Origin of the sequence: Fischerella muscicola PCC 7414 (assembly GCF_000317205.1) — a bacterium.
GTDB lineage: Bacteria > Cyanobacteriota > Cyanobacteriia > Cyanobacteriales > Nostocaceae > Fischerella > Fischerella muscicola.
In genome coordinates, this window is the sequence record NZ_AJLK01000125.1 from 1 (window position 1) to 56815 (window position 56815).

Sequence of the window (56815 nt, forward strand, 5' to 3'; positions counted from 1 at the left end):
ACACATCTCCAGAAATTAATTATGCGTTACCCAAAATCCTTGTACCAGACGTGCCATGGCACGTCTGGTACACTATTTGTCGGAGAAGTCTAATGTACAGACGCCAGGAACATCGCGTCTGTACCCACTAACAAACAACCAGCAACTAACAACCAACACCTATTCCAACACAGGTGCTTTCCACCAATTGTCGTACTGTACCAGTGTATGAACTTGCCAATTAGGATCTGATTGGGGATAGTCTAGGCGATAGTGTCCCCCTCTGCTTTCTTTTCTAAAAGCAGCACTGGTGAGGATTAAATAAGCTACATCCAATAAATTGCGAGTTTCTGCCCATAGTCTTAATTGTTGTTCTACATCTGGCAATTGGAAACTAACGCTTTGTTTGGGGGGTAAACAAAGTAAAAATTGGCTTAGTTGTAAATCAGCAAAATCTTGCTGCCAAGATTTTACGGTGGCGATCGCTATTTCTAATCCTGACTGTTCTCGACAGATACCAGCGTGTTGCCAGACTAAACGGGGAATTTTTTGGCGTAAATCTTCTAGATATGTTTGTTGTTTATGCCAATTATCTACATCTGTAACAAATTCTCGCACTGTTGGGAGTGGTTCTTCACTCATCAATTCGTTCTTTAGTTCTAGATGGGCCATCTGGGCGCCAAAAACAATACATTCTAATAAAGAATTACTAGCCAGGCGATTAGCACCATGTACCCCCGTACTTGCAGTTTCCCCCACAGCGTATAAACCGGGAATATTGGTGCGATTCATCATATCTGTGAGAATACCACCCATCCAGTAATGGGCAGCAGGGGCAACGGGAATTGGTTGAGAAAAAACATCAATACCCCAGCGTTGACAAACATTAATGATGTTAGGGAAACGGTGACGAATTTTGTCAGCAGGGATAGGGCGCATATCTAACCACACGTGGGCGGTGGCGGGGTCAGCAGTAGTTTTTTGTAAATGACTAAAAATTGCCCGACTGACGATATCTCTGGGGGCGAGTTCACCAGCAGGATGATAATCAAAGGCAAAACGCCGCCCTTCATTATCTATTAAATGCGCCCCTTCACCGCGTACAGCTTCACTAATTAAAAAGCGTTCTGCCCCTGGTTTTGTCAAAGCGGTAGGGTGGAATTGGACAAATTCTAAATCTCTGAGAATTGCCCCAGCACGAGCTGCGATCGCGACTCCATCTCCGGTACTCACGGCGGGGTTGGTGGTTTGAGCAAATACCTGACCGCCACCACCTGTTGCTAGTACAACTGCACCAGCTTTTACCCAGGTGATTTCACCTTGATAAAACAAGCTAATTCCTTGACAGGTTTGCGTTTGAGGATCTATCCACAAACTCAATGCCAAAGCTTGCTGAATAACTTGAATATTTTTCCGTTTCAGTACTTGAGCAGTGAGAGTGGTGATGACTTCTCTACCTGTAGTATCAGCAGCGTGAAGAACCCTGTGTTTAGAGTGAGCTGCTTCTAAAGTTAGAGCTAAATGACTGCCGTGACGGTCAAAAGCAACACCAAGCTCTACCAGAGATTTAATACAGTTTGGGGCGTGTTCGGCGAGGAATTCGACTGCGGGGCGATCGCATAAACCCGCACCCGCTTTGATTGTATCGTCAATGTGCAACCGTGGTGAATCATCAGGAGCGATCGCAGCAGCAATACCACCCTGCGCCCAATCACTAGCAGACAAGGTTAAAGTTTCTTTCGTAATCAGACCAACTCGTAAGGACTGTGGTAAACAAAGCGCCGTATACAGTCCAGCTGCACCAGCGCCGACTACTAAAACATCAAATTGGTTAAAAATATCTATCTGCACCAAGGTAGGGGGAGTGGGGGAGTGGGGGAGTGCGGGGAGTGTGAGGAGTGTGGGGAGTGTGGGGAGTGTGGGAGAAATCTTTATCCGTGTCTTCCTTGTCCTCCTTGTCTTCCTTGTCTCCCTTGTCTCCCTTGTTCTCCCTTGTGTCTTCTATTTACCTATAAGCTTAACTAGCCCAATTCCGCTAAAATACAGCCCTAGTACGGCTCCCGCAAGGAGAGTTTGGGTAAGGGGATCTGTAGAAGGCGTAATAACGGCCCCTAGAACTACTGCACCTAAAATTACATAACGCCAGCCAGAAAGCATTTGTTTTGACGAGACAATTCCTAAACTACCGAGTAAAAGTTGGATAATCGGTACTTGGAATGCTAACCCCGTACTGAATAGTAACAACAGGACAAATTCAAAATATTTGTCAATTGACCATAGTTGTTCTACAACATCTGCACCGTAGCTAATAAAGAATTTTAAAGCAGCTGGAATCAGTAGGAAATAAGCAAATACTAAACCTACTGCAAACAGCACAGTTGAGCCTAAAACTATGGGAGCTAATAAGCGGCGTTCTCGGCGAGTTAAGCCTGGCAGCACAAACTGGACGATTTGGTACAGTATGAAGGGACTAGCAAGGAGCAAACCACTATAGCCTGCTACTTTCAGAGATACAAAAAAGTATTCTCCGGGTGCAAGCTGGAGAAATTTTACTCCTTGAGCTGGCACTTCCAACAACTGAACTATAGGCTTGACAGCAAAAAAGCAGCCAACCACACCTACTGCTACAGCAATCAGCGCATAAAAAATCCGCAGTCGTAACTCCTCTAGATGCTCAAAAAGGGTCATTTCGACCTCTCCTGGCAATTCATCTAAAGGATCGATTTCTTTTTGCTCGTTGGTTTCTAAATCAACATCGGGAGCAGTCGGAGCAGTTACAGTGTTTGCGTCTTGTGAAGGCGTCATGAGTCAGCTAGCGAGCATCATTTGTTAACTATTTTATCTGGGGTCGCAGCTACCCGGATCTCGGACTTCTCGTAGAAGTTGAGAATTTATATCATGCTCACTCATATACTTATGCTGTCGCGTAGGCTGGTAATTGGTAATGGGTAATGGGTAATGGGTAATTGGTAATGGGAAAATCTCTTCCCGAATGCCCGATGCCCAATACCCAATAACGAAGGATTACATCTAACTAAAAATTTCCACCTAATAGATATTCCAATTCTTTCTTTAACGCTTTAATATCTGCAACTCTTGCTACTAGTAAGTTATCTCTGCCAGCATCAATTAAACGTGCTTTCCAATAACGAATACTATCGGAATTCTGCATCCAAAAATTAATGACTGTACTTACAACTTCATCTTTATCCCAATTCCATTTTTGTGGTACTGGCTCCACAGATTCTAGCAGTGCATCTAATGTACATGTATGCGTTGCTATATATTCCACACCTTGATGTTGTGGTTTCTGCAAAGTTTCTTGTTGGTGATTAAAAAACTGTAAAACTTGAGATACTCCAACAATATCAAAAGTGTATTTCATTGCTGTTAACCCAATATGAAACTTTTTAAACTATGTATATCTACAAATTGGTTGAAAATGTATCTGAGAAAAGTGTTATTGCGCTCTATATCAGAGGTATTAAAATGCTCAATTAATTAGCACTTTCCTATTTTGAGTGCTAAAGCTTATCCATCAAAAAATTAGCAGTGAGGTGCATGGAGTGCTAAAGTTTATAAGAGTATTTTTCTTAAAATATGAAAAATTTCGAGTATTTGAAAAGGGGTAAATATTATTTTTAATAATTTTTTAAATTCGTCATTAAATATAGTTCTTCCCTTTCCCCTTTCCCCTTTCCCCTTCGCCCCTAATCCCCACTCCTTTGGGGGAATCAGGGACAAGGGGAGCCAGTGCGCCCTTGGAGGTTCCGGTTCCCGAGGACTGAAGCCGGAGGTTTCCTCCGGCTATGGAAGTCCGTTCCGTTGTAGCACCTGGCGTGGACAAGCCAGACAAGGGTGACAAGGGAGACACAGAGAAAAACTAATAACTAATGACCAATGCCCAATTCCCGATCTCTGATCCCCGATCCCTATTTTCAAGACAGGTGGACATAATTAAACGTAAAATGCTTTTGCCCTTCTGCCTCTTTGAAGCTTTGAGGTTCCCTCCGGACGCTGCTTTGTAGACGCTAACGCTATGCGCCTACAAACTTCTCTGTGCCATCTGCCTTCTGCGGGGCCCCCACAAATTCGCGATTCGGAGAGCGAATTTGTGGGGAACCCCTTCTGCCCTCAGATCAAACCAATAACATTCGCTAAAATCACTAAGACAACAGTTAACTATCGGATATATTTGGACTGTTGTTGAATAAGTTTGCTAGCTGAGGTAAAACAATATGAATCCTCAACCTGAAGAAGACTTGCAGCAACGTCTCCGCCGACTGGAGGCAGAAATTGATTCCTCTTCTGGGAAAAAAACTAAGTCACAGCAAATTGAGCAATCGTCTCAGTCTGGTTTTTCAAGTGCCAATTCGCAACTACAGCAATTGTCGAATTGGTTTAATACCCTATCTGGGACTGGAAAGGTAGTTGTTGTGAGTGTGGGTGTTTTATTAGGCTTTGCGGTGGTGCAAGCAGTGTTTAAATTTGTTGCTTCTGCAATTAGTTTGGCACTCTTGGCAGGACTAGTTTACTTTGGATACAAATTTATTGTGTCTAGTAGTTCGCGACGCAACCAATAGTATATTTTGACACGCCTGGAGTGGCATATATATAAAAGTTCAAGGGAAATATTGCAATGGCAACCCCAATTGTGAGGAGAAGTAATGATCAATCTAGTTCCAGTCAGTCTAATCAACCAGGAAAGCCCAAAGCACTGCCTCTAGCTACTAGGCGTGTAGCGGCTTGGGCGACGGAAATGACGCTACTAGTGATCAGTGGCTTAGTTCCTTTTAGCCTTGGTGCATATCTTAACACTAGAACTGATCTGAACCGAGAACCACTAAACCCTGTATTGATTGTAACAGAAAGAGAAATCGCTCGTCCCCTAGCTCTACCTGTAAGCTACGGCACTCGTAATGTAGCATGGCCAACAAATTTTTTGTGGACAGTAGCTATACTAGCGCCTCTGACACTTTCTGGTTGGCAATTGCTTTTACTAGCAAAAACAGGTAGCACCCTGCCAAAGCGCTGGTTTGGTGTTCGGGTTGTCAATTCTCAAGGCAAACCTCCTGGTTTGGGGGCTGTTTTGCTGCGAGAAGGTGCTGGGCGTTGGACATTGAGTTTGTCTGTAGCTTATATGCTCTGGCGTAACAGTCCAACTTTTCCTAACTTAGGTGTTTTCACTTTCCTGTCTGGTTTAATAATGCTCTTAGAAGCGAGGGGCTTACCATTACGACAAAGGCGCGCAATCCACGACATTATTGCAGGTACTTACACCATAGACGCGAATCAACCGTTTACACCTTCGCAGCTACAGGATAAAAAACAGACGCAGTGGACAGAAGCAGCAGACGAAGACGCAGCCATTGCCTCAGTTGTCATAACACCATCAGAAACCACTCAACCACCTGCTCATCCGTGGGAATGGTTGCGGCGTAATCCAAGTATCACCCTGCTAGCGATCGCACTGTTGAGTATGGCTGGTGTATTGACAACTCTAGTAGGTACTCAAGTATACATTCAAACTCAGCAGAATCGCCGAGTGTCAGAGCAGCGTAACAGCCAACAGTTCCTAGCTCTGGTCAAACAATTGAGTCCTAACTCTGGCGTCAGCAATGAAGAGCGCCGTAGTGCAATTCTGGCAATGGGTACTCTTAATGACCCACAAGCGACCAAATATCTTGTAGAACTGTTGGCTAAAGAAACTGACCCCAGTCAACTCGAAACAATACAGCAGGCTCTGACAAATATTGGTCTGTCGGCTATTCCTGATTTAAAACGCATGAATCAGTCCTTGGCTGAGGATTTGGAATCAACCAGCAACCCATCTCCAGAGCGGGAATTGCGACAGAAGCGGTTGCAGAGCAATCAGCAGGCAATCAATAAGATTATTGCGGTTAATAGCGCTAAAGTTAATGACCTCGACCTCAGCCGCACTCAATTATTCCAAAATGGTGCAGCAGATAGCCCTATATTTAACTTGGCACTAGATAAAGTTGATTTATCAGGAATCAATTTTAAAGGAGCGAATCTATCCTTTGCTAGTTTGAGGGGTAGTAGCTTCCGGGGAGTAGGTGAGGATGGACGCTGGGATACTTTCGATGATTCGATTGCAGATTTGAGCAACGCTCAATTCAAACAAGCTGATCTGCGCGATACAAATCTCAGTCGTGTCTTGATGGTGCGTACAGATTTCAGCCGCGCTAACCTTAGAAAAGCAAACTTAACCAACGCACGTCTAGTTAGTGCCAACTTAAGCAGCGCCCAGTTAATGGGAGCCGATGTACGTGGTGCTGTTTTAGAAAATGCTAGCCTCACCGGGGCAGATTTGAGCGAAGCTATTTTTAACGACGCTGATTTATATGCTGCTCGTTTGGGTCGCGTCATTGCGATCGGTACACAATTACCCTTCGCCAACTTAAGTAAAACCGACTGGCAAGCAGCAGATTTATCAGGAGCAAATTTACAGCGTGCGGATCTAAGCAATGCCAATCTCAGCGCAACTCGCTTGACAAATACTAATTTTCGCTCTGCTAACCTGACGGGTGTTAACTTCCGCAACGCTGATTTGAGTCTTGCAGATTTACGCGGCGCAAATCTCACAGAAGCTGATTTTCAAGGTGCTATTCTCTTCCCTGCTAAACAAGATCCAGCCGATCAATTTGTGCAAACTCCATCAACAGGTTCACAATCTGCTGTAGTCAAAGGAGTGGATTTTAGCCAAGCAAAAAATTTAGATACCAAGCAATTGGCTTACATTTGTACTCAAGGTGGTATTCATCCGCGTTGTCCGTAAGATGGGGAGTGTGGGAAGTGAGTGTGAGGGGTGTGAGGAGTGGAGGAAGAACCGCTAACTACTAATTTACAGACGCGATGTTCCTCGCGTTTCTACCCACTAACCACCAACAACCAACAAAATCAGTGTGAGGAGAGTCGGCAAATGAAGCGTCTTAAATATTTAATATCTGTGCTTTTGGCTAGTTCATTTTTGAGTTTGAGCCAATTTAGTCAACCTGCTCATGCTCAAGCAGCTTATGGTAGTTACGTTGGTGTTGGGCCTGCCATTGGTTTTGCAGATGGGGCTGAAATTGGTGGGGTTGTAGCCTTCCGTTACAAACTTTTGGAAACACCAGTTTCTTTTCGCGCTCAAGCTTTTTTGGCTAATAACATAGCGATTGTACCAACTGTTTCCTATGATTTTCCCCTTAACTGGCAAACTGATGCTTATATAGGAGCTGGGCTAATTTTTGCTGGTGGTGATACGCCTTCACCTGTTGGTAATAAAATTAGCTTTGCCTTGCAGCCGGGTATTGATTATGTTGTACCTAATAGTAATACTGTGCTTTTTGGTAATGCCATTATTGGTTTTGATGCTTTGCGTGATGGCGGTACAACTTTCTCTTTACAAGGTGGTGTGGGTTTGAGATTTTGATTTGCTTGGTGTCTTTGTGACTTGGTGGTGAATAAATGATTTTTGAACCACTAAGACACCAAGACACTAAGGTTTATTTGGCGATCGCAAAATCATTTCTAAAAGCGTCCCCTTTGTCAAAACTACAAAATTTTTGTCAAAATCGGGAAATAAGGACGTAGTTGATGGTTGGTTGTTGATTGTTGGTTGGCGGTTAGTAGTTAGTGGGTAGAGACGCGATGTTCCTCGCGTCTGTACATTAGTAGTTAGTGAATTCTTTAAACTACTTACTCCTCACACCCCTCAACTCCACACACTCCCCCCACCTCCCAACCTCCCCATCTCCCCACCTTTCTCTGTGTCTGTGAAATGATAGGATTGACAAAATTATGTTCAGAAATTTGGGATGGGTATCAAACGATAATTTTGCTCCCAATAATTCGCGATCGCCACAAAACAACCCAAAAACTGATGAACAACTTCTTGATGCTTATTCCCAGGCTGTCATCAATGTAGTGGAAAAAGTTAGTCCTACGGTTGTTAATATTGATGTGAAAAAATGGCTGACGGGACGTAGCCGCAATTATCAACCCTTCACACAAGAAGTACGTGGTAATGGTTCTGGATTTATCTTCACTCAGGATGGCTACATTCTCACTAACAGTCATGTCATACACGGTGCATCGAAAATCCAGGTGACACTGTCTGATGGTCGCAGTTACGATGCGGAAATTATTGGTGATGATCCTGATACAGATTTGGCTGTGATTAGAATTTATGCGCCAAATTTAGTAGCTGCACGTTTTGGTGATTCTCAAGCATTGAAAGTCGGCCAGTTGGCGATCGCGATCGGTCATCCCTACGGTTTCCAGACTACAGTTACAACTGGAGTGATTAGCGCACTAGGACGTTCTTTCCAATCCCGGTCTGGTAAGCTGATTGAAAATATTATCCAAACTGATGCTGCTTTAAACCCTGGTAATTCAGGCGGGCCATTAGTTACGTCCCACGCTGAAGTTATTGGTATAAATACTGCTATTGTGATGGCAGCACAAGGAATTTGTTTTGCCGTACCTATTAACACAGCCAAAATGGTCATCCCGACTTTAATGAGGTATGGTCAAGTACGGCGTGGTTACATTGGTATTGGTGGACAAAATGTGCAAATTTCTCGCCGGATCATGCTATTTAACGAATTAGCTGTGGATACTGGCATTTTCGTTATGCATGTTGAACCCAACAGTCCGGCTAAAAAAGCTGGTTTGCTGCAAGGGGATGTGATTGTTGGTTTTAATAATTCACCACTGCGTGGTATCGAAGACTTGCAGAAGTTTTTAACACCAGAACGTGTGGGAGTGCGATCGCAACTCACTGTTTTGCGTAACAATCGCAAGCTAGTAATAGATATCGTTCCAGAAGAATCAACGAGAGGCTAAGCAGCTAGTCAAAAGAGGACGCATGTAGCGTCCTCCAAACACTAGATAAGCCTACTGCTCAACTACCAACAAAGTCTTAAATTCCAGCCCCATCCAGAAACTCTTGAATAGCCTTATCTCTGAGATTACAAGACAGACCATCTTGTAATTTTTCACCCTCTTTGTTAACGGGCAATTGATTTACAAAAACCAGAGTTTTGGTGTCAGATTGATTTTGCTGTAGGCTTTGTATTTGTTGTTCTAACAATTCAATTCGGTCTACTAAAGCGCGAATTACTTCTGCTTCCGAGTCTGGTAAGTTATTGTGTTCCAATGGGGCGACTCGCACTCCAGAACGATAAATAATGCGACCGGGTATACCCACAACAGTGCAATTAGAAGGTACATCCCTCAAAACAACTGACCCAGCACCAATACGAACGTTGTTACCAATTTGGATATTACCTAATACTTTTGCACCTGCACCAACTACAACATTTTCACCCAAAGTCGGGTGGCGTTTACCGCTTTCTTTACCAGTACCACCCAAAGTGACGCCTTGATAAATCAGCGCATAATCTCCCACAATCGCTGTTTCGCCAATCACTACCCCCATGCCATGATCAATAAATACACTTTTACCAATCACAGCACCGGGGTGAATTTCGATTCCGGTTAAAAACCGAGCAAGATGGGAGATCAAGCGGGGGATAAAGGGAATACCAACATGATGCAGCCAATGAGCCAGCCGATGAAATAGCAAAGCTTGTAAACCAGGGTAGCAAAACAATACTTCCAACCAGTTACGGGCAGCTGGGTCACGTTCAAATATAATGCGAAAATCAGCAAGGAGTGTAGACAGCACGCTCAATGTACCCTCTGTTTTGCCAAACAAGCTACACTCTATCTTAATATTTGTTGGTTGTTGTTTGTTAGTGGTTGGTTGTTGGTTGTTGGTAGTTGGTTGTTGGTGGTTGGTTGCTGGTTGGTGGTTGTTGGTTGTTGGTTGTTGGTTGTTGGTTGTTGGTTGTTGGTTGTTGGTTGTTGGTGGTTGGTTGTTGGTTGTTGGTTGTTGGTTGTTAGTGGTTTTTTGTCATTTGTCATTTGTTACTATTTATTCTCCCCACACTCCTCACACTCCCAGACGCTTCAAACAGCGCGTCTCTACATTACTCCTCACACTCCCCACACTCCTCACACTCCCCACACTCCTCACACTCCCCACACTCCCCAATCCCTACTCCTCTACAGAAAGCGTATAGTTCTTTTTTACCTGAGAGTTAAAGGTTGCTACCCAAACTTTATAAGTTCCTGCTTTCCAGTCTTTGTCGTCGATACTGGCATCTTTACTGTTACCTGTATCATCACCACAGCGAATAGTGTTATTGTCTGGCCCTTGAATAAGTAGAGTGGTATCGTAGCCGCCACTGTTGACGATTATTTTCAGATGGGGAAAGTTTTTTTTCAAAATTAAGATGTGATCTGGAGTCGGGTCGGCAAAGCCAATACAGGCATTTTTGTGGCGATCGCGATTGCTAATTGCTGATAGAGAATAAGAACCACCAGTATAACCTGTTACTGTCCCTTGTGCTGATTCAAAGTTGGGTGATAAAGTAATTTTACCAAAATTAGAAGTATCTGCTGATACAAGTTTGGGAGTTAGAAATGTCAGTGTAGCTAAAATCCAACCCCCTGTTAAGAGAAGTCGGGGGCAACATTTATCCATAGAAGCCCTCCAACACAGAAATTATAGTTATATTGTATGCATAATGGTAACAACAATCACCTTGTAGTCATTTCGGTGCTGTGCCACATTGGAAGGTGACACAAGGGAAGGGAAGGGGGAAGGGGGACAAGGAGGACAAGGGGAAAAGCTAATGACTAATGACCAATGACCAATGACAATTGACAAATGACAATTGACTATTTACCTATTTGAAAGAACACGCCACTTTTGAATATTCCTGTGTCGCTACCGTAACTACTAATGGTGAGCGATCGCAAGTTCTCAAAGATGGGTTTTGCGAGTATTTCTGCTAGTTTGAGAATTGGGAATTGACTTTGTAATATTTCTCGGCTTTTTGCCCAATCTAGATACACGTAACCTTGGTTTGGTTGGGGAATGGCAGCAATACTATTTTTAAATTGGCGATCGCTAATTAAGGAATAGTTCTTAGTATTGAGAACTTCATTCATTGTTTCAAGGTTAGAAGCAAAAATTTCGTAATTTCCTTGGCTAATATGCACTCCGGAAACTTTCGCTTCTATTGTGTATTTTTCTCGCTGTTGAGGATCGGCTACTTTTGTGGCTTTTAATTGTGTCCAAGCTGAGATTTTTTGTTTGTCTATATCAAAAGTATTTACTGACAATCCCTTTGAGGATGCGATTTCATCTAAACGAGCAATTCCTGCTGGTGTGGTTTCAGTTTTTTCAACTACAAACACAAAATCGGGATTTGCTTGTCCTGGACGGGGTAATAATCCAATAGCGTATTCTCCCTGTACCCAGCTAAAAATATCTTCTTTTAAGTTGATGTCTGAATCTGCTTGCACATCTACCACAGGTTTGATTAAGCCAGAAACCACATCTTTTTCTGAACCGGATATGGCAACTTTGATTTGTTCCCAGACTTGAGTTAAATTGCTGTTCGGTAAACTACTTAAATTTTTGCCAGCGATGGCTAAACCTGCTGAGGTAGGAATATATTGTAATGCTCCTACAGGCTGAGATAATGGCTCTAGAGGTGGTGCTGTTTCGGCTTGTGCTAGTAAGCTAGTTTCTGCTAGTAATCCTTTGTTGGTTAGGACTACAGATACTATTTCGCTGTCATAAGTTGCTGGTTCTGGCAGTTTTAAACCTTGCCATTGGGCGATATTAGGAAGATTGAGAAACGCTACGGCTAAAGCACCTTTGGGTATTTGTTTGACAGCTTGCTGGTATTGGCTAGAGGTAGTTATATTGAGGTCAGGAGCCTGGACGTTATTAATTGCTTCTCTTAGTACTTTGGGATCGTTGGCAAACAGGACAAAATCATTACCAACAGCAGCACCAGCCAAAGAAGTTTGGATTTTGGATTTTGGATCTAGTTGTGGAGAGTCAAAAATCAACTTGATGCCTTCGTATTGTTCTGTAGTTAAGTTTGACCCAGCGATCGCTCGTTTGGAAAATAACAAATCCACAAATTCACGGCTTTTCTCGGGGTTTTTGGTTGCTAGTGCCATTAGATATCCCGGCTGCTGTCCGTTACTAGGATCGCGATCGATGTCTTGGGTTGTGACAGCTAAGGTAATTTCATTCTCCAGCCAAGGTTGAATGTCTTGTTTATAATCTATGCTAGTATTGGCTAATAAGCTGGTTTTAAGTTTGGATAGTTCTCCCTCACGTTCCAATGCTTGTAATTTATCGGGATTTACCAGGATTGATATCATCACTGGTGCTTGTTGAGATACAAAAATTGCCGCACCAGGCTGTTGTGTAGTTCCACTGATTCCCACAAGTGAATTTGCACCGGATAAGTTACTACAACCAGAGATAGTGATAAATAGCAGCATCATCAAAATAGCTGCTAGAGAACGAAAGAATAAGCCTTGTTTCATAAATTGCCTATTTTCAGGGACTTCCAGAAATTAAATTATTCCATTTAGAAAATGAAGATGATTGATAGACTCTTTCTCCCCCTGCTCCCCTGCTCCCCCTAGTGATGGGATATTTATTTACTTGGAAGTCCCTTAGAACGGGTTTCCTTTTTCTTTTCTTTGTCGTTGCAATGCTTCTTGGTACCACTCTAATTCATCCAAAAATTGACCGACTCTCTTCGTCAAAGCTGCTTCGCGTGAAGTCCCTGCTTCATCCAAAGATTCCCCAATTTTGGAGATGGCAAAAATGCTTGAAATAGTAGGCATTCCCATCTCTGACAGAAAAGCGCGTAACTGTATGGCTGCCCGCACTCCTCCAAAGCCACTAACTGAGTAGGAAACAATACCCGCCGGACGGAAAAAGTATTCTTCTAGATAGTGATCCATGAGATTGCTCAACCCTGGCTGAATGGAATGGTTATACTCTCCCGCAACAACTACAAAACCGTCTGCTGTTCGGATATACTCTGCCCATTCTTCCATCTTTGCTGGAGCCTGACCTTGCTCATACTCTTTATACATCCGGTCTAAGATGCTAAAGTCATACTCCTGAGCATCCACAAAAATCACCTCATGGTTTCTTTGCTGGAGCTGATTAATCATGAATCTGGCTGCTTTAATTCCCTGGCGATTGCTCCTGTAGGAACCATAAAATACTACTGTTTTAAAGCTCATGATGAGTGATTTTTAACAACTAAATAATTCCAAGTAGCCGCAAGTCGAATTTACCATATACTGGCTGTCAGATGTGTAGTACAAAAAGGCAGCAATTATGAAATTGATTTCTGTTTGCGTTGGACTGCCGCGTGAAGTGAGATGGAAAGAAAAGTTTGTGACAACTGGCATTTTTAAGCAGCCCGTGAATGGACGAGTGATGCTGCACTCACTCAATCTAGACGGAGATCGACAGGCAGATTTGACTGTTCACGGGGGTGTGGAGAAAGCTGTTTACGCTTATCCAATGGAGCATTACAGCTATTGGCGGCAGGAGTTACCAGATGAGGATTTGTCTTGGGGTGCATTTGGCGAAAACCTAACGACTGAGGGCTTGTCGGAAACGTTCGTGAATATCGGGGATCGCTTTCGTATTGGCACGGCTATTGTGATGGTGACGCAACCTCGGTTTCCCTGCTTCAAGCTCAATCTCAAGTTTGGACGCGATGATATAGTCAAACGATTTCTTAAGAGTCGGTTGAGTGGTATTTACTTTTCAGTAGTCCAAGAAGGTGAAATTGGTGTAGGGGATGACATTGAACTGGTAAGTCGGGATGAAAATAATGTCACAGTTGCCGATATTGTGAAAATTTATGTGCGTGAAGCCGATGACAATTTAGTACGCCGCGCTGTTCAGGTTCCAGCTTTGGCAGATGGTTTGCGAACTTACTTCCAACAGCAAATTAAACCAGAATATTAAGCTATTGGTTTGTCATCTTCTATCAGTGCGTTTAACTGGGCCAACAACTTCTCTACCTTCGCTTTTTTCTTTGGGTCATCCCACACTTGCGATTTCTTTAAGCGGCGAAAGGTTTCATCAGCTAGGTCTTTTATTGATGGAGTCTCTGCTGATTTAGGCTGCTGCTCAATTTCTTTAATCTTGCGCTTGATTTCGCTTAGTGAAAGATTGTAGGCGATCGCATCCTCCAAAAGTTGCTTTCTGGTATCCTCATCTTGAAGTCGGGCTAATGCTCGTGCTTTGGTATATGCGATTTGTCCAGAGCGGAGTGCTTCTAAAATATCGGTAGGCAGCTTTAATAGGGGGAGACGATTACTAACAAAGGACTCCCAGCCCATCAGCCCCAATTCCGTGAATATCGCCTTGATTGATTCAGCTTCTGGTTGACTAATAACGTTATTAGTCATGCGGGAAATGTCGTTAATCATCCGATAAAGCAAGGCTGTGACTTCATCTTGAGTGGATTCTAGCCGCAGTGCCACTAACTGTAAAATGCCTTCTGTTTCTTCTACTGGGTTGAGGTCTTCTCGTTGGAGATTTTCGACTAGGGCAGTGGTAATGGCTTCTGAGTCAGTTAATTCACGAATGGTGACAGGGACTTCTACTAATCCCACAGCTTGGGCTGCCCGATAGCGTCTTTCTCCGGCTACTAATTCATACTGCCCTGGTTGACCCTGTATCGGACGAATGAGCAGGTTTTCCAAAATGCCATGTGCTTTGACTGATTGGATCAAATGCTCCATTTTAAGCGGGTCAAAGTAGCGCCGTGGCTGCTGGGCGGGAAGAGTAATAGCAGATAATGCCACCGTTGCTGTTGGCTGCTGTGAGTTACTAGGTGGTTCGGAATCATCAAATACAAAGTCTTTGAGTTCTCGCCTTTTAGCGCTCATTTAGCACCTCCAAGGCTTCTGTAAACAGTGCCTCATAATCTGTGGCAGCTTCGGCGGCGGCTTTACCTGACATTTGAAACACCGTGCATCCTTGACCGGGAGCATCAGCAATGCACTGTTTTTGGTAAATAGCAGCTTTCATCAAATGAGTTCCCGTGGCACTGAGAGCAACTCTTGCTTCTCTCTCTAACACTGTGCCTTTGGTAGCTCGGCTTAAAAACAAAGCAGCTTTGGGATAACCAGAACGCAGTTCAGTGGCGTGTTTGATAAACCGTAAAATCTTATGACTACTATGTAAGTCTAACCCAGACGCTTGGCAGGGAACTAAGGCAAGGTCACAACGAGCCAATATTGCCTTAGTGGTTTCAGATAGGGAACCTGGCCCATCAATGACCAAGGTTGAATATTGGGTGGCTAATTCAGGAATTTTTTCAAACAAATCTTCTGGGTCTTGGATGACTTGATAAGCCAAATCTAAAGATTTAGTCCAGACGGAACTACTTTGTTGAGCATCGGCATCAACCATCAGTGTTTTTTGGCGTTGACTAAGCCAGTACGCCATGTGAACAGCAGCAGTTGATTTGCCTACGCCTCCTTTTTGATTGGTAAAGGCGACAATCATGATAATGAATGCTTTTTGTGCTTCTTTTTTATTGCCGCGAGGTCGCCAGCATGGCTATTATCCACCAATTGTCCCGCTTCGTACATTATTTATATGGTGAATAACATTTTTTCTTGTTTGCTTGTATAGTTTAAAACTAAATATTATTGAGTGTTTCATTTGCAGAGGGGGTACAAGCGCATACAGGGAAAGTATTTAGCACTTTTCCGAAATTGCCGGCACCGAAGTGGTAGTAATTATCAGAATGCTCAAGTATAAATAACTTCTATAAATAACAGGGGAATATAGCCCAACAATTGCCCGGTCATAATGACTGGGTTTTTTGGTGGGGTGATCGCACCTTCAAACGCAAAAAACCCCGGCGAAACTAACCGAGGTCAATGAAAGAAGTCCGAATGACAATGAGATATACCGTAACTGTTGTCTAAAAAATCTTAGCTAACCGCAAAAGCAACCAAGACTAGAGCGGTAACAAACATAGTTGCAATTGCACCTTGTATAACGTAGTTACGTTGTTCCCAAATTGCCGGGTATTCAGCGCAGTATACCTGGGGTTGAGTTGCATAGTTATTGAGAACGCCGTCTTCATTAATAGTGGTATACATAATGTTTTCCTGTATTTGTTACCTTATGTAAACTAATTTAACAATATTGTTACAAAAAGTCAACAGGACTTGACAAACAATAGTGGATGGTTGTAGTCAGAACTGCTTATCTTGGGAATTTTCTTAGAGGATAGTGATTGAGCGAAGTACTGGAGGCGATGAGCTACGCTCCACCGTAGGTGATCGCTTCTTTAGATAAAGATGAGACATTGCCAAAATTTAAGCTTTTTTTAGTAAAAAGCCCCCAAAATTTGACTGAAATAAGCACTATTGCTGACTGAGTATTAATCTGATACTTGTATCAATGATTGTTGTAAATCAATTAAAATTTCTCAAATCAAAAATTTTCGGCGGCGACTACCAAAAATTGCTAAGTCACTGAACTAACTACTTAAGATTTACAACGACGCAAACATAGCAGGCAAACAAAAAAGAGGAGATAAAGTATGTCCCAAATGCTAAATCGTCGTCGATTTCTTCAGGCATCGGCGGCGGCAGCGGCCAGCGTAGGTGTGTCTGCGCTCCGCACTTCTGCTGCTGGTGTTGACGAGTATGTTGAGGCGATAGTAATTGGTAGTGGTTTTGGCGGTGCAGTTGCATCATTGCGCCTTGGTCAAGCAGGAATCGCAACAATCGTACTGGAACGAGGACGAAGATGGCAAATTACTGATGCAGGCGATACCTTCTCTACAACAGATAACCCAGATGGTCGTGCTGCGTGGCTAAGTTCCACTACGGTTTTACCCCCACCAGTTCCAGAAATCCCCATTGATGTATTTACTGGCGTTCTTGATATTAAGAGAGGTAGTGGTATCAATGTATATCGAGGCGCGGGTGTTGGGGGTGGTTCGCTTGTTTACGGTGCTATCACTTATCAACCAACAGAAGAACTATTCTATAAAGTTTTTCCACGCACTATTAACTACACCAGACTGGATCGGATTTATTACCCACGGGTGCGTTCCATTCTCAAAGCATCTCCCATCCCAGACGATATTCTCCAAACTGAATACTACTTAGCAAGCCGCATCCTGATGGAGCAAGCTCGTAAGGCTGGTTTAAATACACGCAAGATTGACGCAGCCATTGATTGGGGTATTGTTCGTCAAGAAATTGCGGGTAAAAAGGTTGCTTCCATTATTAATGGTCAAGTGTACTACGGTACAAATAGTGGTGCTAAAAACAGCTTAGATCGCAACTATCTAAGTATGGCAGAGGCGACTGGGAACGTGGAAATTCGGCCTCTACATATAGTTACTACGATTGGGGAAGCAGATCGTGGGCGTTATCGAGTTGTTTGCAATCAAATCAACGAGCAAGGAGTTGTACTTGTCCAAAAATCCTTTGTTTGTCGCTATCTATTTTTGGCGGCAGGTTCGATTGGCACTACGGAACTATTGCTGCGTGCTAAAACCAATCGTACTTTGCGCCGACTAAATAATCAGTTAGGGAAGTTTTGGGGAACGAATTCCGATTCAAGCACTGCAATGATTAATGCTGGCCAGACGAATCCCACACCGGGGAATCCAGGTGTAATCGCAGTCGAGCATCTCGACAACCCTATTGCCCCAGTAATACTTGAAGCATTTACCGGACTTCCTTTTGTACCACAAGGTATTCTTCCTGTGCTTGGTCAGGGAATTTCTCAGCCAGAGGGCAATCTTACCTACAATAGCGCTACTCAGTTAGCGGATTTGTTCTGGCCTAACAACTCTGCCGATAGTCAAAGAAATACTCAGGCTCTCCTGTCTACTCTCCAACGGCTCAACCAAGCTAATGGTACAAGTCTCGCTGCACCGCCTGACTACAGTTTTACAGCACATCCCCTTGGTGGTGCAACAATTGGGAAAGTATGCGACACTCATGGGCAGGTTTTTGGTTATCCTAATTTGTTTGTTGTTGATGGTTCGCTTATTCCCGGTTCAACAGCCTGCTCTAATCCCTCGCTGACTATTGCAGCTTTAGCAGAACGGAGTATGGATCACTTTCTCAACCGAATTCCTAGACGTAGAAAAATGTAACCTGGCGATCGCAAAAATTATATAAATTAATAAGGCGATGCCTTGTTTAAGACATCGCTAACGCAGCCACAGTGACCGGATCACTTTTCCTCTAAGAAAAATCGTTAGTTAAAAGCCTAAGCGATGCCTACGGCAGCCTAAGCACCTACACAAGGAGAATCCACCAGGGAGGTACTGCCCCTCCTGTATCTGTGTTATCAGCACAGCGCCTCACTTTTCGGCTTCTGGTGGAAGGCGGAAGATGGAAGAATCGAACTCCTGGGTGTTACCCCACCCCGGTTTTCAAGACCGGTTGCCGACCATTTAGCGGCATCTTCCATGTAAGGGGTATCTGAGGAGGCTTGAACTCCCTAATGACTGGTTCCACAAACCAGCGCCGCGACCACTTTGGCTTCAGACACCATCAGTGGAATCAAGGGGATTTGAACCCCTAACCTCCTGCTTGCAAGGCAGGCGCTCTAGCCAACTGAGCTATGACCCCATATTTGGTGGATACTGATCGGAATTGAACCGATATCGTTCTAACAGCCAGTTAGATGCTTTACCAATTAAGCTACAGACCCATAGGCGGGAGTGGTAGGACTCGAACCTACAACTTTCGAGGTAGAAGCTCAACTACAGGACTACGCAAGCGAGTGATGGGACTCGTTCGCGGAGCGTTCTCGAAGAGTACCCATGCGCTGAGACTGGCAGACTCAGATGCTAGCCATTACATCACACCCGCATTTAAGAACGTTAAGGGTTCAGAGCGATCAACGAGATTTGTAGCTTGCTTCCCGTAGGGTACTCGTGTCTCCTGGTTGGAAGCCAAGGGTGTTTACCACTACACCATGATCGCGTTTTTAAAGCTGGTAACAGGAATTGAACCTGCAACCTACTGATTACAAGTCAGTTGCTCTGCCATGTTGAGCTACACCAGCATTTGGTAGCGGAGCCGGGATTTGAACCCGGTACGTGAAGGCTTATGAGACCCCAGAGCGCACCATAGCTCCATCTGCGCGAGTACCCCTGACAGGAATCGAACCTGCAACAAACCCGGTTTAAGCGGGCTACGTCTGCCAATTGCGTCACAGGGGCAAGGTGGGCTGTGTAGGGATTGAACCTACGCACTTCTGCTTAAGAGGCAGCTGCTCTGCCAACTGAGCTAACAGCCCAAAGTGGGTCGCCAGAGACTCGAACTCTGATCACTCCGCTTAAAAGGCGGGAACTCTAGCCATTGAGCTAACGACCCAAGTTGGTACTCCCGACAGGATTTGAAAGAGTAACAATTCCGTCTCTCAAAGGGAAGCGTTTACCAATTTCGCCACGGGAGTATCAGTACCCTTGGTGGGAGTTGAACCCACAAAATCTGGTTTCTAAGACCAGCACGTTTGCCAGTTTCGTCACAAGGGCAAATGGTCGGAGTGGCAGGATTTGAACCTGCAACCTTCAGCTCCCAAAGCTGCCGCGCTACCAAGTTGCGCCACACCCCGTTGGTACTCCCGATGGGATTTGAACCCATACACAGACTGTTTTTGAGACAGCCGCCTCTTCCAGTTGGGCTACAGGAGTATAAGCTGGGAAGGAAGGAATCGAACCCTCAAACTTCGCATTCAAAGTGCGACGGCTTTGCCTGTTTGCCTACTTCCCATTAAAATTTGGCTGTCGAGGTTGGAGTCGAACCAACATCTCGGTGATTCAGAGACGAGCGCGACTTTCCAATCGTCCATCCTGCAATAAATGGCTGCCCCAGTAGGACTCGAACCTACAACCCCCGCGTTAACAGCGCGTAGCTCTGCCAATTGAGCTATGAGGCAATGTGCCAGTCCCCCAGGTCGGAATCGAACCGACGACCTCTGATTTTTCAGACCAGCGCTCTCTACCAAAACTGAGCTACCAGGGGATAAGGCGGAGAGAGAGGGAGTTGAACCCACGATGATTGATTTTGCAGATCAACGCCTTCCCACTTGGCTACTCGGACATTGTTGGAAGCCTTGACGGGAGTTGCACCCGCTTCTCCTTGACTGAGAATCAAAGCGACTTATCTGCTCGTCCACAAGGCTACACGGGGATGACGAGACTTGAACTCGCGGCTTCCTGTTCGACAGACAGGCACTCTTAACCAACTGAGTTACACCCCCACGTTGAATGGCAATTATTTAGTTTTCATGGTTCTGATAGTGTTTGCTCTCTGCCTTTTTGAGAGGCTTGATTGCTTCACTACATTTATACTACATTTATGCTACAAAAGTGTCAAGGGCATACTACAAACTTTTTTTAGAGGTGAGAGGGCAAGGGTTACTTAATAGCTGTATTGCCCTCTGTGATTGAGTTTGAGTAAATTACTCAGCTTCAGTCAGGCGTTGTGAGTTCCAGAACTGTTCGGCAAATGCTACTGCTGGGTGAATTGGGGCTTTGGGCTTGGTTTTTAGTACCATTCCAGCTTCATGTGGCAAGCGATCGCTCTTTGTAGAGTTACACCGTTCACACGCTGTTACAACGTTGTCCCAGGTGTGCTGTCCACCTTTGGAACGGGGAATTACATGGTCAAGCGTTAAATGCTTGGTGCTACCGCAGTATTGGCAGGTGTGGTTGTCTCGCCTCAACACTTCACGACGGTTGACAGGAGGTACTTTCCAATGCCGTTCGGGATTGCCAACAGTCAAGCGGATATGTTCTGGCACTTGTAGTACAACACTGGGTGAACGCACTTCCCACTGCTTTGTAGTACCAAAATTCAACAATTCTGCTTGACCTGTAACTAATAGCACGATTGCGCGTTTAATGTTGATGCGTGCTAGTGGTAAGTAGTTCTTAGAGAAGACTACAACTGAATTTTGTAGTATTTGGGATTGCTGAAAAGGTGGTTGAGCTTCCATCAGTTAATTCACTCCTAAAAAAATAACCCCCGCCTCTGAGATTCAGGAGCGGGGGTCAGGTCGTTGATACTTTTTGCCCTATATCGGTGCTATGAGACATTTGCACCTCCCGCTTTGGATAAGTTGATCTGGATTCAGCCAACAAGCTAACGCTCTCTCTACATCTGTGTTGATAGATTTACCGCCCAATAACCGATACATTCCCTCAAACGCAAATAGCGCGATTACTCTGCCTAAACCCTTGTTGGGTCGGCAATGCACCGCGCTACTAATGGTTGAGGAGAATCTTCTGGTCATGGAATTTTTGTAGTATTTGTAATTAAGACTAATTTCAATAATACAGTTGTAGTATGCGTTTGTCTACTGCACAGTTCTCTTGGAAAGCCTAACGAGCAGTCTGCTTCTGGTAACGAGCGATGGCGCAAAGCACCCGCCGGAGGCGATCGCACTCCGTGCAGTACCGAAGGCGAAGTTCCACAGGTTGGGACACTGGAGGCGATGAGCTACGCTCCACCGTAGGTGAGCGCTTGCGTCATATATATTCTTAGAGGAAATGGTGTATGGTGTAAAGATGCGATGGCAGGATGTGCAGTGGTATGGGCGATGGCGTAACCGCCCACCGGATCGCCAGTTGCTAAGGCCAGTATTTCATCAGTTCAAACGAAAAACCCTCAGTGGGTAGCCGAGGGTAGATAACAAATTTATGACTATGTTGATTTTTTAACTAATTTCTGCATATTTGTTAGCAGTGAACTTGCACCTATTACCCCTAATCCCAGCAAACTAACTACAGAAGTGTATTCAGGTATAGGTTTTGTAACGCTCTCCACACTGACGTTTGGATCTAACGCATCACCTGAGTTGAATACATAATCAAATGCTCCTTTGTCCTTGAGTGCGGTTCCGCGTAAAAAAAGCGCACTCCAACGGGCAATGGTTTCAATTGCCACATCTTGCTCTAGCGTTGGTCTGTTCGGCTCACGTATGAGATTATCTTCATTGGTAATGCCATAGTGGTTAGCACCCGGAATGGTGATAAACGCCTTGGGAGGGTCTTGAATGCCTGCGTATGTTTCTTGAGCATTAGCGGGATTTGCAACACCATCTCGATTACCCTGCACTAGAGCAATGGGTATGTCATCGTTGTCAATAATCGGAAGCCCTCCACTACTTTGGCCGATCCGGAAGTTAGTACCATAAAACACCCCAGCCTTCAATTCATCAGGTCGATTAAAATCTTCCGTACATAAAACGGCAAAACAGTTACCCTGAATCGCAGCAATTCCTACTGCTCTATTCTTTGGAAATCCCTATTTTCAGTTACCAATTATCAATTATGAGGGTATAGGGGATAGGAGATAGAGAAATAAGTAACATTACAAAATTAATTACACATTCTTCAAGCTGTTCCCTGTTTCCTGATACTGAATAATTGCTCAAAGTCCTCTAAGTATTTTTTCCTGGTCAAGATGACTATTTTCTGCAAACATAAATAATATCTAGGAAACGTCTGAGATTGTTTGTGAAAACTTTCTTAGAGGTCTTACCTATATGCTTCATACTTGCTGCGGTTAATTTAAAATCTCAAATCCCAAGTCTAAAATCGCAATGAAAGGTCAAGCCATCACCCAAATTAGTGTAGAAGAACTCGCTCAACGTTTGTCCAAAGGTGAGCCTCATCTTCAGCTTGTGGACGTGCGTGAACCACAAGAAGTCGCGATCGCTCACATTGAGGGTTTTGTCAACTTGCCTCTGAGTGAATTTGTTGAATGGGGAAATGACATCCACACGCGCCTAGATCCCAATGCTGAAACCTTGGTACTTTGTCATCATGGTATTCGTTCTGCTCAGATGTGTCAGTGGCTGGTTAACCGAGGATTTACGAATGTGAAAAATATTTCTGGTGGTATTGATGCCTACTCAATGTTAGTTGACCCTTCAATTCCTATGTATTAACCGTAAATGGCGATTCTCAGTCTTTTTTGCTATTCTGAACTCAAGAGTGAATAATTTTCTGTTAGTAATTACCAATACATTTGAGCTACCAATTTGCGTAAATCTAAGTAAGTATTATTGAGATTCAGAAGGATTTTGCAGTGAGCAATTTTTCACATGTATATCAAAGTTTTCTTAAATATACTTTTGTGAGAAGTAAAAAGTAGATTTGTTGTAACGTATTTTTAGATACTTCAATTATTTACTATTTTGCTTAACTAAATATTAATACTTTTTGCTTCTCATCTTAATAAATTTTTGTTTTTAAAACTAATTAAAATTTTGCTTTGGTAAACATTAGCTATGCAAGTCCAGCTTACCAATCGTCAACAGCATATTCTTTGGGCAACAGTACGTCACTACATCGCCACAGCGGAGCCTGTTGGCTCCAAAGCCCTGCTAGAAGAGTACAATCTAGGTGTTAGCTCAGCCACGATTCGCAACGCAATGGGTGTGTTGGAAAAAGCTGGGCTACTTTATCAACCACACACTTCTGCTGGGCGAGTACCTTCTGACTCTGGCTATCGAATTTATGTTGATCAGTTGATCACACCTTCGGAAACTCTAGCCAGACAAGTAGAAGCAACACTGCAAAAGCGGCTGAACTGGGAAGACAGTAGTCTAGAAAGCTTACTACAAGGGGCGGCGCAAATTTTAGCGACCTTAAGTGGCTGCATCAGCTTGATTACAATACCACAAAATGTCAGTGCTATGGTGCGGCATTTGCAATTGGTGCAAATTGAAGTTGGACGAGTAATGCTGATCATAGTCACGGATAGTTATGAAACACATTCAGCATTATTAGATTTGCCACCAAAAGGCAAAGACACACAATTTGATCCGGAAGTGATAGATCGAAAATTGCAACTTGTTTCTAACTTCTTAAATAGCCAATTACGCGGGCGCAGTTTGTTAGAGGTAGCTAATCTCGATTGGAGTGATTTAGATCGGGAATTTCAGCACTATGGTGAGTACTTAAAAAATTCCCTGGCAGAATTTAGTCGTCGCAGTTTGACGCCAGGCGTTACACAGATCATGGTGCGTGGGATGGCAGAAGTTTTGCGACAACCAGAATTTGCTCAGCTACAACAAGTGCAAACTATCATCCAACTATTGGAGGAAGAACAAGAACAACTGTGGCGATTAATATTTGAGGAAAATGAGACTGAGGAAGTGGGTAAACCACGGGTAACAGTGAGGATTGGTTCAGAGAATCCTCTGGAACCAATTCGTAACTGTAGTCTAATTTCTTCCACCTACCGCCGTGGTTCATCACAGGTAGGAAGTGTGGGAGTTTTGGGGCCAACACGCCTAGATTACGAAGGAGTGATCGCATTAGTTGCTGCTGCTGCTGAGTATTTATCGGAGGCTTTCAGTTATCTAAATCCCTCATGAGAAAAATTGCCTTTGGGTTGCTTTGGTTAGGATTGATTGCGTATGCTTTCTTGTTTGCTCCTCCCAATCAACCCGGTACTTTTGAATTAATTAAAAATCTATCTACTGGTCAATGGCAAGGTATTAATCCCTTGGTGATTGCACTGTTCAATATTATGGGTATTTGGCCTATTGTTTACAGTGCAGTCCTGTTTGTTGATGGTAGAGGACAAAAAATTCCAGCCTGGCCATTTACTGCTGCTTCTTTTGCTGTAGGGGCGTTTGCTTTGTTACCCTATTTGGCTCTTAGGGAACCAAATCCGCAGTTTTCTGGTGAAAAGAATGTTTTGATCAAAATTTTAGATTCTCGTTGGACGGGTGTTGTCCTGACTATTGGGACGGCGATTTTGGTTGGTTATGGTATTGCAAAAGGAAATTGGAGTGATTTTGTCCAGCAGTGGCAAACTAGCCGCTTTATTAATGTGATGAGTTGTGATTTTTGTCTGCTGTGTGTATTATTTCCTGCTTTGTTGGGGGATGATATGGCACGGCGTGGTTGGAAGAGTTTTGGAATATTTTGGCTGGTGGCTTTAGTTCCGTTATTTGGCCCTTTGCTATATCTGTGCATACGTCCTTCTTTGCCAGAATCACAGGTGGATCATTCGTGAGTGGTTTGATATTTGAAGTATCGAACACAGATGCACACAGATGAACACTGATGGATTATGGGTGGGCTATTTTATTTTTGGAAAATTTGACTACAGGTGGATTATTCGTGAGTAGTTTGATTTTTGAGATAGCGAACACAGATGCACACAGATAAACACCGATGGACGCTGATGGATTATGGGTTTACTGCTAAATTAATCCCTGTTCCCCGTTCCCTGTTCTCCGTTCCCTATCTTCAAGACAGTCAATCACGCTACTGTTTTGGCACAAACCTTGCCATGAAAATTATTACCCCTTCTGCCCTCTGCCTTATTTTCAGACAGGAACTCAATTTATGAGAAAAATCGCACTTTGGTTATTGTGGTTTGGATTTATCGTTTATCTTGTGTGGTTCGCTCCACCGCTACATTTAGCTGATACGATCGCTTTGCTGAAAAATATTTTGACGCTCAATTGGACAGAGGTAAATCCTGTCATCTTATCTTTGTTTTCTTTGGTTGGTATTTGGCTGTTTATTTATTGTGGTCTGCTGTTTTTTGATGGTAGGATGCAATGGCTTCCTTTTTGGCCTTTTGCTTTAGCAACGGTGAGTTCTGGAGTGCTGGGTTTATTACCTTATTTGGCGTTACGCGAATCTAATCAAGAATTTGCTGGGCAGAAGGATGGTTTGTTGCAACTTGTAGATTCTCCCTTTTTTGGTATTAGTCTGAGTATCACAACAATTGGTTTGTTTGCTTACGCTTTATTTTTTGGTGATTGGGGAGGTTATTGGCAGCAGTTTTTGAGCGATCGCTTTATCAATGGCATGAGTTTAGCTTTTTGTCTGTTTTGCCTGCTATTTCCAACTGTGTTAGGTGATGATATGGCGCGGCGAGGCTGGAATAATCCCACCATTTTTTGGGTAGTGGCACTTGTGCCGTTATTTGGCTCCCTTGGCTATCTTTGTCTACGTCCGTCGCTACCAGAAAATACGAGAGTAGCTAACGAGCAAAAATCAACAGTCGGCAGTATCTATTAACTATAGACCATAGCGCTCCTCTGTGATTTGTGAAACACCTCCCCCTTGTTTTACTTTTCTTCCTTTTCCCCTTTCTTCTCCTTGTCTCTCTTTTCTCACCAATCAAATAGGATTACTTGTTTTTCTGAGTTTATAAATTCCAGGTAGTTGCCACCAAGCTAAATGAGGATATTCGTGATGTTCTCGGTGGTAGCCAAAGTGATAACAAGTAATAAATGACAACCAAATTGGTAGCGAGATAGTTTCAGCATAATGAGGCTTAACATAACCTCTTGGAGGTTCGCGATGAGTCAGAAATGTACCAAAATAAAATAACTGTAATGAACTCAACAGCGAAGGTAATGCCCAAAATAAAGTGAGATTAGCTCTTGGGATATGGAATAGATAATGAACTCCGTTATAAGCAATTATCCAGATGATAATTTGTCCCCAACTCCAGTAATTTTTCATAAAATAAACATACCAAGCAAAGAAATTTTTATGCTCACCATCGTGGAAATCGGGGTCTAGTTCACTAGCTGGATGGTTGTGATGCATCCAATGCTTTTTTATTAGTGTTTTGTAAGATAAAAATCCATAAAGAAATAAAGATATTGTTCCAATTATGTGATTTATTTTAAGATTATGAGAGAAGGCTACTCCATGCATAGCGTCATGGGCAGTGATAAATAATCCTGTAAAGAGAAAGGTCTGGAATAAGATAGCGAGCAATAACGCTAATATATTTAATTCTGAAATATTTACTGTAAATAAGAAGATTAAACTAGCTGCCCATACACTTATAATCAAAGTAGCAAGAGAAATTCCTATAAGGCTATCAATAAATTCAGAAGAAATCTGTTCTGACTGCATAAATTTTTATCCAAATATTACAGATAAATTTAATTAGTTGCCTTGGCTAGTAAAAGATTTACAACTAGCCAAGACAAATCGTGGTGCAAGAGACTCTATTGAATGAGTTGGAGTAAGTCACGTAGGATGCTATAACCTTTTAAATCCCAAAGCAGATATGCGACAAAACCTATCATTGCTAGACGTCCTTGCCACAGTTCTGATTGTGGAGTAAAGCCAAATTTAACTGCATTGCGATCGCTACCGTTGTATGCTTTTTCAGTTGCGTCAGTAGGATAAGGCCCCATTGCTAATTTTCCTTTATAAATAATTACCTTTTCATAGTATTTACCCGTTTACTTAGTGCTATCTATCTATAGTGTAAAACTAGAAACAAGTCTAAAGAATGAGATTTTATAGATTTAAGATAGTTATATTTATCACAAATATTTTTTATGAATACGTTCTTGTGTAGAGTTTTTCTACCGTTAATGAAGTAGCTAAATCAAACAATATAATTGTCTGAGTAGAGATATAGTTGAGTAAAAGCATGATACTAACTCTAAAATTGCTAACAAAATCTAACAGAAGTCAGAAGTTTTTATAAAAATTTTTAACCAAACTAAAAAACAGTGAATAGTTTTGTATTTATTTAAGATATGGCTCCTACAGCACTAATTACAGGCGGCTCTGAAGGTATTGGTAAAGCAACAGCTTTATTATTTGCCCGTAAAGGTTATGACCTCATACTTGCAGCTCGTCATACTGATCGATTAGAGACTACAGCGCAAGAAATACAACGCATTGGTGGTACAGCACCACTCACAGTTACTTGTGATGTTACAGATCCATCTCAGGTAAAAGGATTGATAGAAAAGGCATTGGATCATTATAGTTATATTGATGTGCTGATAAATAATGCTGGTATCTTTGCAGAAGGGCCTGTAGAGCAATTTTCTTTAGAAGATTGGCACAAAATTATCGATACAAACTTATGGGGTTATATTCACACAATTAATGAACTGTTACCTCATTTTCTCAATAGAAGAAAAGGAACTATTGTGAATGTGAGTTCTATCGGTGGTAAAGTGCCGAATCCTTATTTAGTGCCATATTGTACAACTAAGTTTGCAGTCACAGGCTTAACAGAATCACTACACGCAGAATTAAAACCGAAAGGAATTTTTGTTTGCGGCATATATCCAAATTTGATTAAAAGTAATTTCGTAGAACGAGCTATTTTTAGAGGAAAAGATGAGCAAGATTTGCAAAAGCGTCGCCAACAGATTGAAAATCTTTTCCAAAATCCTGTGATTGAGAAACCTGAAGATGTGGCAAATGGTATTTGGGATGCAGTGAAGAATCATAAGTCTGAAGTGTTTGTTGGTTCTGCCAATTTATCACAGGCGGCTTATCGTTTATTTCCTGGTTTACTTCAGTGGGCTTCTCGACAAGTGTTTAAAAATGAAGATAAATAATGTTGTTAGTAAGTAGGTGGGTACAAATTGTAGAGACGCGCTGTTTGAAGCGTCTCTACAAGTTAAGCGATCGCAACTCAATATCCTAATACACTCAACGAGGAAGAATATCATCTAAGCGAAGTTGAAGACGGGGCAAAAGTGGTGATTTTATTAATTGATTTAATCGATATTGTTGTTGAGTATAAGTGTCTTCAAATAGTTGACAGACAGTGAAGGTTGGTTGTTTGGGTTTACCAATAAATGCTACTCCACCCAATCCTCGATAGTCTACAATCCAATATTCAGGAATGCCTAAAAGTGCATACTCTTCAACTTTGCGAGCATAGTCAGTTTCCCAGTTGTTACTCACAACTTCCACCACTAGCTTAATTGAGCGTCCCAGCGTAATTACGGGTTCTCGTTCCCAAAGAGGTTCGCGATCAAGAACGGTTTCATCAAGCACTACAATGTCAGGACGAGGAACTGTGGCTGCATCTGCGAAGGGATAAATTAAACAAGTACGAGGAATAAACCAGGGGAGTTGTTCTGCAACAAGGTGTATACCAATTTGGGTTGCAAGTTTGCCACTCACTGTTTCGTGAGGGCCAGTTGGTTCCATGTCAATTAGTTCTCCGTCTGCTAGTTCATAGTGGGGATTATCTTGGTATTGGGAGAGAAAATCTTCTTTGGTGAGGGTTTTTTGGGAGATATAAGTCATGAAAGCCAATCTCCTGAAGGTATGTTGTTTTCATCTTAAAGTATCTAACCAATGAGAATGCGCCAGGTCTTTGTCATTTAAACGGATTCACAATTTCTAATTGACCAGCCACTACTAACTGATCCTGCATATCTTCAGAATAGAGAATACTTGCACCTGCTCTCAACGCACAAGCAACAATTAAACTATCCCAAAAAGAAAAATTATATTGACTGCGGATATCCGATGCACATTCAAAAATATTCAGGTTGAACTCTACCACAGTGCAGCGACGATAAAGTGACTGAATTACAGCTTTGATTTGCTCTTGTTTAAAGGCTGCTTTTTTCAGTAAATTAGCAGAAATCTCATTTACAACCTGTGTACTGATAATTATTCCTTCATACGATGTAATTGAGATAGCTATATTACGCTTTCTTTCTCTTTCTATTTCTTCTATCTTTTTGTAATTCAATAAACGATAGAGCCAAACATTAGTATCAATAAAAGATGGAACAGCAGTCATCACTGGCGACTGTAAACTTCTTCACGGCTGAGTATACCATTGACCTCAACGGGATTCTCAGTTAATTCATCAATTATGTCTTTTTTTTGAAATGATTTTTTCTTTACCAAAACAATTACTTTAATATCATCGCCTTCACCGATTTCTTGTTTGTACTCATCGGGAATCTGAATTAAACCATTTTGGATTTTTGCTTGAAACTCTACCGCATTTAACATATTTAAACCTCTAGAGACTGTTCTCAAGTTAGCTTATTTTCCCAAGCGATCGCCAAGTGCATAATGACAGATCCTCATCCAGGCGATCGCACTTTTGGTGATGCGTTTAAAATGAGCGATCGCACGTCTGGTGATGGGGTTGATGTGGGCGATCGCTTTAAGGTATTGTCCAATCTTCCATTAATAAATTAGGCACTTTGGCAAAATCTTTAGTATTGCGCGTAACCAATATACCGTTTATGGACAGAGTAATAGCAGCAATGCGTAAATCTCTCGTACCTATACGAATTCTCTGATGAACTAATTCTTGATAAACATTGTAAGCAGACTGGTCAAAGTCAAGTAATTTGAGCTTGTTAAGGTATTCCACACCATCCCTTAATCCCTTGTAAGCCAGTATCAGTTTTTCAGATTGGGAAGGTTGATCGTTATACTTATTAATTACATTCAGCCATCCTTTCATTTGTTCTTCCAATGTCACAACTGTTATGGCTGTATTTACAAAATTAATTTGGTTGAGACGCTGTGTAACAATTGGATCTTCTCTTTGAAAAAGTGATAAATGATCAGTATCTAGAACCCAAACAACTGTCACTTTACCCCATCCTCTGCATCAATTCGTTGATAGTATTCCTCCATTTGGGCATCAAGTTTACGGCGTTCTGCTTCTATATCAGCTAGTACCTCATCAAAAAGTGGATTATCTTTGTACATTCCAGCTACCTTGAGCCAAGGATTATCTGTTTGGGGAGAATCTATTTCTAAAGTAACTATTCTTGAATTCTGTAAACGTTTTTGTAAAAGCTGCTGTAAGTTTTCTAGAGCTTCATTTTCAGTTTTGCCGTAGCTCTTACAGTCTGATAAACCTAGCACAACTGCACTAAATTTACCATCTGGCTCACTTTCAATTAGCACACTATAAGTTAGCTTAGAAGCATCACTATTAGAACTTGTTGAAGGGCTAAAACTAATCATACTTTTTCTTTCTATCTAGGATGTCTTAATTTTAAAGTATTTAAAGATGAATTAATGTAGGCGATGTCTGGTGACAAGCCGAAGAAGCGTCTACGCATCTAATATTTTAATATCAGCGATCGCACATCTGGTGATGGGGTGATGTGAGCGATCGCTCCAGCATAATTAAGGGTTTTCACTTTCCAACTAACCCAGGTTAATGTGGGCCATCGCACCTTTGATGTTGATACTTGTGTAAAAGCGATCACACTCCTGTTTTCTCTGCTTCTAACGGGATCATTTCTCTGGGTTTTTCTCTGGAGGTAAGCAGAACGCAACTTTGATGGGGTACTTCGCCAACGCGTTTGAGTAATTGACCGTAGCCCTCGTAGCCAAGGCGACATTGTCCTGCTTGACTACCACCACAAAGCATATATTTTAGCTAGCTCTTCTATTTAATATATGGGTAAAGCTAAAGTTAGTTATGCAGAAATCAAGGTTGTTCGTTGATAAAAGCTAGCATTTTTAAACGCAGAGAGAAGTTTGAGCGGAGGTTTCCTCCGTTCGCGTAGACGCGCTAGCGGCTTCTCGTAAGAGTAGCGTCCCGGAGGGAACCTCAAAGCTTCGGTGGGGGCGCAGAGGTACGCAGAGTCTTTTGATTGTAAATTTATGTAAACACAACAATAAATTTTTCCTGTCCCAACTGAAGAACCTATAGAAGCAAGGCTAACCAGTAGGAGAGTCCTGTGAATAGTGGGTGACAGGAAATGATGAACATTGAACAAGCAAAGTTATATACAGATATTCAAGAGTTTTCTTTAGACGAAAACGATGCTATTTATCCGTTCAGCAAGAAACTAGCTAAAGAAAATGGTTGGAGTGCTGAATATACAAAACGGGCAATTGAGGAGTATAAAAAGTTTGCTTTTTTAGTGGTAGTTGCTGGACATACGGTGGTTCCATCAGAACAAGTCGATCAAGTTTGGCATCTGCATTTAACTTATACACATTCTTATTGGGACGAATTTTGTTCAAAAGTTTTACAAACACCACTGCATCACAACCCTACTCGGGGTGGTAGTGTTGAACTTCGTAAATTCCAAGATTTGTATATCAAAACTTTCGCAAGTTACGAGCGTTTTTTTGGGCAAACTCCACCACTAGATATTTGGCCATTACCGCATATTCGCTTTAGTAATGATATGCATTTTGTGCGGGTGAATACTCAGGAAAACTGGGTTTTACCTAAAAATTTAGTGAAGTTGCCAAAGATAAATATAGCTCGTTTGTCACTGCGCCCTACAGGAAATTTATCGTTAATTTGGCTACCCCTATTTTCTTTGGGATTATTAGTAGCAAATAACGAGCCTTTGTTAGCAGCTTCTATTACCAATCCCCTGAATTTAAGCGGCCCTGATTTCCTCTGGTTTTACTTTTTGACGGTAATTATTACTTTTGTCCTAGCTAGAACTTTGCGTTGGTTTTTAAGTATATCTGCTAATAGTTCAGGTAGCGAATCTGACTCTCTCAATGGTTATGAATTAGCATATTTGGCTGGTGGTGCATATCGGGCAGTAGATGCTGCGATCGCTAAACTTGTTCAAGACAAATATCTCACAGTTTCGGCGACAAGGCGTACTTTGCAGTTGGAAAATACTCTTTGTGCCAATAGTCATCCTTTAGAGAAATCAATCGCAGAAGCAATTACTGAGGAAAGTGTCAGTGGTACGAATTATGCTCCTATTGAAACTATCCGCAAAAGAGCCATATCTGCAACCAATTCAATGAGGCGAAACTTGGAAAACCAAGGTTTGCTGGTTAGTGATCGCCAAGCAAGGATGATTCAAATTGTGACTGCAATACCCGTCTTAGCAGTACTGCTATTGGGAATCAGCAAAATCTTTGTGGGGCTTTCCCGAGGGAAACCTGTAGGTTTTTTAATTGGAATGTGCATTGTGACGGCTTTTTTGGCGTTCTTGCTATTGCCTAAGCCACACCGTACTCGATTTGGCGATCGCACCCTCAATTACTATCGCTCATCTTACTCCCCTACCTCATCTGATATTGCATTTGGTGTTGCTTTGTTTGGTAGTGCAGTCTTGGTAGGTTCTTTAGCAGATTTAAAACAAGCCCTCGTACCACCAAGCACTAGTAGTGGTGATGTTACCAGTAGTGTTGGTAGTGGTTGTGGTGGTGGTTGCGGTGGTGGCTGTGGTGGTGGTTGTGGTGGTGGTTGTGGCGGCTGTGGTGGTGGTTGATTTGAAATAGTTTTATGAAAAATTCCATTTTGATAATTACTGGTATTGCAGTCGCCTTGGGGATTTTGGCTGGTGCGTTTATAGTTGTATTGATTTTTTTGCAACGCCGACGCCTCGCGATCGATAGCCTTGTACGCACGGATAATATCGTCGGTTGTTACGGAACTGTGGAAATTCCTCTCAACCGCAGCAGCCCCGGAAAAATCCGCGTTAATCTCAAAGGTTCCTTAGTAGATTTTGTCGCCCTCACCGATGAAACTCAACAATTTCACCAAGGCGATCGCGTTGTTGTTGTGAGGATGAAGGGTAATAAGGTGTGGGTGGTGGGGGTGTGAGGGTGGGGAGATGGGGAGATGGGGAGGTGGGGAGATGGGGAGGTGGGGAACTCACCGGCCCCCACTCCCTGTCGGTCGTGGGGATTAGGGGCAGTGGGGAGATGGGGAGTGGGGGGAGTGTGAGGAGATTTCGGGTTTTAGATTAGAATTTTCAGGTTTCAAATTCAAACTTTCGGGTTTTAGATTAGAACCTTCGGGTTTTAGATTAGAATTTTCGGGTTTCAAATTAGAACTTTCGGGTTTCAAACTAGAACTTTCGGGTTTCAAACTAGAACTTTCAAGATTGTGAATCGGTTAACTACCAACCAACAACCACCAACCAACAACTAACTATGAAAACTATCGCAACTGTACAAGTCGGGCAAATTCCAGCTGATCGGCCTGTCACAACAAATAAAGATAATGAAATAGAAGGATTACTATTTACTAGTCTTCCCATTGCTGCTTCTATTTTTGGTGCTATTGCTATTGTCTGGTTTTTGAAGTCGTTTTTGTGTATTTGCAAGCCTAATGAAGTTTTGATTCTTTCGGGGCGCAAATGGCGAAACAAGGATGGACAACAAGTAGGTTATCGGGTATTGGTAGGTGGGCGTGCGATCCGAATTCCGATTGTGGAAACTGTCAAACGGATGGATGTAACAACAATGCCTGTGCGCGTGGAGGTACGAAACGCCTATGCTAAAGGGGGGACACCTTTAAATATTCAAGCGATCGCCAATGTGAAAATTTCCACTGATCCGGCGGTAGTAGGTAATGCGATCGAACGTTTTTTAGATCGCGATCGCTCAGAATTAGCACGTGTTTCTCGCGAAACTTTAGAAGGATATTTGCGGGGTGTTGTGGCTACCCTCACACCCGAAGAACTCAACGAAGATAGACTAAGTTTTGCTGAACGTATCGCTTCTGATGTCAGTCGTGATTTAGCGAAACTGGGATTACAACTTGATACTTTGAAAATTCAAAGTGTGTCTGATGATGTCGATTATCTCAAATCCTTGGGACGCAAGCAAATAGCCTTGATTTTGAGAGATGCAGAAATTGCCGAATCAGATGCGATCGCTCAAGCCGAACAAGTGGAAGCCCAATGTGAAGAACACGCCCAAGTTGCCAAAACCCAAGACAGAATCATTGTTTTGGAAAAAGAAAACGAACTGCGTAAAATCAAAGCCAAGTTAGAACAAAAAGCCCGTTCCGAAGAAGAAATTACCAAAGCCGCAGCCCAAGAAAAGAAAGCTAAAGCCGAACAAGCACTGCAAGCACTACGGGCAGAATTAGAACGTCTGCGTTTAGAAGCAGATACAGTTTTGCCAGCCCTCGCTCAATCTCAAGCCCAAGAACTTCATGCTAGAGGTGAAGCCGCCGCTTTGGAAGAAAATGCTAAAGCAGCAGCTTTAGTCAACGATATTCTTTCCCAAGTTTGGCAGCAAACAGGAACAGAAGCAGGCAAGTTGTTCTTAATTCAACAAATTGAAATGGTATTACAAGAAGCAGTGCAAATTCCCCAGCGAATTCAAATCGATAAAGTGAATGTGGTTGACAACGGTGATGGTAAATCTTTGGCTAGTTTGGTGAATGTTTATCCAGAGATTGTGTTGCAGTTTTTAGAGAATGTGAATCGGACTTTGGGAATTGATGTAACAGGAACTCTTAATCAGGATAGGTAAATTTTTTGGACAACAAAATTCTCTTTTACCTCTTTTCTCTGTGTTCTCTGCGCCTCTGCGGTTAAATAAATAATTTTTGAACCGCAGAGACACAGAGTACGCAGAGAGAAAAGATGAGAAATTTTATGACTCAGATTGACAAAGTTATTTCTCATTTCTCATGAAGGAAAAATATCATGGAAATTATTGCTTTACTACTCGGAATATTTGGTACTGGTACTGCTGCTGGTTGGTGGGTAATTCGCAATTTGTACTATATTTGTCAGCCCAGTGAGGTGTTGATTTTCGCTGGTAGTCGTACTCCTACAGGTGATGGCAATTCGGTAGGATACCGTTTGGTAAAAGGCGGAAGTGGGATTCAAATTCCCCTGATTGAAAAGACTTTCCGCATGGATTTAACTAATATGATTATTGAATTGCGGGTGGTAAATGCCTTTTCTAAAGGTGGTATTCCTTTGACGGTAGAAGGGGTAGCGAATATTAAAATTGCTGGCGAAGAACCAATTATTTACAATGCGATCGAGCGATTGTTAGGTAAAACTCGTAAAGATATTGAACAGTTAGCGAAGGAAACGTTGGAAGGAAATTTACGGGGGGTGTTGGCGAATCTCACACCGGAACAAGTGAATGAAGATAAGATTACTTTTGCGAAAACTTTGTTGGAAGAGGCGGAGGATGATTTAGAAAAGTTGGGATTGGTTTTGGATAATTTGCAAATTAAAAATATTTCTGATGAGGTGCGTTATTTAGATTCAATTGGACGCAAGCAGCAGGCGGAGTTGTTACGAGATGCGCGGATAGCGGAAGCACAAGCCAAAGCGGAAGCGATTATTAAGGCTTCGGAAAACGATCGCATCACTAAGTTAAGACAAATTGAACGCGATTTGGAGGTGGCGAAGGCGGAGGCGGAACGTAGAGTTAGAGATGCACTAACAAAACGAACCGCAATGGTGGCGGAAGTAGAAGCGGTAGTCAATGCAGAGATTGCGCGGGTACAAGCAGAGGTGGCGGTACAAACTGAACGGATTAAACAGGTGGAAAAGCAATTGCAAGCTGATGTGATTGCGCCAGCCGCAGCCGCATGTCAGCAAGCGATCGCGAAAGCGAAGGGTGATGCAGCCAGAATTATCGAAGATGGCAAGGCGCAAGCCTCAGGTACAAAACGTTTGGCTGAATCTTGGCAAAATGCTGGTACGGCGGCGCGAGAAATATTCCTATTCCAGAAGTTGGAACCATTGTTGAAAATGATGGCTGCGGGAGTTCCGCAAGTGGAAGTAGAAAATTTGACTGTGATTGATGCTGCTAATGGCGGTAATGTGCCAAAACTTGCATCTTTATTAGAACAGTTACGCCAGACTACTGGTATAGATATCAGTAAGGCGATTAATGAATTCAAGGGTGACGGGAAAAGTCTGATTCCGGAAGTGAAATCAAATCTGGATAAACGCCCATAGAAACTGTAGCAATAGGTTGAGCCAAGACTGTTAAAAGTTAACCAATCCTTTACAGTATGGATGAATTCAAAGCGCAAATCCTCCAACTTGTTCAAGAAGCTTGTCAGCATCCAAGAGGCAGTTTAGAACGCAAAAGGAAACTGAATCAAATTATTTATCTGATTCAAAAATCGGGTAGACTTTTGCGATGTACAGGTGTACCTGATGTAGAGGAAGCCTTTCAGAAAACCTGGATATATTTTTGCCAAAATCTCTGTGAAGCAACTACTGCGAGGAATCCCTATGATCCCGAACAAGGTTGTGTGATTAGCTGGTTAAATGGTTACTTGTATTATCGTATTAAAGAAATTAGTCAGAGAAATAAAGAAGAGAAAAACAGAAGAATTAATCCCTCCTTAGGAGAAAATGGTGAAGCAATAGATCCTTTAGATATGATTCCCGCACCACCAGAACCATCACCTATGCTCAAGGAAATTCGGGAATGGCTCACAAATCAAACCAGTAGATTACGGCGTATTCATATTAGCGATCGCCCGGATGTTAACTGTCAAGTTTTGATTGAACGCCGCTTTCTTTTGGAAGTTGCTTGGAAAGATTTATCGCAAGATTTTGGTGTCCCTATACCGACTCTCAGCAATTTCTACCAAAAAAAATGTCTGCCTTTGCTAGAAGAGTTTTGTAAATCCCAAGGCTATCTTGATTAATAGTTTTTGAAGTTTGAATCTACAACTATGAATTACTTAACTGAACGTCAAAATATATCTATCCCTATTCCTGAAGAATTCCGCGAAAATGCTCTTAAATTTGCCAGAGAACAACCAACACAAACCCGAGCAAGACAAGTATATTTAAATACTTTAGCTGTCCAGGTAGTTAATACCTATTTGCAAATGCTAGATATTCCCACAGATTTAGAGTCTAGCTATAGTTTGCATCCTTACCGCAGATTAATTGATGATGTCGCCGATTTAGTGTTAACTGGGATAGGACACTTAGAATGTCGAGCCATTCGCACAGGCGATCGCATTTGTTATATTCCACCAGAAGTTTGGAATGATCGCATTGGTTATGTGGTTGTCGAAATTAATCAAACTTGTACAGAAGGTAAAATTTGGGGATTTTTGCCTAATGTCACAACATCGGAAATTGATATTAACCAGTTACAGCCATTAGATGAATTAATAGAGCGATCGCATCTAGTTTCTTTAAGAGCATGGCTAGAGAATATTTACACAACCGAGTGGCAAACAGTTGAAGAATTTACTCGTAAAAGAAAACCTCAATTTGCTTTTCGTTCTATTAAACGTGTTAGAGGATTGAAATTAGAATCACAAGATATTGTTTGGCAAATTATTGAGCAATTTTACCCCAATCATAGTTGGCAAAAAGGTTTACCATCCAAGTTCATGCCAAAAAAATTCAACAATCGTTGTGAAAAAATTGAGGTAAATAATAATAGTATTATTTCCTCTGAACTTCTGGATATTTTAGTTCATTTAATTAAAACAACTGAAGATGAAGAAACACGTTGGACTCTTGCGGAAATTTTGTGGACTCTACAACCGAACCACCCTGCTGTGACTGCCAGACGCATTATGGATTTGGGAATGCAATTAGATGGTAGTGCTGTAGCTTTGATGGTAGCAGTTTTACCAAAACCAGATCAAACAGTTGCTGTGCTATTACGAGTTTATCCTATGAATCATGCTTATTTACCATTAGGTTTACAATTAGCAGGATTATATGAGGATGGACAAGCATTTTTAGAAGTTCAGGCTAGAGGAGATGATGACTATATTCAATTAAAATTTTGTGCAGAATTCGCTGAGAGATTTCGAGTTAGGGTTAGTTTAAATGATGCAATGATTACAGAAAATTTTGTCATTTAGATATGGATTATTGGATCTGGTACATAAATGATTTTTTTAATCGAACACAGTGCAAGGCGATGAACACAGATAGATTATTCGTTAGCTATTGGGTGGTGATTTCTAGCCATGACATTACGTTAAACATTAAGTTATCAAGTGGTGGTAAATGTGGTTAAGCAGGTTAAACTAGTCATTTTTGAAATAGGAGAGGGTTCTTTCGAGAGGGGATTTCCTGTCAAAGTGAGAATTGGCGAAACTGGTAAGCCTCATACTGCTGAGATTTCCGGGAGATTACCACCTGCACCAGAATTTCCGACAACATACACTGCATGGCAATCTATTTATGAAAAATTGCCAGCAGATTGGTTGATTATTCTTCCTAAAAATCAGATTACAAACTTTTCTAGTAAAGATGCTTGTAATCAAGCAGCTAAAGAATTTCAAGATAGTTTTAATGCTTGGTTAAATCAAGCGCCTGTTTTAGAAATAGAGCGACAATTATCAAGACAAATTGGAAATTCCGAAGATGTTCGCTTTATTTTACAGACTCAAGATTCATTACTGCGGAGATTACCTTGGCATTTGTGGGGTTTTTTCTCTACTAGCCATCCGCAAGCAGAAATAGTCATTAGTTCAGAATACGAACCATCAACAAAGCAACTGAAAGCACCAGTCAAAGTTTTGGCAATTTTAGGTAGTAACCAGGAGATTAATCTCGATCAAGATTTATATTTTCTCAAAAATTTACCGGGTGCAAAAGTTAAAGCATTAATAGAACCTACACGCCGTCAACTAATTGAAAATTTGAGAACTCAACCTTGGGATATTTTATTTTTTGCCGGACATAGTATCAGTAAAGAGGGTGACAGTTGGGGAGAAATTCAAATTAATGCCGACGAGAGCTATTTATCATTACGAAATTTACGTTACTCTCTTAGGTATGCAGTCAGACAGGGATTAAAATTGGCAATTTTTAACTCTTGTGATGGATTGGGATTAGCACGCAATTTAGCTGATTTACGCATTCCTTACACAATTGTCATGCGAGAACCTGTACCTGATATTATTGCTCAAGAGTTTTTGAAATATTTTCTGACTGCATTTACTAGTGGTGAATCTTTATATGCGTCTGTAAATCAAGCACGGGAACGCCTATATGAGGAGTGGGAAAGAGACTATCCTTGTGCTTCTTGGCTACCTGTAATTTTTCAGAATCCAGCTGCGACGGAATTAAAATATCCCCGAATTCTAAACTGGAAAGAAAAGGCTTACCGAATAGTTCTTTTCACAGTTTCACTGGGGTGTGTTGGTGCAGTTTTGTGGCGTGGGATTGATGAAATTAATTTCCGTAATCGGTTTAGTGATGGCGATAAAATTTTAGTAAAAACAGTTTCGACTGACTATAAAAAGCAAGGAGTGCAAGCATTATCATGGAAAAATTATCATCAAGCAGTTAGTAAATTCAAACTTTCTTTAAAACAAAAATCTAATGATCCGGAATCATTAATATATTTGAATAATGCTAAAATCGGCAATCAAGAAGTATTGACGATCGCAGTTGTGGTTCCTATTGGTACGAATCCTGATGTCGCACAGGAAATTTTGCGGGGTGTAGCACAAGCTCAAGATGAAATTAACCGTAGAGGTGGTATTGATGGTAAGTTACTCAAAGTTGAAATAGCTAATGATGATAACAATCCTACTATTGCTCAAAGGGTTGCTAACAGATTTGTCCAGAATCAAAATATCTTAGCAGTAATCGGACATAACAGTAGTGATGCTAGCGTCCCTGCTGCTAATATTTATCAAGCAGGAAAATTGGTGATGATTTCACCAACTAGTACTTCTCCATTGGTAACTAACCCCGAAAACCGATCTGCTGGGAGTTATATCTACAGAACTGTAATTAGAAATGATGTCATTGCCGAAACTTTAGCCGAGTATGCAAAAAAAGAAGGCAAAACTCGCGTTGCTATCTGTCGTGATTCTCAAGCAAAAGATCAGTCTTATGAACCAGCAATAGCTTCAGCACTGAGCAAAAATGATATTCAGTTAATTGATATTCACTGCGATTTAGCAGCAAAGAATTTTCAGCCAGAATTTGCCATTGAACGTGCGCTCAAAGTCCAAGCAAATAGTATATTTCTCAATCCCCATGTTGACAGAATTGACAAAGCTATAGAGATTGCTAAAGTCAATCAAGGCAAATTAATGCTTTTTGGCAGTCACAGTATGCAAACTCAAAAAACTCTTAAGGCAGGTAAAGCTGTTAACGGTTTAGTGATGGCTGTTTCTTGGCACACTGACGCTTCTGCTAATAAAAAATTTGTTAAAGATGCCTATAAACTTTGGAATGATCCAAATTCTATCACTTGGCGTACAGCAAATGCCTACGATGCTACAAATGCGATCGCTCAAGCCCTAATTCAAAAAGATAACACCAGAGACGGCATCCAACAAGCTTTATCTGGTGGTTTTGCTTTAGAAGGTGCTACGGGAACTATGCAATTTTCACCTTGGGGCGATCGCATCGGTACGGCGGTGTTAGTGGAAGTTAAACCCGATCCCAAAAATCCTAGTAACTATAGTTTTGTACTCAAAGACTCTGTTTTTAATCGTATTAGCTTGGGAGATAAAATTTTAGCTCAAGATACACAACCTAGTAACGAGAAAAAAGCAGGTATACAAGCTTTTGCAGCAGAGAAATATGAGGTAGCAATCGCATATTTTCAAAAATCTCTGCAAAATATGCCCAATGATCCCGAAACACGCATATACTTACAAAATGCCCTTGCTGCTCGTCATGGCAAAGTTTTAAAAATTGCTGTCAGTGTCCCGATTGGTAGTAATCCCAATGTTGCCAGAGAAATACTTCAAGGTGTAGCTCAAGCTCAAGATGAAGTTAATAATAAAGGTGGTATTCAAGGATATTTGTTGCAGATAGAAATAGCAAATGACGATAACAATCCTGATATTGCCAGAAAAATTGCTAACTATTTTGTCAGCCACAAGCAAATTCTAGCAGTTATTGCTCATAATGCTTCCGATGCTTCTGTAGCAGCCTGTGAAATTTATCAAAAAGGGAAATTAGTCAATATTTCTCCTACTAGCTTTTCGCTAAAATTATCGGGGTGTGGTTCCTATGTATTTCGCACTGCTCCCAATCTGCGTTTTTTGGCTGATTCTGTTTCTCACTATGCGATCAATGTTGCTGGTACAAAAAACTTGGCTATTTGTGTAGATGAAAAAGCTATAGATAATCAATCTTTTCGCGATGAATTTGCTTCTGCTACCATTGCCGGTGGTGGAAATATTGTGAATATTAGCTGTGATTTTTCTGCACCAGATTTTGAGCCTCATAAAATTATTGTGGATGCAATTAGCAATGGTGCTGATGGCTTATTTTTAGCTCCCCATATTGATAGAATTAGTAAAGCTTTAGATTTAGCTAAAGCCAATCAAGGCAGACTCAGATTATTTGCCAGTACTTCACTATATACCTTACAAACTCTCCAGCAAGGAAAAGCTGATATTAATGGTTTAGTGTTGGCTGTTCCTTGGGAAGCCAGAAGAAATTTTGCAAGTGAATTTGCTAAGAACTCCCAGAAACTTTGGAATAGTTTAGTAACTTGGCGTTCTGCTACAAGTTATGATGCAACTATAGCTATAGTTAATGGTTTACAGCAAAGTAAAACTCGTAGTGGACTGCAAAAAGTCTTGCGTAATCCTAAATTTTCTGCTAATGGTGTAACTGGAAAAATTCAGTTTTTACAATCAGGCGATCGCCCTATTAAAAATAAAAATGATATTGTCTTGGTGAAAATTCAACCAAGTCGTACATTTGCAAATCAATATGAATTTTTCCCTTTATATCCTTAATGCCAATATAAAACTTTTTCCTTAACTAAATTGTGCCCATCACGAGAAACTCTGAGCATTTTCCGGTTGAGAAGATAACGAGTTTTACCTTTAATAGCAATATATTCACTATCTTCTGCTTTCGCAGAGGAATTGTAGTTTGACAATAATGGTAGAGTAATTATACTAGTTCCATTCTTAGTTACAGCTATATAAGTATCTGGCGTTTCTCTACCACAAATATACACAATATAGTTTTTGGTTGCAGCTTCTACAAAGGAAGTATTATCTTCAGGACAACCTTTCACTAAAGATTGACCATCAGCTGCGATCGCATTATTAACTTTTTCTCTTAAAACAAGACTATTACGTTTACTAAATTTAGTTACTACTAATTCATAGGGTGTAACGGTATATATTACCCCAGTATTTTTAGCAAAGTAAGCTTCACCTACTTTATTACTGACGGGAATAGTAATTTTACTACCACTATTTTTATAAATTTGTACGTAATATCCTAGAGAGTTTTTTTCGTCTCCCCTGCAAATATAAACATAATATTTAGCTGTCTCAAAAATTCGCTTCGGTAGCAATTGTGTAGATGGACAAACTTGTTGTTTTGTTAGTTGTATCAGGGAATGATTAAAGTTACTTACTGATGTAGATTCTTTTTTAATTTGTGCTTGTGCCTTTACTAAAGGAGAGAAAAAGAATAAGCAGCTGAGACTGGCAAAGGCTAACTTAAAAATTACTTTGTGATACAGTCTAGATTGTAAAAACTTCATATTTTTAAATTTTTAAACAGTAAAACTACCGCCATTAACAACTAGTTATTGGCGTTGAAATATCAGTGTTTTAACGGTTGTAAAGCTGGAATTATTATCCTACTAAAAAAAAGTCCAGAACAACTAAAAGTCCCGGACTTATTTATTTTTTTAAAAATCTAATTCTTAAATAAAGTTATTGCTATGGTTAGTAGTTGATTGTTGGTTGTTGATTGGTGGTTGTTGTAGAGACGTGCCATGGCACGTCTGTACAGTGGTTAGTGGTTAGTAGTTAGTAGTTAGTGGTTAGTAGTTAGTGGTTAGTAGTTAGTGGTGAGTCCAGCCCCCCAAAAAGGCGGTTCCCGTCACGTAGACACGTAGACGCATAGACGCGAAGCGGCTTCCGCAGGTAGCGGCTTAAGGCAGGGTAGTGGCTTAAGGTAAGGGTAGGGTTAGTGGTTAGTAGTTAATTTATAATTGACTCCCCACCTCCCCATCTCCCCACTGCCCCTAATCCCCACTCCCCCAAGGGAGTGGGGGCCGGTGAGTTCCCCACCTCCCCACCTCATCCTCCCTCACACTCCCGTCTGGTAATGTGATGGCGATAGCGAAACATTGCTTCTAGTTGCACATTTACCAACCAACCACCCAAAAATTCGACTGGATCTCCACCTGGTAAAGAAAAAGAAACTTCATCAGTCAACCTAGTTTTACCATCTTCCGGTTCAAACCGATGCCGATGCACCCAATAATCGAAGGGGCCAGATATTTGTTCATCAGTAAACAAATGAAATTCTTCGTATTCGGTATGACGTGCCAACCAACGCAAAGGCAATGGCCCCAAAAAAAGACGAAATTCCGTCACAGCACCGACACCCAACCCTCCCTCGCGACGCATTACTTGTACAGGTTGCCAAGGCGGGGTAAGCAGTTGCAAAACATCTGGCCTTTCATGAAATCGCCAAACAACTTCTACCGGTGCATTAATTACTGAGGAGTACTTAAAGTCCAGCATTGAGAACAACCTCAAATTCACCCTTCATATTCAGTATCAATTTCAATATCCAGAGTCTCTTCATCAACACGGATATATAAAATATTGGGACGACAGCAAACCTGACAATCTTCCACATAAGATTGTTGTCCACCTACACTCAAGTCAACAAAAGTCAGATTTGTTTCCCCACAATAAGCACAATAAAACTCTGCTGTAGTTTGCATTTATCAATTTTGGATTTGGATTGCTAATTGTCAATGAATAATCTTCTTATCATTAACCATTAGCAGTAAGCAATTGCTCAGATGGTTTAAACTGACTTGTGGCATCTGCTAGATGCTTTTGCAGGGTAGATTGTGGTAGAGGCCCATGTAAATGATGCCAAGGTAAGACTTGCTCAGTCGACCAATTGGCATGAACATAGAAATCTAAGTCAGGTAGTTTCCCTTTCAGTTCCTTAAAAGCACGTTTGTAGCTACCTAGAGAATCCCCAAAGTTACGCGTAAGTTCCAGTAGGTGTGATAGTCTGCGATCGCCTCTTGATATCAAAGCTTGGATGATAGACCAATTGTAACTTTCTGGGCGAAAATCTATCCCTTGGGGCTTAAGTTGTTTTTGTAAAAACTGCAAGCGTTTTTCTGCGAGGCGATTCACCCCAAACCATTGAAACGGCGTATGGGACTTGGGTACAAAGGTACTGCATCCCAATGTTAAGCGTAAACCAGGAGCAGCTTTTTTGATCTCGCGCATCATTGTCACAGTCGCATCCAAATCCTCAGCTTCTTCCCCAGGAATTCCTACCATCCCGTAGAGTTTCAAACCTGTTAATCCCCCAGCTTTAGCATTTACCGCCGCTTGGTTAATCTCGTCGTTGTGTAGCTTTTTATTAATGATTTGCCGTAATCTTTCCGAACCACTTTCTACGGCAATAGTCAAAGATTTAGTATCTCGTTTCGCTAAAGTTTTTGCTAGCTGTACCGTCACAGTGTTAGTTCGCACCGAAGCAATACTCAGCCGCACATCATCGTATTTTGGCTGGCTAAGATAATTTAATAAGTTCTCAAATTCAGGATGTTGAGTCACTGAAGCACCCAATAATCCTAGCCGATTTGTAACAGCTAGACCTCTTGTGATTGCTGGGATTAATGATTCTTCTATACTGGCAGTTCTAAAAGGCAAAGTCAGATAACTTGCCAAACAGAAACGACACATTTCTGGGCAACTTCTGACCACTTCTACCATGTAAATATTTTCCCAAGCTGCCTTTTGGGTAACTACAGTTGAAGCTGATAAAACATTGCCACGATAAGTTTGCTTTTGAACTACAGCCGGAATTTCTGGTGTAATTGGATTGATAGACTTAATCGCACCATCGCCATCATTATATTCCACAATATATAAACTCGGAACATAAATTCCTGGTACTTGTGCCAGTGCTTTTAATTGAGTTTTTCGGTCAGCATATCTAACAGCTTTATAGGCATCAATAAAATTACCAAGAAGATTTTCGCCATCACCCAAAAGAATGACATCAAAAAAATCTGCAAAGGGTTCTGGGTTAGCAGTGAGGACAGGGCCACCACCAAAAACTATAGGATGATCAGTATCACGCTTAGTTGTGCGAATAGGAATATCTAAAGATTCCAGCAAATTCAAAATATTCACATAATCCAATTCCCAAGAGACAGAAAAGCCAAGTAATTCTGGTTTTCTCGGGAGTGATTCGTGAATATCAGTAAACAGGCGACTCACCAGCACATCTGCACGCATAGCCAAAGTTGCCCATACTACCTGATAGCCAAGGCTAGTTATACCCACAGTGTACTCGTTGGGAAAGGCAAAAATAGTGGGAATGGCGTCAACCTCAGGGGTAGCGGGTGTAAATAAAAGGCGTTCAGCAGAAAAAACAGATGATGTCACAGGTGATTGTTTCAGGATGCTTATGTTGATCTATATTTAATTTTAAGCCATAAAATTATGATGTTAAAAAGCAATGTGATACCGTTAGCTAAAATAATTGGCAAAGCTGATAAATAAAATCCATATATTAACCACAAAAAAACTCCTATACTAAAGCTAATTAGCATTACATAGGAAACATCTTTTGCTGATTTTGTGCGCCATGTTTTAATCAATTGTGGCAAGAATGAAAAGGTGGTTAAGGTAGCGGCTATTAATCCCAAAGTTGTAATAAAATCCATTAGTTTAAATACTTAGTATTGCTGATTAATCTAAAAAATAAGCCTTATCGCTTCATACGATTAGGCTTTTTTATAACACCAAAATAAAATAGAATAATGCCGAAGTAAATTCAACTTAATTCATTGAATCTAAATCGAGGGATTGCATTCCTCGTCGTTCCACAAAAGACATCATGCTTCCCAACTGAAACCAAACTAACAGTGAAGTCAAAATGGTGACTGGTATACCGACTGCATAGGCAAGCAAAGGTGGAAAACCAAATATTTCAAATCCAGAACACATAAATAATGTCACACCGGCAGTTATCCCTAAAAACGGCACAGATAACTGTTTAATCGACAACTGAGAATTAGATTTCTCTGCGCCATCACTCTGCCATTTATTCACAATTACCTTTAGTGTTCCGGCTAATGCCAAACCGGAGGTTAATGCAGCAAACAAACCAATAATTAGTAGTAAATATGGCGGTTGTGAAGGGTAGTAGTACATAAAAACTCCTGATTGATATGGATTTTGAAAGGTAAAAGTGCAGATCAAAAAGTCAAGAGTCAAACATTAACTTTAAATTGTTGACTCTTGACCCTTGAATCACCTTCTGTAGAAGGGTTTTAGCGTTTTATGCCAAAAGTGGCGATCGCAGTTACTGAAGGTAATATGGCTGCAACTCTCTCTTTGGATAAATCTGTCAAAACTCCGATCGCAACATCTAACAATCGATTCGGTTTTAAATCATCTTTGACTAAGTTCCACAAACGTTGAACTTCTTCGGTATGTAGGCGATCATCTTCAGTAAGAGCTAATATCAACTGACGCCACAAATACTTGCCTTCATCAGATAGGAGATATTCTAGCCCCAGTTTGGCTGTAGGCAAGACATCAAAATTCTCATCGGTACGGGCGATCGCAATTAAATTTTCTAAGCGCTGCCATTGGAATTTACCATCTTTGAACAGCACATCTAATAAGCGTCGGCGTAATTGTGGAGATTCGCCTGTCAACAGACGCCTTGCTACGTAGGGATAAGCTACTTCCACAATTTTAAAGTTGGGGTTGAGGCTGAGGGCAATACCTTCTTGAGTCACCAAAGAACGAATAATTAAAGCAAACTTCGCGGGGACTCGGAAGGGATAATCATACATCAATTCTGAGAATTGATCGGTGATGGTTTTGAAGTTAAAATCCCCGACGTTTTTGCCGATCGCATTTCCTAATGTTGCTTCTAGGGCTGGTACTATCGGACGAATATCTGTGTCTGGTGTTAAAAATCCCAGCTTGACATAATCTTTGGCTAGATCGTTGTAATCTTTGTTAACTAAATGTACAACCGCATCTACCAGAGTTTCTTTAGTGGTTTCATCTAGCTGATCCATCATGCCGAAGTCAATGTAGCCCATTCTGCCATCTGGCATGGCAAATAAATTGCCGGGGTGGGGGTCAGCATGGAAGAAACCATGTTCTAATAATTGTTGTAGACCTGAAGTCACGCCGATTTCGATGATGGCTTCTGGATCTATACCAGCTTCCTTGACTTTTTTAGTGTCGGTTAACTTAAATCCATTTAACCACTCTAGAGTCAGAACTCTGGTTGAAGTATAGCGCCAATAAATAGCCGGAACTTTGACATGCGGGTCGTTGCGGAAGTTAGTAGCAAATTTTTCGGCGTTGCGACCTTCGTTGAGATAATCTATTTCCTCAAATAATTTGGTGCCAAACTCATCCACGATCAACCTGAGATCGTGACCAAGATTGAGAGGTAGCCAAGGGGCTAACCAACCCGCCGCCCACCGCAATAAATAAAGATCGAGGGTAATAACTGGGCGTAGGTTAGGGCGTTGTACTTTCACCGCTACTTCTTCACCAGTGTGCAAACGACCCCGGTAAACTTGACCCAAACTAGCAGCAGCAACCGGACTAGGTGACAGTTCGCTGTATATTTCCTTGACTGGACGACCGAGTTCGGTTTCAATCAATTGGTAGGCGATCGCATTATCAAACGGTGGTAACTGGTCTTGCAATTTCACCAGTTCTTCTAAAAAATCTTTACGTACTAAATCTGGTCTTGTCGATAAAGCTTGACCTACTTTGATAAAAGTCGGCCCCAGACGTGTTAGTAACTGACGTAATTGGGTAGCGCGTTTTAGTTTGTTCTGTTCAACTTGATTTTGCCACTCATCCCACTTCAGACTAAATATAAATGCAGCAAAAGACCAAATGACGTTCAGCGCCCGCGCCCAGGCTAGCCAAGGACGATAGCGGTAGTAACTAGCGATCTCATTGGGATCGTAGCGTCGATTATTTTGTATAGGGGTTTGCAGGCTCACTCCCTTATTTACCTCTTTATTTAAAATAAGAATTTCCCTCTTTCGAGGTCAACAAATATCTGCCTGACTATTTCTCTGTAGCTTTATAGAATTTAGTCAAGCTTTACTAAAAGTTACTTTGTTATCTTTTATTTTATATTACTACATAAAAGTATATATACCTACTGCGGTAGAGAAAATTTTTTGATATTGGTCATCTCAAAAATCAATACAGTGATATTTTTATCCTGTATATCGATCTGGAATCATAGAAACATGGCTCAATTTGACTATTTGCAGCATATACTTTTTTGCAAAATTTTAAGTATAATTTAAAACTTTTTTTTACACAAATAAGTATTTACACTAAAATAGTTGAGGAATAAAATATATTGATATTTCCTGAGCCATAAATTTTGGAGGTTTAGGGATCAAAGTTAAACTTATAGCTCTCAAATTACTCTAAGTTGCTACTTAACAGGAAATTTAAGCGTTTTCAAGCTACGAAAATCAAACTTGATTTAGTTAGTTAAAATGTATATTTAAAGTTTTATTTAGAAAAATTGCAATTGATAAAGTAGTTGTTATTGAACTACATAATCCCAATAAGTATAAAGACGCCAAATCACTGTTGCGAGTAATGGGGAAAAACACCAATTACCTATTACCCATTACCAATTTATGGTTGTCTTGTATACACCTACTTTTGTAGTAAGTACACTACAAATAGAATCATAAGCTACTGCAAGTAATATCACCTCGGCATTTAATCAGAAATAATCTTTAAACACTAAAAAAAAATTATGTTAAGTATCTCTATAAATAAACACTTACCGCGATCGCCTTACTTAGTTACTTCTTTACCAGGGCCGCGTGCGAGAGAAATTATCGAACGCGATCGCGCTGTGACTTCTCCTTCCTATACCCGTGACTATCCCTTAGTTGTGAGTCGTGGTGAAGGTTGTATGGTCGAAGATGTAGATGGCAATGTCTTTTTAGACATGACGGCGGGAATTGCTGTCACTGCCACAGGACACGCGCATCCAGACGTTGTGCAAGCTATCCAAGCACAAGCCAGTAAGTTACTACACATGTCTGGTACGGATTTTTACTACAAGCCAATGGTAGAACTGGCGGAGAAGTTAGCCGCAGGCGTAAAATTTCCTGGTGGTGCGAGAGTATTTTTTACTAACTCTGGTGCGGAATCCAATGAGGGTGCCATCAAACTGGCTAGATACTACACCAAACGTTCCCTAATTATCGCCTTTTTAGGAGCATTTCACGGACGCACCTATGGAGCAATGTCTCTGACTGGTTCCAAAGCTGTACAGAGATCAGGTTTTGGCCCTCTTGTTCCAGGAGTGACGCATATTCCTTATGGGACTCACGCCAGTTTAGATTACCTAGAAAAACAGCTATTTCCTGCCATGCTACCACCCCATGAAGTAGCAGCAATTGTCGTTGAACCAATTCAAGGCGAGGGTGGTTATGTTGTACCAGAGGATGGATTTTTACAACGGATTCGGGAGATATGCGATCGCTACGGCATTCTGATGGTAGTGGATGAAGTGCAATCGGGAATGGGGCGTACGGGTCGATTGTTTGCAATTGAACATTGGGACGTCACACCCGATATTATTACTACCGCCAAGGGTATCGCCAGTGGTTTACCTCTAGGTGCAATTCTTGCCCGATCAGAAATCATGACTTGGCCGCCTGGTTCTCATGCTACCACTTTTGGTGGCAACCCTGTTGCTTGTGCTGCTGGGCTTGCTACTTTAGAACTTTTGGTAGGCGGTTTGATAAGAAATGCTACCGAAATGGGAGAGTTATTACAAGCTGGCTTAGTGAAGTTACATCAACAGTTTCCCAGAGTTTCCCTACCTCGTGGTAAAGGTTTGATGGTAGCGGTGGATTTATTGGATGATGAGGGGAATTTGGATCGGGAGTTACGCGATCGCATTTTACAAGCAGCTTTTTTGCGAGGTTTATTATTGCTTGGTTGCGGAAAAGCAGCAATTCGCTTTTGTCCACCCTTGGTTATTGATAGTGATCAGGTTGAAACTGCTTTGGAAATTTTCGCTAGTGTATTAGCAGAGGTTTAATGTTTTAGAAATCGAACACAGATGAACACAGATGCACACCGATAGACACAGATAGATCATGCGTTAGTAGTTAGTAGTTAGTAGTTGGTTTTTCTTCCTTGTCCCCCTTGTCTTCCTTGGCTTCCGCACTTCACAAAATCCGATATGAATCCCGAAATTGCTTGTCACCTATGGGAATTACTTTGGCGAGAATATAGCAGTAGGGTAAGTTATGCTCACACCTACGCACAAATGATCACTAAAGCAGGTGGCACTGTTGCTAATGATCACATCGCTTTCCGGTCTTTACGTATGACTGTGGATAGTCCACAGGGTAAAGTCAATTTGGGAATTGAGTATTTGGGGCAAGTTGCTGAAGCTTTAGGTTATGAGGTGGCTGGAGAGTATAGTTTTAGTCAAACCCATCTCTATGCTCGTCATTATCGCCATCCACAACAAGAAGAATTTGACTTACCCAAATTGTTTATTAGCGAGTTGATTGTGGATGAATTGCCAGAAGAAACTATTCAACTCATTCAACAAACGGTAACTGGTGTCAACTTACTGAATCCTTCAGCAATATTTAAGACTTTTGAGCATAAAACAAAACGTCTTGCCAAGGAACTCCAGAAAATTTTTACTTGCCCTTGGCAACCTCCCCGACGTTCGGTAGTAGAACAGGTGAATAAAGTCACTCAATATGGTGCTTGGGTATTATTGCACGGTTACGCTGTGAACCACTTTACAGGCTATGTGAATCGGCAGAATACTCCAGAATATCCAGATATTGATACTACCGCCCGTGGTTTGGAGAATTTAGGCGTACCGATGAAAGCAGAAATTGAAGGGGATGTTGCTTGTGGTTTACGACAAACAGCAACCCAAGCAGTAACAGAGATAGTAACAGTCTTAGATGAGTTTACTGATACGGAAATTCAGATTCCTTGGACTTACGCCTATTATGAAATTGCCCAACGCTATATGGTGGAAGAATCAGGTAAACGAGTGTTGTTTGATGCTTTCTTAGGCAGAAATGCCCAACAGTTGTTTGAAATGACTCGAATACAGAATTAGTTTGTTGTTGGTTGTTTGTTGGTTGTTGTTGGGAAGAATCACCAACAATTAACTATTTTGATCTGGGATTTCATCTTTTGATAATTGATACGACTCCAAAATGCCACTGCGAATTATCAATTGTGGCCAGATTAATAAGAAAAAACCCATCCATATAACTACAGGAATGGCAATCAGAACTGTTAGCCACACTATCTTGAATATTACCCAGCTGCCACTAATCAGCATTGTACCTGTGAGCAGGATAGACCAAGGCTGACACCACCAAGGTTTGAATTTCCAAGGACTTATAGATTTGCGTTCAGACATTGACTTCAGTTCTCAGCTAGGTAAGACTGGGAATTCAGGCGTTGCTGGTAATGGGTAATGGAGAATAGAACTACTAATTACCAATTACCTATTATTTGTTACCAATCACTGATTTAATTGGGTTTCCATTTTTCTAGAGATACGTATTCATTCTGGATGATATCTAAAACTTGGATATCACCACTCGGACTTAAGACACGAAACCAATAAATTGTGTCAATGTAATCTACATGATTTTCATATACTTGAACTGTGTAGTAAGGTGCTTCTGGAGTTGGAGAACCATCAACCATCGCTGCAACACGTATTTTTCCCTTTGAGAGTCTTTCGATTTCTCTGGCTTTACGTTGTACTTGTGGTAGTTTCCAAACTAAATTGAGGGCTGTTTTTTCATCAATGCCTTGGGTTGTTTGAGAAATCTTGATAGTTTGAGGGGGTTTTTGCTTAATCTGAAAATGTTTACTGTGATTCTGAGCAATGGTTGAATTACACGTTAACCCGATGAGCAAGGAAGCCATAAAAGGATAACATAGCGATCGCTTGATGAAGCTACCCATAAGCACAGTTAGTTGCTGTTGTTAAAAGTTGGTTTTAATTCGTAACATTTCCATTTTCCTCTATTTTTCTACTATTTCCCGCACTAACTGCGCTAATTTCTCTGCACTATCAGCAGGTGCAATAGTTTTGGCTTTTTCTCCCATTACTTTTAACTCTTGTGGAGACTGTAATAATCGCAAAACTTCTGTTTGCAATTTCTCAACTGTCAATTCTCTTTGTTGAAACATCAACGCTGCACCCACTGAAGTAAATACTTGGGCGTTATAGGTTTGATGGTCTTCCGCTGCAAACGGATAAGGAATTAAAATTGCAGGTGTACCGCACACTGCTAATTCTGTTAAACTACCTGCACCAGAACGACTGATGGCTAAATTTGCCCGTTGCAGTAACGCCGCCATGTTGTTATAAAAGGGCAGAGATATATACTGCGGATGTTTTAAACTTTCTGCTTCTGGATCTTTATCTCCTGTCAAATGCACAACCCAAGCACCAACATCAAACCAAGCTGTTGCACACTCACGCACCAACTTGTTAATGGCGACTGCGCCTTGACTACCACCAAAGACGACGATTACTGGTACATTCTCCGGAATACTTAAATCTAGTGATGAGGCGACACCTGGTTCTAAAAATTCCGAACGTACTGGAGTACTAGTATAAATTGTCTTGGCGCGGGGTAAATACTTAGCAGCAACTGCAAATCCTAATGCTACTGCATTGCACCAAGGCCCGAAAAAGCGAGTGACTTTTCCTGGTAAAGCATTTGCTTCGTGGAGAATCACGGGTATACCTAGCGATCGCGCCGCAATTACCGCCGGGCCAGCAATATATCCTCCTGTGGTAAATACTCCCTGAAATTGACCATTTTGTAAAATTTTCCGCACTTTAAGAACAGAACCGACCAGTTTACCTACTGTCAGTAGCGATGATATGCCAAAACCTTTTTGAAATCCTTCAACAGAAATAGTATTCAATCTATACTGTTGGGGGACAAGCTGAGTTTCTAGTCGGTTGGGTACACCTAACCATTCGATTTGATAATCTGGCAATTCTTGCGCCAATGCGATCGCTGGAAATAAGTGTCCGCCAGTCCCACTTGCTGCTATCAATAATTTTATTGGTGCGTCTACCATCTACCCACTACCATGTCAACGCTTAGTTTCACTAAGATAAAACAATTTCCCCGACTTGTTGTAAACTGTTTCGGAAATTAATCTGCAACAGCTTTACATTAATGGGTTTGATTTTAAGATGGAAATTTCTTTTGTAGTCAAACTACCAACTAAATACCAATGCGTAGACTGATTCTCCTACTATCTAAACGCCAATCACGCTTTGCATCCAGCCGTTGGCTGCTTTTGCTACTACTCACTCTCGGTTTTACTGCTGGTTGGAAATGCGCCCAAGCTAGTACGCCAACAAACGCACCCCCTGAACTCAAGAACCTCTTGACCCAAATTGATACAGCTGCAAATCAGCGTAATGTCAAAGCGGTAATGCAATTCTACAGCCCCAATTTCAAGCATGGGGATGGTTTAAACTATCAAAGCATGGAACAAGCTTTGAATGCGCTTTGGAAACAATATCCCCAGCTTAAATACAGTACACAATTGCAGTCGTGGAAACCTCAAGGTAATGTCATTATTGCCGACACAGTGACAAAAATAACTGGCTTACCTTCCCCGAACAATAATAATATGGCTCTATCAGCCACAATTACCTCGCGACAGCAAGTGTCTGGGGGAAAAATCCTTCGCCAAGACATTTTGTCCGAACGTACTCAGGTTACTTCTGGTAGTAAACCACCCCAAATTGATTTTAAATTGCCACAACAGGTGTCAATCGGTCAGCAATATAATTTTGATGCGATCGTCCAAGAACCTCTGGGCGAAGATTATATTTTGGGAACAGCTTTAGAAGAACCAATCCAACCAAACAAATATCTCAGTCCTACACCTGTAGATTTAGAATTACTTTCATCTGGTGGACTTTTCAAAATTGGTAAAGCACCCATGACTCCTGGTAGTCAATGGGTATCGGCGGTGATTATGCGCGGAGATGGTATGACAATGATCACTCAACGAATGCAAGTGGTGAAAAAATAACTTGTCAATTGTCAATTGTCCAAAGTTTTTACAAATGACAATTGACGATTGACCCTTGACACTTGAGTATTGACCCTTGACCCTTGACCAAAAATGCTTTCTCTCCAAAATCAAATTGTTCTGATTACCGGTGCAAGTAGTGGTATTGGTGCTGCTTGTGCGACAGTATTCGCTAGTGCTGGGGCAAAATTGATTTTAGCGGCGCGACGTCAGGAACGTTTGCAACAGTTGGCAAATAGTCTTGTCGAAAAGTACCACAGCACACCCGAACAAATACATTTATTACAGTTAGATGTACGCGATCGCTTTGCTGTGGAATCTGCTATATCTAGTCTTCCCCCCGCTTGGTCCGAAATTGACATTCTCATCAACAATGCCGGTTTAAGTCGTGGTTTAGATAAACTGCATCAGGGGGAATTCACGGACTGGGAAGAAATGATTGATACTAATATCAAGGGTTTACTCTACCTCACCCGCTATGTTGTACCTGGGATGGTAAGTCGCGATCGCGGTCATGTGATCAATATTGGTTCGATCGCTGGCTATCAAACTTATCCCGGTGGTAACGTTTACTGTGGTACAAAAGCCGCAGTGAGAGCGATTTCTGAAGGTTTAAAACAAGATTTGCTGGGAACTTCTGTGAAAGTCAGTTCTGTTGACCCTGGTATGGTAGAAACAGAATTTAGCGAAGTGCGCTTTCATGGTAATACAGAACGTGCCAACCAAGTTTACCAAGGAGTAACTCCCCTCACCGCCGCAGATGTCGCTGATGTAGTATTTTTCTGTGCCACCCGACCATCCCATGTCAATATTAATCAAGTAATTTTGATGCCTGTCGACCAAGCTAGCACGACACTCGTAAATCGTCGTAGATAATTAAAAGGGAACAGGGATCGGGGATCGGGACTCCCTTGTGCCTTCTCAATTAAGATAATTGGGTCATTATACTCATGGAAAATACCGCCAACGCCCAAAAAACAGGTTTGACAGCACTGACGGCGATTAACATAGCCAAAGTTTTAACTATTGTCTTGTTATTGATTTTTAGTTTTGTTTTTGGTATCCAAGACTTACGACAAGTAATATATCTGTGTCTGCATGTCAGCTACTGTCTCTGGTGGTTGCTGGAACAGTGGCTTTTCCCCCAACGGCGACAGATATTTAGTGAACCTGTAGGAATTGGTGGCTTTATCTTGTCCCTCTTATTTGTCGGTGCTTTTTATTCATTACCAGGATACCTAGCATTTACTAATCCTGTTCCCTTATCAGCGATCGCTACTGCTGTAGCATTACCTTTATACATCTTTGGCACTCTCATCAACGCCACCGCCGATATCCAAAAACTGACAGCCAAGCAATACGGTGCAGAATTAGTTCGTGATCATATTTGGCGCTTTTCCCGCAACATCAATTACTTTGGTGATTTGTTGCGGTATCTGAGTTTTGCAGTTGTAGCTGGTTCTGTTTGGGCTTATTTAGTTCCAGCAGTAATATTAATTATTTATTTGCAACGTATTTATCAAAAAGAACAGTCTATGTCTGCCAAGTATCAGAACTATGCTGATTATCAGAAATCTAGTAGTCGTTTAATTCCTTTTGTTTGGTAGTTAAAGACACACTTCCATCAAGTTATAGCAATCCTAAATCATTTGTGAACCAAAAGATCCCCGACTTCTTAAAGAATTTGGGGATCTGAGTCTTTCAATTTTTACACATCAGATAGGACTGCTATTGCATAAGAAATTATTTATTTTTCTGCTATAGCTATAAGCTAATTAAATTTATATATATTAACAAAAATCTTAATAAGATATGATAATGTTCTTCTAATAAGAATTGAATTCTATTAACAGAGAAGCCAATGATAAATCTAACGAAGAACTTTTTTGCCTTTTTAAAGATAGTTAGTAGTTAGTTTTTCGCAGGTATGTCATCAAATTATAACATGAATTTTGCCAAACTAAATTTACAAAATTAACGATTTTTTTCATACGGGTTAGGATGTGCCATTGGAAAATCATTTCATTTCCAATTAAGAGTTTTGTTATCGAAGCTGCAAGCTGCGATCGCTAATTAATTAAATTAGCATCCCGAGGTCAAAAACTTCTAGAAAGAGCAGTAAACTCAATTTCTAATTCCGAATTCTTGAATTTCGGAACCTGCCAAAATAGCTTGGCAAATCTATAAGGCAGTGATTGACTCTCTGTGCTTGAATCCACTGATTATGATACGCATATTTACAACGACATTAGCCACTTTAGTGCTATTAAGTGCTGAGGTATCGCTTGCTTGGTCAAAAATTGCATCTAATGCAACCATTGCCCTAAATTCTGTCACTCACATAGAT

General features: G+C 41.5%; 57 protein-coding genes and 17 tRNA genes (1 of these 74 cut by a window edge). 26 read left to right on the plus strand and 48 right to left on the minus strand.

Annotated elements, in window-relative coordinates; all coding sequences use genetic code 11:
• Positions 1 to 159: 159 nt before the first annotated feature.
• The 3 genes from nadB to UYI_RS0120000 all read right to left on the minus strand — a co-directional run bounded on the left by nadB (position 160) and on the right by UYI_RS0120000 (position 3364).
• Positions 160 to 1833 (minus strand): L-aspartate oxidase, encoded by a 1674-nt coding sequence (nadB, locus tag UYI_RS0119990; RefSeq protein WP_026086069.1) that lies wholly within the window; start codon positions 1831 to 1833, stop codon positions 160 to 162.
• 147 nt (positions 1834 to 1980) lie between these two features.
• Positions 1981 to 2784 (minus strand): twin-arginine translocase subunit TatC, encoded by an 804-nt coding sequence (tatC, locus tag UYI_RS0119995; protein WP_016868454.1) that lies wholly within the window; start codon positions 2782 to 2784, stop codon positions 1981 to 1983.
• A 229-nt stretch (positions 2785 to 3013) separates the two neighbouring features.
• Positions 3014 to 3364 (minus strand): hypothetical protein, encoded by a 351-nt coding sequence (locus UYI_RS0120000; RefSeq protein WP_016868455.1) that lies wholly within the window; start codon positions 3362 to 3364, stop codon positions 3014 to 3016.
• Positions 3365 to 4217: 853 nt separating this feature from the next.
• On the opposite strand from UYI_RS0120000, the gene UYI_RS0120010 reads away from it, so the two are divergent.
• The 4 genes from UYI_RS0120010 (at position 4218) to UYI_RS0120025 (ending at position 8829) form a co-directional block, all read left to right on the plus strand.
• Complete coding sequence (locus tag UYI_RS0120010) at positions 4218 to 4562, plus strand: hypothetical protein (RefSeq protein WP_016868456.1); 345 nt, start codon at positions 4218 to 4220, stop codon at positions 4560 to 4562.
• Positions 4563 to 4618: 56 nt separating this feature from the next.
• Positions 4619 to 6778 carry a pentapeptide repeat-containing protein gene (locus tag UYI_RS0120015; protein ID WP_016868457.1) on the plus strand — a complete coding sequence of 720 codons (2160 nt, stop codon included), beginning with the start codon at positions 4619 to 4621 and terminating at the stop codon, positions 6776 to 6778.
• 144 nt (positions 6779 to 6922) lie between these two features.
• Positions 6923 to 7414: a hypothetical protein gene (locus tag UYI_RS0120020; RefSeq protein ID WP_016868458.1), complete on the plus strand. Its 492-nt coding sequence runs from the start codon at positions 6923 to 6925 to the stop codon at positions 7412 to 7414.
• 368 nt (positions 7415 to 7782) lie between these two features.
• On the plus strand, positions 7783 to 8829 hold the full coding sequence (locus tag UYI_RS0120025) for a S1C family serine protease (RefSeq protein ID WP_016868459.1): 1047 nt from the start codon (positions 7783 to 7785) through the stop codon (positions 8827 to 8829).
• Between the two features lie 76 nt (positions 8830 to 8905).
• On the opposite strand, the gene cysE is transcribed toward UYI_RS0120025, so the two are convergent.
• The 5 genes from cysE to UYI_RS0120050 form a co-directional block, all read right to left on the minus strand.
• Positions 8906 to 9673, minus strand: a complete 768-nt coding sequence (cysE, locus tag UYI_RS0120030) for a serine O-acetyltransferase (RefSeq protein WP_026086070.1) — start codon at positions 9671 to 9673, stop codon at positions 8906 to 8908.
• A 38-nt stretch (positions 9674 to 9711) separates the two neighbouring features.
• Complete coding sequence (locus UYI_RS36985) at positions 9712 to 9912, minus strand: hypothetical protein (RefSeq protein WP_016868461.1); 201 nt, start codon at positions 9910 to 9912, stop codon at positions 9712 to 9714.
• 133 nt (positions 9913 to 10045) lie between these two features.
• A complete protein-coding gene (locus UYI_RS0120040) occupies positions 10046 to 10534 on the minus strand; it encodes a hypothetical protein (protein WP_016868462.1) in 489 nt (162 codons plus the stop codon).
• Between the two features lie 197 nt (positions 10535 to 10731).
• Positions 10732 to 12405, minus strand: coding sequence for a DUF3352 domain-containing protein (locus tag UYI_RS0120045; RefSeq protein ID WP_016868463.1), 1674 nt, complete (start codon positions 12403 to 12405; stop codon positions 10732 to 10734).
• A 132-nt stretch (positions 12406 to 12537) separates the two neighbouring features.
• Positions 12538 to 13119 carry an NADPH-dependent FMN reductase gene (locus UYI_RS0120050; RefSeq protein WP_016868464.1) on the minus strand — a complete coding sequence of 194 codons (582 nt, stop codon included), beginning with the start codon at positions 13117 to 13119 and terminating at the stop codon, positions 12538 to 12540.
• Between the two features lie 97 nt (positions 13120 to 13216).
• On the opposite strand from UYI_RS0120050, the gene UYI_RS0120055 reads away from it, so the two are divergent.
• On the plus strand, positions 13217 to 13858 hold the full coding sequence (locus tag UYI_RS0120055) for an MOSC domain-containing protein (protein WP_016868465.1): 642 nt from the start codon (positions 13217 to 13219) through the stop codon (positions 13856 to 13858).
• On the opposite strand, the gene UYI_RS0120060 is transcribed toward UYI_RS0120055, so the two are convergent.
• The 3 genes from UYI_RS0120060 to psb34 all read right to left on the minus strand — a co-directional run bounded on the left by UYI_RS0120060 (position 13855) and on the right by psb34 (position 16014).
• The gene (locus tag UYI_RS0120060) at positions 13855 to 14787 is read right to left on the minus strand and encodes a ParB/RepB/Spo0J family partition protein (RefSeq protein WP_016868466.1); all 933 of its coding nucleotides are present in this window, start codon (positions 14785 to 14787) and stop codon (positions 13855 to 13857) included. The genes UYI_RS0120055 and UYI_RS0120060 overlap by 4 nt on opposite strands.
• Positions 14777 to 15409 (minus strand): AAA family ATPase, encoded by a 633-nt coding sequence (locus UYI_RS0120065; protein WP_016868467.1) that lies wholly within the window; start codon positions 15407 to 15409, stop codon positions 14777 to 14779. The genes UYI_RS0120060 and UYI_RS0120065 overlap by 11 nt, the downstream gene beginning before the upstream one ends.
• Before the next feature lie 434 nt (positions 15410 to 15843).
• Positions 15844 to 16014, minus strand: a complete 171-nt coding sequence (psb34, locus tag UYI_RS36990; protein WP_016868469.1) for a photosystem II assembly protein Psb34 — start codon at positions 16012 to 16014, stop codon at positions 15844 to 15846.
• A gap of 446 nt (positions 16015 to 16460) precedes the next feature.
• Here psb34 and UYI_RS0120080 point away from each other — a divergent pair, with 446 nt between their 5' ends.
• Positions 16461 to 18035 carry a GMC oxidoreductase gene (locus UYI_RS0120080; protein ID WP_016868470.1) on the plus strand — a complete coding sequence of 525 codons (1575 nt, stop codon included), beginning with the start codon at positions 16461 to 16463 and terminating at the stop codon, positions 18033 to 18035.
• Positions 18036 to 18270: 235 nt separating this feature from the next.
• On the opposite strand, the gene UYI_RS36995 is transcribed toward UYI_RS0120080, so the two are convergent.
• The 18 genes from UYI_RS36995 to UYI_RS0120165 all read right to left on the minus strand — a co-directional run bounded on the left by UYI_RS36995 (position 18271) and on the right by UYI_RS0120165 (position 20893).
• Positions 18271 to 18353, minus strand: a tRNA-Ser gene (locus UYI_RS36995).
• 89 nt (positions 18354 to 18442) lie between these two features.
• A tRNA-Ala gene (locus tag UYI_RS0120085) sits at positions 18443 to 18516 on the minus strand.
• Between the two features lie 5 nt (positions 18517 to 18521).
• Positions 18522 to 18598 (minus strand) — tRNA-Ala (locus UYI_RS0120090).
• Between the two features lie 184 nt (positions 18599 to 18782).
• Positions 18783 to 18873, minus strand: a tRNA-Gly gene (locus UYI_RS37000).
• An 8-nt stretch (positions 18874 to 18881) separates the two neighbouring features.
• A tRNA-Thr gene (locus tag UYI_RS0120095) sits at positions 18882 to 18955 on the minus strand.
• An 83-nt stretch (positions 18956 to 19038) separates the two neighbouring features.
• Positions 19039 to 19112: transfer RNA gene (locus tag UYI_RS0120105), tRNA-Leu, on the minus strand.
• Positions 19113 to 19116: 4 nt separating this feature from the next.
• Positions 19117 to 19189, minus strand: a tRNA-Lys gene (locus tag UYI_RS0120110).
• 4 nt (positions 19190 to 19193) lie between these two features.
• Positions 19194 to 19266: transfer RNA gene (locus UYI_RS0120115), tRNA-Lys, on the minus strand.
• A gap of 4 nt (positions 19267 to 19270) precedes the next feature.
• A tRNA-Ser gene (locus tag UYI_RS0120120) sits at positions 19271 to 19348 on the minus strand.
• Between the two features lie 5 nt (positions 19349 to 19353).
• Positions 19354 to 19427: transfer RNA gene (locus tag UYI_RS0120125), tRNA-Leu, on the minus strand.
• A 3-nt stretch (positions 19428 to 19430) separates the two neighbouring features.
• Positions 19431 to 19507, minus strand: a tRNA-Pro gene (locus UYI_RS0120130).
• 1 nt (position 19508) lies between these two features.
• Positions 19509 to 19586, minus strand: a tRNA-Leu gene (locus UYI_RS0120135).
• A 5-nt stretch (positions 19587 to 19591) separates the two neighbouring features.
• Positions 19592 to 19665: transfer RNA gene (locus UYI_RS0120140), tRNA-Gln, on the minus strand.
• A gap of 90 nt (positions 19666 to 19755) precedes the next feature.
• Positions 19756 to 19831: transfer RNA gene (locus UYI_RS0120145), tRNA-Asn, on the minus strand.
• Between the two features lie 9 nt (positions 19832 to 19840).
• Positions 19841 to 19917 (minus strand) — tRNA-Phe (locus UYI_RS0120150).
• Between the two features lie 83 nt (positions 19918 to 20000).
• Positions 20001 to 20077 (minus strand) — tRNA-Glu (locus tag UYI_RS37005).
• A gap of 3 nt (positions 20078 to 20080) precedes the next feature.
• Positions 20081 to 20155 (minus strand) — tRNA-Asp (locus tag UYI_RS0120160).
• Between the two features lie 201 nt (positions 20156 to 20356).
• On the minus strand, positions 20357 to 20893 hold the full coding sequence (locus UYI_RS0120165) for an HNH endonuclease (RefSeq protein WP_016868471.1): 537 nt from the start codon (positions 20891 to 20893) through the stop codon (positions 20357 to 20359).
• 416 nt (positions 20894 to 21309) lie between these two features.
• Here UYI_RS0120165 and UYI_RS39775 point away from each other — a divergent pair, with 416 nt between their 5' ends.
• A complete protein-coding gene (locus tag UYI_RS39775) occupies positions 21310 to 21441 on the plus strand; it encodes a hypothetical protein (RefSeq protein ID WP_258003620.1) in 132 nt (43 codons plus the stop codon).
• A gap of 159 nt (positions 21442 to 21600) precedes the next feature.
• Here the strand turns inward: UYI_RS39775 and UYI_RS33015 are convergent, their stop codons facing one another.
• Positions 21601 to 22110: an alpha/beta fold hydrolase gene (locus UYI_RS33015; RefSeq protein WP_235147983.1), complete on the minus strand. Its 510-nt coding sequence runs from the start codon at positions 22108 to 22110 to the stop codon at positions 21601 to 21603.
• Between the two features lie 391 nt (positions 22111 to 22501).
• On the opposite strand from UYI_RS33015, the gene UYI_RS0120175 reads away from it, so the two are divergent.
• The 4 genes from UYI_RS0120175 (at position 22502) to UYI_RS0120190 (ending at position 25949) form a co-directional block, all read left to right on the plus strand.
• On the plus strand, positions 22502 to 22849 hold the full coding sequence (locus tag UYI_RS0120175) for a rhodanese-like domain-containing protein (protein WP_016868473.1): 348 nt from the start codon (positions 22502 to 22504) through the stop codon (positions 22847 to 22849).
• A 342-nt stretch (positions 22850 to 23191) separates the two neighbouring features.
• Entirely contained in the window at positions 23192 to 24283 is a 1092-nt protein-coding gene (gene hrcA, locus UYI_RS0120180) for a heat-inducible transcriptional repressor HrcA (RefSeq protein ID WP_016868474.1), read from the plus strand.
• Positions 24280 to 24930: a hypothetical protein gene (locus UYI_RS0120185; protein ID WP_016868475.1), complete on the plus strand. Its 651-nt coding sequence runs from the start codon at positions 24280 to 24282 to the stop codon at positions 24928 to 24930. Before hrcA ends, UYI_RS0120185 begins: the two co-directional genes overlap by 4 nt.
• A gap of 335 nt (positions 24931 to 25265) precedes the next feature.
• The gene (locus UYI_RS0120190; RefSeq protein ID WP_016868476.1) at positions 25266 to 25949 is read left to right on the plus strand and encodes a hypothetical protein; all 684 of its coding nucleotides are present in this window, start codon (positions 25266 to 25268) and stop codon (positions 25947 to 25949) included.
• A 102-nt stretch (positions 25950 to 26051) separates the two neighbouring features.
• On the opposite strand, the gene crtW is transcribed toward UYI_RS0120190, so the two are convergent.
• Complete coding sequence (gene crtW / locus UYI_RS0120200; protein ID WP_016868478.1) at positions 26052 to 26801, minus strand: beta-carotene ketolase CrtW; 750 nt, start codon at positions 26799 to 26801, stop codon at positions 26052 to 26054.
• 95 nt (positions 26802 to 26896) lie between these two features.
• Positions 26897 to 27088, minus strand: a complete 192-nt coding sequence (locus tag UYI_RS0120205) for a high light inducible protein (protein WP_016868479.1) — start codon at positions 27086 to 27088, stop codon at positions 26897 to 26899.
• A 351-nt stretch (positions 27089 to 27439) separates the two neighbouring features.
• Here UYI_RS0120205 and UYI_RS0120210 point away from each other — a divergent pair, with 351 nt between their 5' ends.
• Positions 27440 to 28258: an SDR family NAD(P)-dependent oxidoreductase gene (locus UYI_RS0120210; RefSeq protein ID WP_016868480.1), complete on the plus strand. Its 819-nt coding sequence runs from the start codon at positions 27440 to 27442 to the stop codon at positions 28256 to 28258.
• Between the two features lie 94 nt (positions 28259 to 28352).
• Here UYI_RS0120210 and UYI_RS0120215 read toward each other — a convergent pair whose 3' ends face one another.
• The 3 genes from UYI_RS0120215 to UYI_RS0120225 all read right to left on the minus strand — a co-directional run bounded on the left by UYI_RS0120215 (position 28353) and on the right by UYI_RS0120225 (position 29681).
• Positions 28353 to 28958: a Uma2 family endonuclease gene (locus UYI_RS0120215; protein ID WP_016868481.1), complete on the minus strand. Its 606-nt coding sequence runs from the start codon at positions 28956 to 28958 to the stop codon at positions 28353 to 28355.
• 73 nt (positions 28959 to 29031) lie between these two features.
• Positions 29032 to 29463, minus strand: coding sequence for a PIN domain-containing protein (locus tag UYI_RS0120220; protein ID WP_016868482.1), 432 nt, complete (start codon positions 29461 to 29463; stop codon positions 29032 to 29034).
• Positions 29463 to 29681, minus strand: a complete 219-nt coding sequence (locus UYI_RS0120225) for a hypothetical protein (protein ID WP_016868483.1) — start codon at positions 29679 to 29681, stop codon at positions 29463 to 29465. Before UYI_RS0120225 ends, UYI_RS0120220 begins: the two co-directional genes overlap by 1 nt.
• A gap of 63 nt (positions 29682 to 29744) precedes the next feature.
• Here UYI_RS0120225 and UYI_RS39780 point away from each other — a divergent pair, with 63 nt between their 5' ends.
• Positions 29745 to 29873, plus strand: coding sequence for a hypothetical protein (locus tag UYI_RS39780; protein WP_258003655.1), 129 nt, complete (start codon positions 29745 to 29747; stop codon positions 29871 to 29873).
• Here UYI_RS39780 and UYI_RS0120230 read toward each other — a convergent pair.
• The 3 genes from UYI_RS0120230 to UYI_RS37010 all read right to left on the minus strand — a co-directional run bounded on the left by UYI_RS0120230 (position 29839) and on the right by UYI_RS37010 (position 31068).
• Positions 29839 to 30276: a type II toxin-antitoxin system VapC family toxin gene (locus UYI_RS0120230; RefSeq protein WP_016868484.1), complete on the minus strand. Its 438-nt coding sequence runs from the start codon at positions 30274 to 30276 to the stop codon at positions 29839 to 29841. The genes UYI_RS39780 and UYI_RS0120230 overlap by 35 nt on opposite strands.
• On the minus strand, positions 30273 to 30656 hold the full coding sequence (locus UYI_RS0120235) for a type II toxin-antitoxin system HicB family antitoxin (RefSeq protein WP_016868485.1): 384 nt from the start codon (positions 30654 to 30656) through the stop codon (positions 30273 to 30275). Before UYI_RS0120235 ends, UYI_RS0120230 begins: the two co-directional genes overlap by 4 nt.
• Positions 30657 to 30900: 244 nt before the next feature.
• Positions 30901 to 31068: a hypothetical protein gene (locus UYI_RS37010; protein ID WP_016868486.1), complete on the minus strand. Its 168-nt coding sequence runs from the start codon at positions 31066 to 31068 to the stop codon at positions 30901 to 30903.
• 334 nt (positions 31069 to 31402) lie between these two features.
• Between UYI_RS37010 and UYI_RS0120245 the strand changes: the two genes are divergently transcribed.
• From UYI_RS0120245 to UYI_RS0120275, 7 genes are all read left to right on the plus strand, one after another.
• The gene (locus UYI_RS0120245) at positions 31403 to 32893 is read left to right on the plus strand and encodes a TIGR04222 domain-containing membrane protein (protein WP_235147984.1); all 1491 of its coding nucleotides are present in this window, start codon (positions 31403 to 31405) and stop codon (positions 32891 to 32893) included.
• A 14-nt stretch (positions 32894 to 32907) separates the two neighbouring features.
• On the plus strand, positions 32908 to 33228 hold the full coding sequence (locus tag UYI_RS0120250; protein ID WP_016868488.1) for an NfeD family protein: 321 nt from the start codon (positions 32908 to 32910) through the stop codon (positions 33226 to 33228).
• A gap of 332 nt (positions 33229 to 33560) precedes the next feature.
• Complete coding sequence (locus UYI_RS0120255; protein WP_016868489.1) at positions 33561 to 34892, plus strand: flotillin family protein; 1332 nt, start codon at positions 33561 to 33563, stop codon at positions 34890 to 34892.
• A gap of 176 nt (positions 34893 to 35068) precedes the next feature.
• On the plus strand, positions 35069 to 36346 hold the full coding sequence (locus tag UYI_RS0120260; RefSeq protein WP_016868490.1) for a flotillin family protein: 1278 nt from the start codon (positions 35069 to 35071) through the stop codon (positions 36344 to 36346).
• A gap of 56 nt (positions 36347 to 36402) precedes the next feature.
• A complete protein-coding gene (locus UYI_RS0120265; RefSeq protein ID WP_016868491.1) occupies positions 36403 to 37050 on the plus strand; it encodes a hypothetical protein in 648 nt (215 codons plus the stop codon).
• Positions 37051 to 37077: 27 nt separating this feature from the next.
• Positions 37078 to 38235: a DUF1822 family protein gene (locus UYI_RS0120270; RefSeq protein ID WP_016868492.1), complete on the plus strand. Its 1158-nt coding sequence runs from the start codon at positions 37078 to 37080 to the stop codon at positions 38233 to 38235.
• A 150-nt stretch (positions 38236 to 38385) separates the two neighbouring features.
• The gene (locus UYI_RS0120275; RefSeq protein ID WP_016868493.1) at positions 38386 to 42096 is read left to right on the plus strand and encodes an ABC transporter substrate-binding protein; all 3711 of its coding nucleotides are present in this window, start codon (positions 38386 to 38388) and stop codon (positions 42094 to 42096) included.
• Here UYI_RS0120275 and UYI_RS0120280 read toward each other — a convergent pair.
• The 7 genes from UYI_RS0120280 to UYI_RS0120310 form a co-directional block, all read right to left on the minus strand.
• Positions 42093 to 42860, minus strand: a complete 768-nt coding sequence (locus tag UYI_RS0120280; protein ID WP_016868497.1) for a hypothetical protein — start codon at positions 42858 to 42860, stop codon at positions 42093 to 42095. The two genes, UYI_RS0120275 and UYI_RS0120280, sit on opposite strands and share 4 nt — an antisense overlap.
• Before the next feature lie 544 nt (positions 42861 to 43404).
• Complete coding sequence (locus UYI_RS0120285) at positions 43405 to 43854, minus strand: SRPBCC family protein (protein WP_016868498.1); 450 nt, start codon at positions 43852 to 43854, stop codon at positions 43405 to 43407.
• Between the two features lie 17 nt (positions 43855 to 43871).
• On the minus strand, positions 43872 to 44060 hold the full coding sequence (locus UYI_RS0120290; RefSeq protein WP_016868499.1) for a CPXCG motif-containing cysteine-rich protein: 189 nt from the start codon (positions 44058 to 44060) through the stop codon (positions 43872 to 43874).
• Positions 44061 to 44112: 52 nt separating this feature from the next.
• Positions 44113 to 45756, minus strand: a complete 1644-nt coding sequence (locus tag UYI_RS0120295; RefSeq protein WP_016868500.1) for a B12-binding domain-containing radical SAM protein — start codon at positions 45754 to 45756, stop codon at positions 44113 to 44115.
• Positions 45757 to 45776: 20 nt separating this feature from the next.
• Positions 45777 to 46037 (minus strand): SemiSWEET transporter, encoded by a 261-nt coding sequence (locus UYI_RS0120300; protein ID WP_016868501.1) that lies wholly within the window; start codon positions 46035 to 46037, stop codon positions 45777 to 45779.
• Between the two features lie 115 nt (positions 46038 to 46152).
• A complete protein-coding gene (locus tag UYI_RS0120305) occupies positions 46153 to 46527 on the minus strand; it encodes a hypothetical protein (protein WP_016868502.1) in 375 nt (124 codons plus the stop codon).
• A 119-nt stretch (positions 46528 to 46646) separates the two neighbouring features.
• Positions 46647 to 48359 (minus strand): ABC1 kinase family protein, encoded by a 1713-nt coding sequence (locus tag UYI_RS0120310; protein ID WP_016868505.1) that lies wholly within the window; start codon positions 48357 to 48359, stop codon positions 46647 to 46649.
• Positions 48360 to 49141: 782 nt separating this feature from the next.
• On the opposite strand from UYI_RS0120310, the gene UYI_RS0120315 reads away from it, so the two are divergent.
• Positions 49142 to 50443, plus strand: coding sequence for an acetyl ornithine aminotransferase family protein (locus UYI_RS0120315; protein WP_016868506.1), 1302 nt, complete (start codon positions 49142 to 49144; stop codon positions 50441 to 50443).
• 144 nt (positions 50444 to 50587) lie between these two features.
• The gene (locus UYI_RS0120320) at positions 50588 to 51496 is read left to right on the plus strand and encodes a DUF1338 domain-containing protein (RefSeq protein ID WP_016868507.1); all 909 of its coding nucleotides are present in this window, start codon (positions 50588 to 50590) and stop codon (positions 51494 to 51496) included.
• A 48-nt stretch (positions 51497 to 51544) separates the two neighbouring features.
• Here the strand turns inward: UYI_RS0120320 and UYI_RS0120325 are convergent, their stop codons facing one another.
• The 3 genes from UYI_RS0120325 to murG form a co-directional block, all read right to left on the minus strand.
• Positions 51545 to 51805: a DUF6737 family protein gene (locus UYI_RS0120325; protein ID WP_016868508.1), complete on the minus strand. Its 261-nt coding sequence runs from the start codon at positions 51803 to 51805 to the stop codon at positions 51545 to 51547.
• A gap of 113 nt (positions 51806 to 51918) precedes the next feature.
• Positions 51919 to 52362, minus strand: coding sequence for a hypothetical protein (locus tag UYI_RS0120330; RefSeq protein ID WP_035138838.1), 444 nt, complete (start codon positions 52360 to 52362; stop codon positions 51919 to 51921).
• A gap of 60 nt (positions 52363 to 52422) precedes the next feature.
• Entirely contained in the window at positions 52423 to 53496 is a 1074-nt protein-coding gene (murG, locus tag UYI_RS0120335) for an undecaprenyldiphospho-muramoylpentapeptide beta-N-acetylglucosaminyltransferase (RefSeq protein WP_016868510.1), read from the minus strand.
• A 159-nt stretch (positions 53497 to 53655) separates the two neighbouring features.
• On the opposite strand from murG, the gene UYI_RS0120340 reads away from it, so the two are divergent.
• The 4 genes from UYI_RS0120340 to UYI_RS0120355 form a co-directional block, all read left to right on the plus strand.
• Positions 53656 to 54468: a hypothetical protein gene (locus UYI_RS0120340; protein ID WP_016868511.1), complete on the plus strand. Its 813-nt coding sequence runs from the start codon at positions 53656 to 53658 to the stop codon at positions 54466 to 54468.
• A 93-nt stretch (positions 54469 to 54561) separates the two neighbouring features.
• Positions 54562 to 55344 (plus strand): SDR family oxidoreductase, encoded by a 783-nt coding sequence (locus tag UYI_RS0120345; RefSeq protein ID WP_016868512.1) that lies wholly within the window; start codon positions 54562 to 54564, stop codon positions 55342 to 55344.
• A 74-nt stretch (positions 55345 to 55418) separates the two neighbouring features.
• Positions 55419 to 56075, plus strand: coding sequence for a methyltransferase family protein (locus UYI_RS0120350; protein WP_016868513.1), 657 nt, complete (start codon positions 55419 to 55421; stop codon positions 56073 to 56075).
• A gap of 617 nt (positions 56076 to 56692) precedes the next feature.
• A protein-coding gene (locus tag UYI_RS0120355; protein ID WP_016868514.1) for a hypothetical protein crosses the window boundary here: on the plus strand, positions 56693 to 56815 show its 5' portion. Its footprint extends 918 nt past the window's final position; the window shows 123 of its 1041 coding nt (coding positions 1–123); the start codon lies at positions 56693 to 56695; its stop codon lies off the right edge, out of view.

Coding starts and splice junctions, on each gene's coding strand:
- UYI_RS0120165 (WP_016868471.1), bottom strand. CDS start 20,893: ATGGAAGCTCAACCACCTTTTCAGCAATCCCAAATACTACAAAATTCA.
- UYI_RS0120260 (WP_016868490.1), top strand. CDS start 35,069: ATGGAAATTATTGCTTTACTACTCGGAATATTTGGTACTGGTACTGCT.
- psb34 (WP_016868469.1), bottom strand. CDS start 16,014: ATGTATACCACTATTAATGAAGACGGCGTTCTCAATAACTATGCAACT.
- UYI_RS0120020 (WP_016868458.1), top strand. CDS start 6,923: ATGAAGCGTCTTAAATATTTAATATCTGTGCTTTTGGCTAGTTCATTT.
- UYI_RS37010 (WP_016868486.1), bottom strand. CDS start 31,068: ATGCTTTGTGGTGGTAGTCAAGCAGGACAATGTCGCCTTGGCTACGAG.
- UYI_RS0120185 (WP_016868475.1), top strand. CDS start 24,280: ATGAGAAAAATTGCCTTTGGGTTGCTTTGGTTAGGATTGATTGCGTAT.
- UYI_RS0120060 (WP_016868466.1), bottom strand. CDS start 14,787: ATGAGCGCTAAAAGGCGAGAACTCAAAGACTTTGTATTTGATGATTCC.
- UYI_RS0120320 (WP_016868507.1), top strand. CDS start 50,588: ATGAATCCCGAAATTGCTTGTCACCTATGGGAATTACTTTGGCGAGAA.
- UYI_RS0120300 (WP_016868501.1), bottom strand. CDS start 46,037: ATGGATTTTATTACAACTTTGGGATTAATAGCCGCTACCTTAACCACC.
- UYI_RS0120330 (WP_035138838.1), bottom strand. CDS start 52,362: ATGGGTAGCTTCATCAAGCGATCGCTATGTTATCCTTTTATGGCTTCC.
- UYI_RS0120350 (WP_016868513.1), top strand. CDS start 55,419: ATGGAAAATACCGCCAACGCCCAAAAAACAGGTTTGACAGCACTGACG.
- UYI_RS0120210 (WP_016868480.1), top strand. CDS start 27,440: ATGGCTCCTACAGCACTAATTACAGGCGGCTCTGAAGGTATTGGTAAA.
- UYI_RS0120225 (WP_016868483.1), bottom strand. CDS start 29,681: ATGTTAAATGCGGTAGAGTTTCAAGCAAAAATCCAAAATGGTTTAATT.
- UYI_RS36985 (WP_016868461.1), bottom strand. CDS start 9,912: ATGACAAATGACAAAAAACCACTAACAACCAACAACCAACAACCAACA.
- tatC (WP_016868454.1), bottom strand. CDS start 2,784: ATGACGCCTTCACAAGACGCAAACACTGTAACTGCTCCGACTGCTCCC.
- UYI_RS0120255 (WP_016868489.1), top strand. CDS start 33,561: ATGAAAACTATCGCAACTGTACAAGTCGGGCAAATTCCAGCTGATCGG.
- UYI_RS0120065 (WP_016868467.1), bottom strand. CDS start 15,409: ATGATTGTCGCCTTTACCAATCAAAAAGGAGGCGTAGGCAAATCAACT.
- UYI_RS0120290 (WP_016868499.1), bottom strand. CDS start 44,060: ATGCAAACTACAGCAGAGTTTTATTGTGCTTATTGTGGGGAAACAAAT.
- UYI_RS0120025 (WP_016868459.1), top strand. CDS start 7,783: ATGTTCAGAAATTTGGGATGGGTATCAAACGATAATTTTGCTCCCAAT.
- UYI_RS0120340 (WP_016868511.1), top strand. CDS start 53,656: ATGCGTAGACTGATTCTCCTACTATCTAAACGCCAATCACGCTTTGCA.
- UYI_RS0120015 (WP_016868457.1), top strand. CDS start 4,619: ATGGCAACCCCAATTGTGAGGAGAAGTAATGATCAATCTAGTTCCAGT.
- UYI_RS0120280 (WP_016868497.1), bottom strand. CDS start 42,860: ATGAAGTTTTTACAATCTAGACTGTATCACAAAGTAATTTTTAAGTTA.
- UYI_RS0120205 (WP_016868479.1), bottom strand. CDS start 27,088: ATGGGGCCTTATCCTACTGACGCAACTGAAAAAGCATACAACGGTAGC.
- UYI_RS0120270 (WP_016868492.1), top strand. CDS start 37,078: ATGAATTACTTAACTGAACGTCAAAATATATCTATCCCTATTCCTGAA.
- UYI_RS0120265 (WP_016868491.1), top strand. CDS start 36,403: ATGGATGAATTCAAAGCGCAAATCCTCCAACTTGTTCAAGAAGCTTGT.
- hrcA (WP_016868474.1), top strand. CDS start 23,192: ATGCAAGTCCAGCTTACCAATCGTCAACAGCATATTCTTTGGGCAACA.
- UYI_RS0120055 (WP_016868465.1), top strand. CDS start 13,217: ATGAAATTGATTTCTGTTTGCGTTGGACTGCCGCGTGAAGTGAGATGG.
- UYI_RS0120250 (WP_016868488.1), top strand. CDS start 32,908: ATGAAAAATTCCATTTTGATAATTACTGGTATTGCAGTCGCCTTGGGG.
- UYI_RS0120190 (WP_016868476.1), top strand. CDS start 25,266: ATGAGAAAAATCGCACTTTGGTTATTGTGGTTTGGATTTATCGTTTAT.
- UYI_RS39775 (WP_258003620.1), top strand. CDS start 21,310: ATGGCGCAAAGCACCCGCCGGAGGCGATCGCACTCCGTGCAGTACCGA.
- UYI_RS0120040 (WP_016868462.1), bottom strand. CDS start 10,534: ATGGATAAATGTTGCCCCCGACTTCTCTTAACAGGGGGTTGGATTTTA.
- UYI_RS0120220 (WP_016868482.1), bottom strand. CDS start 29,463: ATGACTGCTGTTCCATCTTTTATTGATACTAATGTTTGGCTCTATCGT.
- UYI_RS0120245 (WP_235147984.1), top strand. CDS start 31,403: ATGATGAACATTGAACAAGCAAAGTTATATACAGATATTCAAGAGTTT.
- UYI_RS0120325 (WP_016868508.1), bottom strand. CDS start 51,805: ATGTCTGAACGCAAATCTATAAGTCCTTGGAAATTCAAACCTTGGTGG.
- UYI_RS39780 (WP_258003655.1), top strand. CDS start 29,745: ATGACAGATCCTCATCCAGGCGATCGCACTTTTGGTGATGCGTTTAAA.
- UYI_RS0120315 (WP_016868506.1), top strand. CDS start 49,142: ATGTTAAGTATCTCTATAAATAAACACTTACCGCGATCGCCTTACTTA.
- UYI_RS0120050 (WP_016868464.1), bottom strand. CDS start 13,119: ATGAGCTTTAAAACAGTAGTATTTTATGGTTCCTACAGGAGCAATCGC.
- UYI_RS0120285 (WP_016868498.1), bottom strand. CDS start 43,854: ATGCTGGACTTTAAGTACTCCTCAGTAATTAATGCACCGGTAGAAGTT.
- UYI_RS0120080 (WP_016868470.1), top strand. CDS start 16,461: ATGTCCCAAATGCTAAATCGTCGTCGATTTCTTCAGGCATCGGCGGCG.
- UYI_RS0120010 (WP_016868456.1), top strand. CDS start 4,218: ATGAATCCTCAACCTGAAGAAGACTTGCAGCAACGTCTCCGCCGACTG.
- murG (WP_016868510.1), bottom strand. CDS start 53,496: ATGGTAGACGCACCAATAAAATTATTGATAGCAGCAAGTGGGACTGGC.
- UYI_RS0120305 (WP_016868502.1), bottom strand. CDS start 46,527: ATGTACTACTACCCTTCACAACCGCCATATTTACTACTAATTATTGGT.
- UYI_RS0120000 (WP_016868455.1), bottom strand. CDS start 3,364: ATGAAATACACTTTTGATATTGTTGGAGTATCTCAAGTTTTACAGTTT.
- UYI_RS0120215 (WP_016868481.1), bottom strand. CDS start 28,958: ATGACTTATATCTCCCAAAAAACCCTCACCAAAGAAGATTTTCTCTCC.
- UYI_RS0120045 (WP_016868463.1), bottom strand. CDS start 12,405: ATGAAACAAGGCTTATTCTTTCGTTCTCTAGCAGCTATTTTGATGATG.
- UYI_RS0120235 (WP_016868485.1), bottom strand. CDS start 30,656: ATGATTAGTTTTAGCCCTTCAACAAGTTCTAATAGTGATGCTTCTAAG.
- UYI_RS0120345 (WP_016868512.1), top strand. CDS start 54,562: ATGCTTTCTCTCCAAAATCAAATTGTTCTGATTACCGGTGCAAGTAGT.
- UYI_RS0120175 (WP_016868473.1), top strand. CDS start 22,502: ATGAAAGGTCAAGCCATCACCCAAATTAGTGTAGAAGAACTCGCTCAA.
- crtW (WP_016868478.1), bottom strand. CDS start 26,801: ATGCAGTCAGAACAGATTTCTTCTGAATTTATTGATAGCCTTATAGGA.